The following is a 56,959-nucleotide window of genomic DNA, read 5'->3' as shown; positions in this document are numbered from 1 at the left end:
CATGACACGGTTCGTGCCCCAGTCTATGGCCGTGAAGAGGCGCGGGTCGGCTCGACGGACCCCGACCAGCGCATAGCCGCCATCCTCGACCGGCAGGAAGACGGCGTCGGCCTCTGACAGAGCTCTCTGGCAGCGCTCTAGCAGCGCCGGAGTGAGCGCCGGACAGTCGCTGCCGATCAGGACTCCAGGGCCTTCCATGGCCTGCAGGGCCTGGGACATACGCTGCCCCAGGTCACCTTTCGGCTGGGGGCGAAGCCTGATGCCATGCCGGTCCGCCAGTTCCCGGAACACGGGATGGTCATGGTCCAGTGCCGTCCACAGGGTGATGCTGTGTGGCGAGGTTGCCGCTAGCGCAGTGTCCAACGCATGCTGCAGCAGCCGTTCATGAAGCCGGCAGGCGCCCTCGGCACCCAGGGCCGGCATCAGGCGCGTCTTCACCTGTCCGGGAATGGGCGCCTTGGCCAGTATCGCCAGGGGAAAGTGGGTGTGAGTGTCAGCGCACATGGCGATACTCCCGGGCCAGGTCATCTGCCGACGCCCCCCGCCAATAGCGCCAGCGCAGCTGCCACATCAGGCGGATGGTGGCCCAGGCGCCGTTCTGATCCCAGCGCCGTCCACTGCTGATCACTTTGTCCCTCAAACAGGCGGGGGGAGATAGTCGCTTGAGTCGGCATGATATCTCGATGTCCTCCATCAGCGGCTGGTCGGGAAAGCCACCTACCGCATCGAAGGCGTCGCGTGTCATGAAGAGCGCCTGGTCGCCGGTGGCGATACCGGTCAGCCGCGAGCGCAGGTTCATGGCTGCCGCGATCACCGGCAGGATGGGATGGCGGCCCTCGAGTCGAATATCGAAGCGACCCCAGCAATGTGCCCCCGACAGGGCGCGCTCGACAAGCCGGTCGGCCCCCTCGGGCAGCCGGGTGTCGGCATGCAGGAACAGCAGTAATGGACCTCGGGCCTCGCGCGCACCGGCATTCATCTGTCGAGCGCGGCCGGGCGCTGTGACGATTATTTTTGATGCCATAGGGCGAGCCCGGGCTATCGTGTCATCGTGGCTGCCTCCGTCCACGACCACCACCTCCACACCGGCCTCGCAACAGTCCTTCTCATCGCCGGCCTGACACGACCGAAGTTCGAACAGCAGCGTCTCGATGGTGCCCGCCTCATTCAGTGTCGGGATGATGATGCTGAGCTTCGGCGTATCCGGCATGCCGACAATCCTCCTGATGCAGCGGATCGGTGCAGTGAAGACCTGGGTCGTTTCATCCATTTCGGCCTTACAGTCTGCAGGATAGCGTCCGGCCGGTGCTGTAAGGCCCATTACAACGGGATCGACTGAAACGTAAAGCCGCGAGTCGTCTGGCGGCGATGAAGCCTGAGTCCCCAAGGTGGAAGGAGGTGAGTGATGCATTCACGCAGCATCCTGGTCGCACTGGCCACATTATTGCTCGCTTCGCCCCGGGTCGGGGCAGGACTTCCCACGGCAGACCCGCCCGATTTGCCCGTGGCCCATTCCCTTGCAGCCTTCCGCCAGGCTCTCCAGTCGGGAGGGCCAGGAAAGGATGGCATCCCTTCCATCGACAGTCCGAGATTCCAGTCGGCAGGGGCGGCGGACGACGTGCTCGAGGACAACGACAAGGTGATCGGACTCTACGCCGATGGCGAGGCCCGCGCCTATCCACAGCGAATCCTGGTCTGGCACGAGATCGTCAATGACGAGGTCGGAGGGAAATCTATCAGCGTGACCTACTGCCCCCTGACGGGTACGGCACTGGGTTTCGAGCGTGGTGATACTCAACTCGGAGTGTCGGGAAAGCTGGTCAACAGTAATCTGGTCATGTACGACCGTGCCACCGACAGCGAATGGCCCCAGATCCTGGGTGTCGCCATCGACGGTCCCCTGGCCGGTCATGGCCTGGAGGAGTTCCGTGTCTTCTGGACCACCTGGGGCGCATGGAAGGCTCGCCATCCCGATACCCGGGTACTTACCGAACAGACCGGTTACGTTCGCAACTACCATCGCGATCCCTACGGCAGCTACAACCCCCGGGGTGGCTACTACCTGCCTCAGAGTTCACGCCTCTTCCCGGTCATGGCAGGCAGTGACCGCTTTCCTCCCAAGACCGAGATACTCGGTTTCCGGACTCAAGAGGGAGCCGCGGCCATCACCCGGGATGCGCTGCGTGAAGAGTCGGTGGTCGAGATGCCCCTGGGAGATACCACTATACGGTGGTTCACGACGTCGGCCTGGATACCGGTTGGGTCTTCCACAATCCTCGGCGTGAGGAGGTGAGCATCGACGGCCTGAGGTTCGGTCCGGAAGGCGTGACAGGCGAGGGTCTGGAGGAGCTCGATAGGGTCAACGCCTTCGAGGCCATGTGGTTCGCCTGGACGGCCTTCTATCCGGATACCCGGGTCTACACGGGAGAGGGGGTGCCATGAAAGCGATCGCCCTCATGGTGGCCATGCTGGTGAAAGAGCCCAGGATGCTCGCCCTGATCGTCCTGGTCACCCTGGCCTACGGCGGCCTCTATCTCTGGTTGAACGGGGATATCAGCGGCGGTGGCACGGGGGGATTGCAGGCGGCCTTCCCTGCCTGGGAGCGTGCTTTCGAGGCACGCGGTCCCTTTCAATTCGAACCCGTGGGATTGGTCCAGGTCGGCACCCTGGTGTGGACCTTCAGTCCGCTCAACACGCTGCTTGGGATGACGATGGGTGGCCTGCTGGGCCTCGCCGTGGCTGCCGGTCTGAAGGTCTGGAAGGTACCACGCCAGTGCGGCCTGGGCGCCTCTGGAGCAGGCACCCTGGCGGGCATACCCGCGCTGCTGGCGGGGGGTGCCTGTTGTGCGCCCCTGGTGCTCATCTGGCTGGGGCTTCCCATCGCGGGAACCGTTGCCAGTATCTCGCCCCTTCTCGTTCCGCTGGCACTGGTCATCCTCCTGGTCGTGCTCTGGCGTCTGGCCAAGTCGCTGACCTCATCCACCTCCTGAGTCGCTGGAGGAATGAATCGATGTCCAACATGCTCGAGCGCTGCGGTTATGGGCTTGGTTGCTGGTTGTCCTGCCCCAGGCCCTGGCATCGCCCCCTGTCGCCTGTCAACGAGGGAGTCCGAGCATGCCTCCAGCCCGGAGACGTCCTGTTGGTAGAAGGTTCCTCGAGAATCAGCACGGTGATCAAGTACCTGACGCAGTCCACCTGGTCGCATGTAGCTCTCTACGTTGGCGAGGGCAGCTGTGCCGGGTCGGCACGCTCGGCCTATGTTTATCCCCTCGGGATTTTGACCTGTCTCCCTGGTTCGAGGTCATCAAGCCCCGGCTCCAGGGTGGATTCGATCACCGCGAGCTGGACTGGCATGAATCGACCTGAGCATGTATCGGGCGTTTCACTCGGCCTCAACCACGCTGTGGAACTGCCAGGCTTCTTCAAGACGCTGCTCGAAGGGCCCTTCATCGGGTGGGAGCTCCGCCACCCGGATACTCGGTGAGAGACTGGCCTGATCGGGCGTCTGGTTGACATTGTGGCGCACCACGGCTTGATACAGTCGTTCACCGATCTGCCGTGCCTTGTCGAGATCGGCGCCCATCAGCAGGGCGGTGATTTCGGTGGCACGATAGCGACCGGTCAGGTCGGCATCCTCGTCGACCTCCTCCATCAGGTGGGCCAGGTCCTGCAACTGCCGATCGCCGGCTTCCCGTCCGAAGAGCTTGTTGATGGTGGGGAGTTCTTCGAGTCTCGCCGATACCAGCGCCATGGGGAGTCCGAGGCGCCGGCACAGCTGGCAGGTTGCTTCGGCCTGCTCGCGGAAGCTCTTTTGATTGAGTAGCCCCGTGCAAGGGTCAAGGCCATCCGAGGTGGATAGCGCCAGTTCGCTCTCGACCATGCTGGCCAGGTCGTCGAGTAGCTCGGCATCTTTTTCACCGAAGGACCGGGGCACGGGGTCAACCAGACAGAGAGTGCCGACCTTCTCGCCACCAGGCAGATAGAGAGGCCTTCCGGCATAGAAGCGGATGAAGGGGGCGCCTATCACGCCGCAATAGTCGTGGAAGACGGGGTGGGTATGGGTATCGGGAACCACCATCATCTCGTCGCGCTCCAGCGTCTTGTGACAGAAGGCGATATCGCGTGAGGTCTCAACGACATCGAGACCTTGACGGGACTTGAACCACTGGCGGTCACGATCCAGCAGGCTGATAAACGCGGTAGAGACGCCGAAGAGCCGGCGTGCCAGCCGTGTGAGGCGGTCGAAGCGCGCCTCGGCGGGGGTGTCCAGCAGATCCATGCCCGCCAGTGCCGCGAGCCGGCGCTCCTCGCGCTGCGCCTCGCGAGCGATGAACCACCCGAGAATCTCATCCGGCGGCAGGGGGCGCGAGATCAGATAGCCCTGGGCCAGATCGCATTTCAGCTTGTCGAGATAGTCCAGCGTCTCCCGGTCCTCGACGCCTTCGGCGGTGGTACTCAGGCCCAGGCTGCGGCCGAGTTCCACCACCGAGCGGATCACCGCGCGCGACTCCTCCGAATCGTTGGCCGTCATCACGAAATGCTTGTCGACCTTGATCTCGGTGAAGGGCAGGCGTACCAGCTGCACCATCGAGGAGTAGCCGGTGCCGAAGTCGTCGATGGAGAGCTGGAAGCCCTGCAGGCGCAACCGGGTCAGGGTATCCAGCGAGGTGGTGGCATCCTGCATGGCGCTGGTCTCGGTGAGTTCGAGCACGATGCGCTTGGAGGGGATTCCATACTCGCGACAGCGCTGCAGGATGGCGTCGAACAGGGCCACATTGCCCAGGGAGCACGCGGAGATGTTCAGTGACAGCAGTATGTCCTGAAGGACGTGTTGTCCGACGCGCCTGGCAGTGGTATCCGAGGAGATCTCGGCCAGCCAGTCGAGAGCCTGTTCGGTCACCTGCAGAGTGAGGCGATCGATCAGGCCGTGCACCTCGGCCAGGGGAATGAAGACATCCGGGGGGATGAAGCCCAGCTGGGGATGCTGCCAGCGGGCCAGGGCCTCGAAGCCCACGATAGTGCCAGTACGACAGCGCACCTTGGGCTGATACGCTAGATGGATCTGCCCCAGGGTCAGCGCCTCTTCCAGGTCCTCGACGTTAACTTCTCTGGGCGGAGTTCGTTCGGCTGGCGAGCGGTCGGCTGTCTCACGGCTCTCGATGGCCCGGTGCAGAAGCTCGCGAAGCGCCGCGGCCGAGAAGGGCTTGGCAATTACGCCGACGATATCCAGGCCGTGCTCTCTCGCCGAGCGCGCGGCGGCGTCCAGTACCCGGCTGCCTACGCCGCTGGTGATGATCAACCGGGCCCGACAGCCAAGCCTGGCCAGTTCGGCCATCACCTCCACGCCATCCATCTCCGGCATCAGCAGATCGAGGGCCAGGATATCCGGGTGCCAGCGACATGCCTCCTCGAAGAAGGCGGTCGGCGAGGTGATGTATCGTGCATCGAAGCCGTCGAAATCGGCAATGCGCGCAATGGTCTCGCCAGTCATCGCCTCGTCATCGAGGATCAGCAGACGCGGCGGCTTTCCCTTGCCGGGCGTATCAGTCTTCATCCAGGGTCTCTCTGATTTTCTTGAGTAGGGCGACGGGGCGGTAGGGCTTGCCCAGGAATCGAACCCCTTCGTCCAGCCTGCCATTGTGGACGATGGCATTCTCGGTATAGCCGGAGGTATAGATCACCTTGAGGTCGGGCTTGCGCTCAAGGGCGGCAATGGCCAGCTCCCTCCCGGTCATGCCTCCCGGCATCATGACGTCGGTAAAGAGAAGATCGATGGCGGTGTCAGCGGCGAGAATTGCCAGGGCGCTCGGGCCATCCTTCGCCTGATGCACAGCATAGCCTGCTGCCTCCAGTTGCGTGACGACATACTCCCGGACCGAGACATTATCCTCCACCACCAGCAGGTTCTCGCGGCCACCCAGGCTCGTTTCTTCGCGCGGCGCGGGTCTGGGCTCAGTGGCAGCTTGCCTGATACGCGGCAGATAGAGCTTGATGGCGGTGCCTTCGCCCTCCTCGGAATAGAGGTTGACGTGCCCGGCGGACTGCTTGAGAAAACCGAAGACCATACTCAGGCCCAGCCCCGTTCCTTTGCCCTTCTCCTTGGTGGTGAAGAAGGGCTCGAAGACCCGACTCCGGATGGCCTCCGGAATCCCCGTGCCGGTATCGCTGACCGCAATGCAGACATAGTCGCCCGGTGCCAGCTCCAGATGACCGTCAGCGTAGTGGGCGGAGAGCGACACATTGCGGGTCTCGATGGTCAGTTGCCCGCCATCCGGCATGGCATCCCGGGCGTTGATGGAGAGGTTGAGGATCGCACTCTCGAGCTGTGAGGGATCGATATTGGCCGACCAGAGATCGTCATACGGATGGAAGCTCAGCTCGACCTGCTCTCCCAGGGTTCGACGCAGTAGCTCGGTCAGCCCAAGGACCAAGCGATTGATATCGGTAGGTTGTGGGTCCAGGGCCTGGCGACGGGCGAAGGCGAGGAGTCGCTGGGTGAGGTCGGCGCCCCGCTGGGTGCTCTCGGCGACGGCCTGGGCAAGAGGACTGAGTCGGGCATCGTCCACCAGTGCCTCGCAGAGCAGGTCGGCATTGCCCATCATCACGGTCAGCAGGTTGTTGAAGTCGTGGGCCATGCCCCCGGTCAGGTGGCCGATGGCCTCCATGCGCTGCGCCTCCTGAAGCTGCGCCTCGAGGCGTTTCTTTTCGGTGACGGTGCGAAAGTAGACCGCCAATCCCTCCTCGCCCGGGTGAGCATTGACCTCGAACCACTGAGCCAAGGGCGGATAGTAAAAGGTGAAGTGCTTCGATTCACCGCTTTCTACAGCGGCGTGATAGCAGGTCCAGGTCTCGCTCTCCCTGGCCTCGGGAAACGCCTCCCAGACATTGCGCCCCAGGAGCTCTTCGGCGGAGCGCTCCAGCACGTGTTCTGCCTGGTGATTGAGGTAGGAAAAGCGCCACTTCATATCGAGCAGGAAAAAAGCGTCGCTCATGTTTTCGAGGCTTTTCGTCAGGCGCTGGGCCAGCGACAGCTGGTGTGCTTCCGCTTCGCGCTGAGCGGTGATGTCCTCGATCACCGCCACCAGGCTGACGATGGTGCCGTGCAAATCGCGCTGAGTCGACACACTGTTCCGGCACCAGAGGACTTCGCCACTGCGACCCAGCATGCGCTTCTCGATGATGAAGCTGTTCATCTCGCCGGCCAGCAGGGGTCCGAGCTTGTCGAGATTGGCCTGCCTGTCGTCGGGATGAGTCAGGGAGAGGAAGTCGGTGGACCTCAGCTCCTCCTCGGAATAGCCGAGCATGTCGCAGAAGGCCTGGTTGGCATACAGGAAGCGACCCTGGGTGTCCGCCTGCACGATCCCGGTGGCGGCCTCGGCGAAGAGGCGACGCCAGCGCTCCTCACTGGTGCGGTAGACGTCCAATTGATGCTGACGGTAACGCTCGACCTCGCGAAATTCGGTGATGTCGTGCACCACCGAGAGCATCGAGATCACGCGGCCCTGGTCATCGAGCTGGACGGAGTTGTGCCATTCGCATTCGACCACGGCGCCTTCACTGGTCAGGTTGCGATTGGACGAGACATGTTGCGGTTCGATGCCGAGGTACAGTTGTTGAGTGACCTCTTTGACCGAGTCGGCATCCTCGGGATGGACGAAGGGAAAGTCGAAGGGATGCAGGCCGATGACCGCTTCGGCCGGCCAGCCGAACAGGGTCTCGGCATGCCTCGACCAGCGCGCGATGCGAAAGTCGCTGTCCCACGCGATCACCGCCAGGGGCAGGTTATCGAGATGAAAACTCAGCAGCTCATGGGCCTGATGAGAGGTGTGGCCACGTGTTCCGGGATCATCGCGCATCGTGTCGATCTCCGTGGTGGTCGGGCCTGCCCTTCACTATTGCGCAAGCTATGACGTGGATCAATGATTCAGCTTGATTATTCGTCCCCCAGCATCTACGGCGTCTTCCCGATCGTGAGTGACCAGCAGGCTGGGCAGGCCGGCCTCGCGCAGGCGATCGAAGACCAGTTGGCGCATCTCGTGGCGCAGATTCGTATCGAGCTTGGAGAAGGGTTCGTCGAGCAGCACGGCGCAGGGGGCCGACAGCAGCAGGCGCATCAGCGCCACCCGGGCCTTCTGACCACCGGAGAGGGTGGCCGGGTCGCGGTCACCGAAGCCGGTCAGGCCGATCTGCGCCAGGGCGTCCTCGACGCGCTGCGTCTTGTCGCCCACCGACCGGGGCAGGCCGAAACGCAGGTTGCCCGCCACGGAAAGGTGGGGGAACAGCAGCGGGTCCTGGAAGAGCAGCCCCATGCCGCGTTGCTCGGCGGGCAGGGTGCTGATCTCCTGTCCATTCAGCAGCACCTGGCCTCGGGCCTGAAATTCAGGGGCCAGAAAGCCGGCCAGATAGGCCAGCAGGGTTGACTTGCCCGAGCCGGATGGGCCCATGACGGTAAGGACTTCACCGGGACCGATCTCGGCATCCAGCTCGAGCAGGATCTGGTCGCCCAGCTGGATGCAGATGTCACGGAGTTCGAGGCGATGGGTGGCGTTCATGGGGCTCCCTGCATGGCGCGGCGATTCGACCATAGCAACCTGGGCAGGCCGATGGCGACGATGAATCCCGCCAGCGGCAGGCAGGCCTGGACCAGTGCCCATACACCGATGACTCGGCGGTTGCCACCGGCAGCCAGTGACACGGCCTCGGTGGTCACGGTGGTGATGCGTCCGGCGCCGAGCAATTGGGTGGGCAGGTATTGGCCGATGCTGACCGCCACTCCCACCGCCATGGCGGTGAGGATCGGGGCCAGCAGCATCGGCAGGCGGACTCGCCAGAAGGCCCCGTTGCGCGAGGCCCCCAGCGTCAACGCCAGATGTGACCAGCGCGGGTCGAAGCGGCGGTAGGCCTCGGACAGCGAGAGGAATACGTAGGGCAGCACGAACAGCAGGTGGCCGAAGATGACCAGCGCGTGGGTCGGTCTTGTGCCGAGTTGTTCCATCATCACCACCAGGCCGAACAGGAAGGCGATCTGCGGCACAATCAGCGGCAGATAGAGCAGCCACAGAGCCCGCGACGGGCGTCGCCCGGTGCGCTGCTCGTTTTCCAGCGCCGCCAGGGCCAGGGTCGCGGCGAGCAGCGTCGATACCAAGGCGATCAGCGCCGTCGAGGCGATCGGTCCGGCGAGCGAGGGTAGGGCCTGAGCCCAGTGGGCGCTGGTAAAGCTCTCCGGCAGGGCCTCTGGAAATCGCCAGAAGCCGGCCACGGAATTGATTGCCAGGCCACCGATGCCGACGAAGGCGGTCGCCGTGACCAGCAGGATCCACAGCTTGCCGGTTAGCCGAAGCCCGGTCTCGCCCTGGCGGCGCCCACCACGGGCGATCCAGCCTCTCATCAATCGGGCCACGATCCGCTCCAGCCCCCACCAGAACGCCAGCGCCGAGGCGGTCACTCCGAGTTGGAGGATCGCCCCGGCCGAGGCCATGAAACGCATGTCGAGGTCGGGGTCGCTGAACCAGGACAGTATCGATACGGCCAGCGTGGGTGGCAGGGTGGGGCCGAGGATCATCGCCACATCGACTACCGACGAGGCGTAGGCGATCACCGCGAACACCGGCAGGCGAATGAGCGGATAGAGCGAGGGGACGACGACCTTCCACCAGGCAAGCGTGGGGCTATAGCCCAGCGAGCGGGCCATGGCCACCCGGCGTTCGGCGTCGAGCTGGGGCAGGGCCGCCAGGCTCATCAACAGCAGGAAGGGGATTTCCTTGATCACCAGCCCAGCGATTAGCGACAGCCCCCAGGGGTCCTGAACGATCAGCAGATCCGGCGGGCGCTCCCAGCCGGTCAGCCCCGGCGAGGCGAGACGCGCGATGAGCCCCGAGGGGGCGATCAGGAAGGCCAGGCCGAAGGCCGCGGCGGCATGGGGAATGGAGAGCAGCGGTGAGACCAGCCGCCGGATCCAGCGATCGAACCGGCTGCCGCTCGCGGCGGCCAGGTAGAGCAGCACCACCGCCAGCGACACGGCGGTGGCGATGAGTCCACTGGCGAGGCTGACCACGACCGAGCGCCAGATACCGGGCTCGGCAAACAGGGCCCGCCAGGGATCGAGCGACAGGCTATCTCCCCCCAGGGCCGGCAGGTAACCGAACGCCGGCATCAGCGCCATGGCCAGGCCGGCCAGGATCGGCGCGACCAGCAGGACGACGATCAGTACCGGTGCCAGGCGCAGCATCATCGGGCGGGTCTCATCGCAGCGTCGCCCAGGGCGCTATTCCCCGCCATCAGTTGCCGACGTAGCGGGCCTGCCAGGCGTCCTGCAGGGCCGTCATCCAGCTGGGATGCGGCTCGGGGAGGGTCTTTTGCAGAGCGCCTGCGGGCAGCATCGCCGGGTTGCTCTCGTCCAGGGTGAAGAGGGCTCGGCTGTCGTCATCGAGGCGGGTCACATCCAGCACGGTGCGATCCCCCCAGATGGTGAGGTCCTGCTTGTGTGCCTGAGCCTCGGGCGAGAGCAGGAAGTCGGCGACCACCATGGCGCCGGCCTTGTGGGGCGAATTGTAGGGAATGGCCACGAAGTGAACGTTGCCCAGGGTCCCCTCATTCAGCACGTAGCTGCGCGTGCTGGGCGGTAATTCATAGTCGGCCACCGCGGCGGCGGGTACCGAGGGATAAAAGGTAAAGGCCAGCGACAGTTCGCCGTTACCCATCAGGCTACGCATCTCGGGCCCGGTGGCGGGGAACTGGCGACCGCTGCGCCACAGATGGGGGTGAAGCGCGTCCAGGTAATCCCACAGCGGGGCAGTAACCGCGGTAAAGTCGCTCTCCTCGACGGGGGCGTAGAGCGCCTCGTCCTCGTTGGTCAGCGCGATCAGCGCCTGCTTGAGGAAGGTGCTGCCGGTGAAGTCAGGTATCCGTGGGTAGGTGAAGCGCCCGGGGTTGGCCTCGGCCCATTCCAGCAGTGCGGGGATGTCCTGCGGGGGCGCCGTGACATCATCATGATCATAGTAGAAGGTGATCTGCGCCCGGCCCCACGGGGATTCGTAACCCTCGGTGGGCAGGGTGAAGTCGGTGACCACCTCGGGATTTTGCTCGGGATAGGTGAGCGCGAAATGCGGCAGCGCGTCGGCGAAGGGGCCGAACAGCAGGTCGTTGGCCTTCATGGTGGCGAAGTTCTCGCCGTTGATCCAGACCAGGTCGACACTACCGTCGTCATGGTTGCCGGCCTGCTTCTCGGCGAGCACCCGTGAGACCGCCTCGGCGGTATCCCCGATCTTGACATGGGTGAGCTCAATGTCGAACTGCTCGTCGACTCGCTCGGCCACCCAGCCGATGTAGTCGTTGGTGCGCTGGTCGCCGGCCCAGGCGTACCAGTAAACGTTCTGGCCGCTGGCCTCGTCGAGCACGGCCGCCCAGTTGGTCGGATCGGGAGCCGCGGCGACAGGGCCGCAGAGCAGCAGGACCGGTAGCAGGCTGGCGAGCCGGGGAGAGAAAGCGCGCATCACTGGGTTCCTTTTCGTGAGGGGTGCCCCAAAGGGACAGTAGAGAGGAAAGTGGGCTCAATCCTGGGCATGGGGGGAGAGAAGGCGTGCCAGCACGCGACTCTCTTGCCGGACATGCTCGATAACGGGCACCGAAAGATAGTGGTCGACACGGTCGCGGACATGGGCGATCAGCGCATCGTCGCTCAGCTCGGTCGACCAGTCTTCTCCACTGGTCGAAGCATCACGCTCGAGAAGATGACTGGCTCGCCACTTGGCACACCATGTCAGCGACCAGAGCCACATCGCGCGGCGACATGCCAGCAACGTGGCCGTCTCGTCGGCAAAGCCCGTGGCGGACATCCAGTGACGATAGAAGGGGGCCACCTCCTGGGGTAGCAGCTCGGCCCGGCTCTGCAGGTCCCAGGTGGTGGAGGTGTAGAGGCTGGCATGGGCCAGGTCGAAGCCCACCAGGCCATAGCGGCATTTCTCCAGGTCCACCAGCACCGCACGTCCGGAGTCGGTGACCAGGAAGTTTCCCGGATGGGCATCGAAGCTGATCAGTCGAGGCTCGGCGCCAGGGCCGGGAGGCAACCGTTCCGGGAGGGCGGCGAGCTCGGCCTCGATCAGCTGTCGGGCCTCGGTATTCAGCCCGGCCTTGTCGAGGAAGCGCGCTTGGGTCCTGACCTCCTCGAGCATCGCTGTCCAGGGGTCGGCCGGCGACAGCAGTGGCGAACGCTCCTCGGCATCGGGCACGTTCAGTACATGGAAGCTGGCCAGCGCCTCGGCGATATCGGGAAGATCTTTCGGGAGTTGCGCCGGGCGGCCGCGGATGGCACTGACCAGCAGACCACCCCGCGGCAGCGCCGGGCTGGGCGGGAGGATGCCGTGCAGGGAAGGAGCATGGCCACCCTGGCTGGCGCGAGCGAAGCAGGCCGCCTGATAGTCGAGGTTTGCAGCGGGGTCGAGTCCCATCTGGCTCTGCTTCGGCAAACGTGCCACCCAGTCGATCTGTTCCCGCTCGAGCCACACATGATGATGGGCCAGGCCGGTGTCGGCCATCGGGTGCATTGCCTGGATGCCTGCGTCATGACCGGCATGTCGCAAGGCGTCGAACAGGGGCGGCAGAGATCTGGCTGGGCCTGTGACGAGTCAGGGGGGTAAGCGAAATCCGGCATGACGCTCCTTTATGGCTGGGCTGTCGATCATTGATGGTCGCATGAGGGGAGTATTCCTTACATCGGCGCCGATGCACGGTCGGCGTTCCCCACGGTTGTAAGCTCGGGCCGCTCGGGTCGACACAACGTTAGCGCTGAGACGCAGAAGTGGAGTCAGCGTACCCACCATTTCCTGAACAATCACAACAGAGGGTGAAAATCATGTCACAGCATGACGATAAACGCCGCAAGCTGCTGGGTCGCCTGAATCGGCAGCTGGCCTATACGGCTCCACTGCTCGCCCTGGTGGCGGGGGGTGCCGTCCTTCAGGCCTCGGCAGGCGATGATGCGGCCGTCTCCGACTTCACTTCGCCATCCGAGGCATCCCTGATGCTGGCCAGCAACGACGCTGAGGGCGCTGCCGAGGCAGAAGGTGAAGCGGAAGGTGAAGCGGAAGGTGAAGGAGAAGCAGAAGGCGAAGCGGAAGGAGAGGGAGAAGCCGAGGGCGAAGCGGAAGGAGAGGGAGAAGCCGAGGGCGGCTCCAGCGCCGCAGTGGCAAGACCCGATGGCTACTCGCCGGCTTACAGCGAGACTGGGGAAAACGCCGAAGAAATGCTGGCTCGCGGTGAGGAGCTCTACTACGACACCTCCTTGAGCTCCAACGGCCTTGCCTGCGCGTCTTGCCACGGCAGTGACGGTCAGGACATGGCCTACAACCCGACGTTCGAACAGCCCTTCCCCCATCAGGTGGCGATGGCCTACAACCAGTTCGGCATGTCGGAGGTGCACGCCGATGAGATGGTGCAGATCTGCATGGTCGCGCCGATGGCGGCCGAGCCGCTCGAGTGGGGCAGCGAGGAGCTGACCTCCCTGGCGGCCTACGTGGTGGAGGTGCAGAAACGCGTTGCCGGAGAACCGCATCAGCTCTGAGCCCACCTGGCGTCGCTGGAAGAGCTCACCTTTCTCGATATATCCAGGCCCGCCAGATGGCGGGCCTGTGGTTGGTTGCCTGCGATAAAGGTAACGTCTCACCATCGACCGCATGCCGGTTGTTGCTGCTCCCGGTTCCACTGCCTACGCTGATATCAGTTATGGCTGAACCACTGCCTCCCGATGAGGCTCTCAGGGACATGAATCGGAGGGCGGGGACGAGATGACGAATCCAGATCGCAGGGGCATGATCGGGCGTGTCCTGATGCTGGCCAGCCTGTTGTGCCTCGCGCTCGGTGCGCTGCTGGCCTGGCAGGTCCAAGCGCAGCAGAGTGAGCGCACCGCCCTGGTGATGACAATCGAGGGCGCCATCGGGCCAGCCATCAGTGACTATTTCCAGCGTGGCCTGGAGCTCGCCGAGGAGCGTGATGCCGAGCTGGTCGTGGTTGAGATGGACACCCCTGGCGGGCTCTCGGCCTCGATGCGCGACATGATCCGCGCCATGCTGGCCTCGAGCGTGCCGGTCGCCATCCATGTCACGCCGGCGGGAGCCCGCGCGGCCAGTGCCGGCACTTACCTGCTCTACGCCAGCCACGTGGCGGCCATGGCGCCGGCCACTCATCTCGGCTCGGCGACCCCGGTGCAGATGGGGGGTGGTGGCCTGCCGGGACTCGGCGGCGAGACGGAAGAGGAGAACGAGGGTGAGGCCAACGACGAGGCTTCCGAGCAGGGAGCGGCCGACCCGGAAGCCTCGAGCGAGACGGCGAATGACGAACCGCGCCGCGGTGAAACGGCCATGGAGCGCAAGGTACTGGAGGACGCGGTGGCCTATATTCGCTCCCTCGCCGAGCGCCATGGTCGTAATGCCGAATGGGCGGAACAGGCCGTGCGTGAGGCGGTCAACCTGACCGCCAGCGAGGCGCTCGAGAACAACGTCATCGACGTGGTGGCCCGTGACCTCGACGACCTGCTCGAGCAGATCGACGGCCGAAGCGTGGTGATGGATGACGGCGAGCGAACCCTGGCTACTGCCGATCTCGCCGTCGAGCGCTTCGATCCCGACTGGCGGACCAAGCTGCTGGCCGTGATCACCAATCCCAACGTCGCCTATTTCTTGATGATCATCGGCTTCTACGGGCTGATCTTCGAGCTGTCCAACCCGGGTAGTCTGATACCGGGTACCATCGGCATCATTTCGCTGCTGCTGGCGCTGTTCGCCTTCCAGGTACTGCCCGTCAATTATGCCGGCCTGGCGTTGATCGTTGTGGGGCTGGGGCTGATCGTGGGCGAGGCCTTGATGCCCAGTTTCGGTATTCTAGGTATAGGCGGCATCGTCGCCTTCGTGATCGGATCGGTGATGCTGATGGATGCGGACAACCTGAATATCTCGCTGCCGATGATCGGCGGTGTCGCCCTGCTGGCGGCGGGCTTGATGCTGTGGGTGGTGACACGCTTCATCGGGCTGCGTCGCCGTGCGCCGCGGACTGGGCAAGAGGAACTCGTTGGCAGCGAGGCCACCGCCGTGGAAGATTTCGAGAGAAAAGGGCATGTGCGGCTGATGGGTGAGCGCTGGAATGCTCGAAGCACGCAGCCGTTGACGCGTGGACAGGCGGTTCGGGTGACGGCGGTCGATGGTCTGACCTTGAGAGTGGAACCGCTCGACGCACCGTCCTGAGACTCTGGCAAGATCCCCGACGTCTACCGTCGTCGGACACATCGAAGGAGAGCAAGCCATGTTGATTTCCTATCTCGTTCCGGTCGTCCTGCTGGTCATGCTGCTGGCGGCGTCGATCCGTATCCTTCCTGAATACAAGCGCGGGGTGGTGTTCTTCCTCGGTCGCTTCCAGGCGGTGAAGGGGCCGGGCCTGCTGATCATCATTCCCGGCATCCAGAAGATGCAGGTGGTCGACCTGCGGGTGATCACCATGGACGTCCCGGAGCAGGACGTCATTTCCCAGGACAACGTCACCGTCAAGGTCAATGCGGTGCTCTACTTCCGGGTGGTGGACCCCGAGAAGGCGATCATACAGGTGGAGAACTTCGTCAATGCCACTAGCCAGTTGGCTCAGACCACACTGCGCTCGGTGCTCGGCAAGCATGACCTCGACGAGATGCTTTCCGAGCGCGACAAGCTCAATGACGACATCCAGGAGATCATCGACAGCTCCGCCGAGAGCTGGGGCATCAAGGTAGCCAACGTGGAGATCAAGCACGTCGACCTCGATGAAAGCATGATCCGTGCCATTGCCCGCCAGGCCGAGGCCGAGCGCGAGAGACGCGCCAAGGTGATCCACGCCGAGGGCGAGCTGCAGGCCTCCAAGAAGCTGGTCGAAGCAGCTAACGTGATGTCCGAGAACTCCGCCGCGCTGCAACTGCGCTACCTGCAGACCATGAGCGACATGAGCAACAAGAACGCCTCCACCATCTTCTTCCCGCTGCCCATGGATATCATGGAGGCCTTCAAGCACATGAAGGCTTCCCCGGCCGCCCAAGCACGTACGGGCAGCCAGGCGCCGGAGGACGGCAGCGCCTCCTGACCTCCTGATGCCACGGCTTGCGAGCCGTGGCATGCTGAGAGGCTCATTCCGATATCGAGTTTGCCTTGAGTCCCGCTTCCCTCTCTCTCCGCCAGCAGGGTCTGCTGATGACCGGCGGCGGTGCCCTGATCATTTCTCCCGACGCCCTGCTGATCAAGGTGATCGGGCTGCCCGACGCCGAGATCCTGATCTGGCGCGGCCTGCTTACTGCACTGGGCTTCATCTCCATCGTCATCGCTCGCCATGGGCGAGCGTCGCTGGCCGCCTATCGCCGCTGTGGCTGGACCGGCATCGGTGTGGCGATGTTGTTCAGCCTCTCGACCTTCGGCTTCGTGTTGGGTAACCAGTACACCCGCGGCGGCAACGTGCTGATGATCCTGGCCGGGGCGCCGCTGCTCGCCGCGCTGCTCTCTCGTCTCTTCTTGCACGAGCGGCTGCCGAGGCGCACCTGGCTGGCGATCTTCGCCTGCCTGGTCGGCATCGGGCTGATCGCTCTGGATGACGCCGGCACCGGCTCCTGGCTTGGTAACGCTTTCGCGCTGCTGGCGGCCACCGCACTCGCTGCCAACTTTACCCTATGCCGCACCCGCCCGCAGATCGACATGAGCCCCATGCTGACCCTGGCCGGGCTTATCGTGGCGGGCCTCTCGGCGCTCTACGGCCTGCTTGGCCCCGGTGTCGGGCTGCCCTCCGGCTCTTCGCTGCTGTGGCTGGTGGTGCTTTGCCTGGTGCTGCTGCCGCTGGGCTTCACCCTGATCCAGCGGGGGCCGCTCTACCTGCCTGCCGCTGAGGTCGGTCTGCTGATGCTGCTGGAGGTGGTGGTCGGCACCCTGTGGGTATGGTGGCTCCTCGGTGAGCGCCCGGCCCCCTCCGCATTCCTGGGCGGGGCCCTGGTACTCGGCAGCCTGCTGATCAAGGGGCTGATCGACTGGCGGATCGAACGAAGTTGGCGTGCGCTGGGTGCAGCGCAGCACGAGCTCTGCTAGAATTCAGCGCTCTTGTCGCCCGCCCAATTTGAACTTTCGTCTGACGGCGCGACTTTGATGCAGAACAAGGGATCCAGCAGAACATGATGACTCCCCTGGCAGGGCTGGCCACGCCGCCCTAGCGCACTCCCCCCTATTCCCCGGCGATGCCACCATCATCGGCGCGTCATCGCCCGACATCATCGTGATGTCCCGGCGCCCACGTGTGCCACCTTGCTTGTGATTTCCGCCCTTACCCGGACTTGCCATCGGCGGCAGCACCCAACCGGCGTGCCGGGAATGGCATGTGCACGACAGGATCACGACGCCTAACGGCTCATCCATCACCCCTGACTGGACCCCAGCATGTACGAAAAAATGAAACTGAGTTGGTTCTCCAACCTCAAGGGCGACACCCTCGCGGGCATCGTCGTCGCCCTGGCGTTGATCCCCGAGGCCATCGCCTTCTCCATCATCGCCGGCGTCGATCCCAAGGTGGGCCTCTACGCCTCCTTCGCGATCTGCGTGATCATCGCCTTCACCGGCGGGCGCTCCGGGATGATCTCCGGTGCCACCGGCGCCATGGCGCTGCTGATGGTTACCCTGGTCAAGGAGCATGGTCTTGAGTACCTGCTGGCTGCGACCCTGCTCACAGGGGTGTTGCAGATTCTGGCAGGCTATCTAAGGCTCGCCGAGTTGATGCGCTTCGTCTCGCGCTCGGTGGTCACCGGCTTCGTCAACGCCCTGGCGATCCTGATCTTCATGGCCCAGTTGCCGGAATTGACCGGGGTGACCTGGCATGTGTATGCCATGACGCTGGCCGGTCTGGCGATCATCTACGGGTTCCCCATGGTGCCGATGATCGGCAAGTCGATCCCCTCGCCGCTGGTATGCATCGTGGTGCTCACAGTCGTCTACCTTCTCACCGGCATGGAGATTCGCAGCGTGGGCGACATGGGTCAGCTACCCGACAGTCTGCCGGTGTTCCTGTGGCCCGAGGTGCCGCTCAACCTCGAGACACTGATGATCATCCTGCCCTATGCGCTGATGCTGACCGTGGTAGGCCTGCTTGAGTCGATGATGACCGCCACCATCATTGATGATCTCACCGATACCCGGAGCAACAAGAACCGCGAGTGCAAGGGCCAGGGCATCGCCAACATCGGCTCCGGCCTGATCGGTGGCATGGCGGGCTGCGCGATGATTGGCCAGTCGGTGATCAACATCAAGTCCGGCGGTCGTCGTCGCATGTCTTCGCTCATCGCTGGCGTGGTGCTGCTGCTGATGGTGGTGTTCCTCGCCGACTGGGTCTCCCAGATTCCCATGGCGGCCTTGGTGGCGGTGATGATCATGGTGGCCATCGGTACCTTCAGTTGGAGTTCTATCAAGGATCTCAAGAAGCACCCGATGAGCACCAATATGGTCATGGTGGCCACCGTGGTGGTAGTGGTGTTTACGCACAACCTGGCTATCGGTGTCTTCGTCGGCGTGCTGCTTGCCGCCATGAATTTCGCCAACAAGGTGGGCAACATTCTCTATGTCGGCAGCGAAGAGGTCGACGATGGCAATGCGCGCATCTACAAGGTGGTGGGTCAGGTATTCTTTGCCTCTTCCGAGCGCTTTGGTGAGGCATTCGACTTCAAGGAGACGGTGGAAAAGGTCACCATCGACCTGTCGCGCGCCCACTTCTGGGACATCACCGCCGTTCAGGCGCTGGATCGCATCGTCATCAAGTTCCGCCGCGAGGGCACCGAGGTAGAGATGATCGGCCTCAACGAGGCAAGCGCCACCATCGTTGACCGGTTCGCCGTGCACGATGACCCCGAAGCCGTCGAAAAACTGATGGGAGGTCACTGATATGACAGAGCAGGTAATGGCCGCCATTGACGGCTCGAAGTACTCGGAAGGGGTTAGCGACTACGCCGCCTGGGCCAGCCTGGCACTGGATGCTCCGCTGACCTTCCTGCACGTGAACGACAATCACCCCCAGACGGCCGAGGCGGATCTCTCCGGCAATATCGGTCTCGGTGCCCGGGAACACCTCCTGGAGGAGCTCTCTCAGCTCGATGAGCAGCGCGCCAAGGTGGCCCAGGAGCAGGGCCGTCTGATGCTCAAGGGCGCCAGCGAACGAGCGAACCAGCATGGTGTGGTGGAGCCGGTTACCCGCCAGCGCAATGGCACCCTGGTAGAGACCCTGGAAGAGTTGCAGGACGAGATTCGCCTGCTGGTGATCGGCAAGCGCGGCGAGATGGCCCACCAGGACGGCGATCACCTGGGTACCAACCTGGAGCGAGTAATACGTACCTTGCATCGGCCGATCCTGATGGTGCCCGAGGTTTACAAGAAGCCTGAGAAGGTGATGCTGGCCTTCGATGGCAGCAAGACCACTCGCAAGGGCGTGGAAATGCTGGCCAAGAGCCCGCTGTTCGACGGCAGCCCGGTGCACGTGGTGATCGTCGGCGCCGAGACCGGCGATAACCGCTCCCAGCTCGACTGGGCGCTAAAGACCTTGCGTGATGCCGGCCACAAAGCGGAGGGGGCCATCCGCGCCGGCGAAGTGGAGCCGACGCTTCACGCCTACCAGGAGGAGCAGGGTATCGACCTGCTGGTGATGGGAGCTTATGGCCACTCGCGCATCCGCCATCTGCTGGTGGGCAGCACTACCACCGAGATGCTGCGCAAGTCGCGTATTCCGGTGCTGCTGCTGCGCTGATGTTCCCGAAACCGGCCCACCGCCCATGGTGAGTGCCGGTTTTTTCTTTCTTGCACACCCTTGTGTCAATTACCCGGGCGCCTGGTGACGCAACCTCTCCTTCCGGGAGAGCATGGACAAGGAAACGACCATTGGACAGTACCCACTCCCGCCATTCAGCCTTCTTCGATGAATCTTCCTCTTCTCATCGCTTCGTCGCCGAGTTGCTGGAGAAAGCGGATATCCGCATCAACGGCGATCGCCCCTGGGATATCCGCTTCAACGCCCATGGTGTCATCGAGGAGGCATTGGCCCGCGGCAACTTGGGCCTCGGCGAGAGCTACATGAACGGGGACTGGGACGCCGAGCGTCTCGACGAGTTCTTCTTCCATTTGCTGCGGGCCAGGCTCCCCGACGAGATCAATCCGCGCAAGCTGATCCTTCACCACCTCAGGACCCGCCTCCTCAACCTGCAGACCGCCAAGCGCGCCTTCGAGGTCGGCGAGGCCCACTATGATCTCGGCAACGACTTCTACGCCGCCATGCTCGACCCGCGCATGACCTATACCTGCGGCTACTGGAAGGCGGCCGACAACCTGGCCCAGGCCCAGGAGGCCAAGCTCGACCTGATCTGTCGCAAGCTCGAACTCGAGCCCGGCATGCGCGTGCTCGATATCGGCTGTGGCTGGGGCAGCTTCATGGCCTATGCCGCCGAGCACTACGGCGTGGAGTGCGTGGGGCTGACCGTCTCCCGCGAGCAGGCCGAGTATGGCAAGTCGCTGATGAAGAAAGGGCTACCCGTCGAATTTCGCCTGCAGGATTATCGCGACGAGACCGAGCAGTTCGATCGTATCGTCAGCATCGGCATGTTCGAACACGTCGGTCGCAAGAACTACCGCACCTACATGGAGGTCGCGAATCGTTGCCTCAAGGACGACGGCCTCTTCCTGCTGCACACCATCGGCAAGAACGTGCGCGATACTTCGCCGGACCCCTGGCTCGACAAGTACATCTTCCCCAACGGCGAGCTGCCGGCGATGGGCCATGTCACCGATGCCGCCGAGCAGCTCTTCGTTGTCGAGGACCTGCACAACTTCGGCGCCGATTACGACAAGACCCTGATGGCCTGGCACGAGAACTTCGAGGCGGCCTGGCCGCAGTTCGCCGAGGCCTATGGCGAGCGTTTCTACCGCATGTGGCGCTACTACCTGCTGAGCTGCGCCGGCGCCTTTCGCGCCCGCCACATCCAGCTCTGGCAGTTCGTGCTCAGCAAGAAGGGCGTTCTGGGTGGCTATCATCGGGTCAGCTGATCGCGCCCCATCGCTCACCTTGAATTCCCGATGAGCGTCCGGGTTCTGTTAAAGGTGCTTCATCGATGGGCTTCCGGGGTGCCCGATGGATTGTCTCGATCGCCTCACACGGAGTAGATGCCATGCGTCGGCGGATCACCTGGCTGCGGCCCCTATATTACGCCAACCTGCTGCTGTTGCTGGGGTTGGTCCTGTACCAGGGCTATCTGCTTCTAAGGGACCCGGCTCAGGAGTCGGTGCATGCCGCTCAGGTTCAGGAGATTCACCAGCGCCTGGAGGGGCGCAGCGACTTCCGATTCGCCGTGGTCGGCAACGTCAACAATTCGATCCGTCTGTTTGGCGAGGAGATCGTGCCGCGCCTCAATGCAGAGGGCTATGATTTCGTTGCCTCCGCCGGCAATGCGGTGAGTGGCGGCCAGGAAGAGAGCTATCGTACTGTCCACCGGCTGCTCGCCGGGCTGGAGATGCCCTATCTGCTGACCTTTGGCGATAACGAGGAGAGCGACTTCGGCAGCTTTCGGTTCTACGAGCAGTTCGGTCCGCACTTCTTTTCCTTCGTGGTCGACGACGCTCACTTTCTGTTCCTCGACGGTACCGGCAAGTCCTCTTTCTCCTGGCAGCTGGACTGGCTGGAGCGCGAGCTCACTGCCTCGACGGCCGCCCATCGCATTGTCTTCATCGGCCTTCCCATCCACCGAGAACTGGAAGAGACGCCGGTCTTCGAGTCTGACCACTATCTCGATGATCCGGCCTTTCGACAAGGTCTGATCACACGCTTCGAGCGTCACGGGGTCGACGTGGTGTTCTCGGCGAACCTGACGCTTTTCTCGCGGCTCGAGACCCACGGGGTCGAGTACGTGACCACCGGCGGGGCGGGGGCGCTGATCGTCGATACCGAGTCCAGCTTCCACCACTATGTCGACGTGCAGGTGTCACCGCAGGGCATCGCCATCGAACCGGTCAGGCTGGATGTCGACGTGCCAGCCTGGCAGCGCACCCTGGATAGCATCTGGAACAACGTCTACTCGTTCTTCTACGTCAGCTACCTGCGGTTCCTGCTCATCGTCAGCGGCTTGCTCCTGCTCGCCATTCACCTGCACCGCCTGGTGATGGAAGAGCGTGACTACTATCCCGATTACGATGTCGACCCGACCCCCTATCAGGGGCGTTTGCTGCGGGTGGGCATGTACTCCAACAACTATTTTCCCTTCGTTTCCGGGGTGACCGTCTCAGTAGAACGCCTGCGTGTCGGCCTGGAGGCGCTGGGAGACCGAGTGCTGCTGTTCGTGCCGCGCTATCGTGAGCCCAACGACGACGATGCCGGTATCGAGCGTGCACCGACCCTGTTCGCTTTCGGTGAGAAGGGTGAGTTTCGTCTGTCGAACCTTTTTTTGCCGCGCCTGCGTCGCCGGCTGCGTGCCTTCAAGCCGGATATCATCCATGTCCATCATCCTTTCTGGCTTGGCTCGCTGGGTCTGTTCATGGGGCGGCGACTGAAGGTGCCGGTGGTCTACACCTACCATACGCGCCTGGAGCACTACGCTCATTTCGTGCCACTGCCAGGGCTGCTGTTCCGCAACCTGATCTCCCATTATCTGATCCGACGCTTCTCCAACAAATGCCAGGGGGTGGTGGTGCCGACCGATTCGGCGGAGGAGTACCTGCGGGTGATCGGTGTCACCACCAATACCCTGGTACAGCCCACGGGGATTGATGTCGAGCGCTTCCGCGTTGTCGATGAGCAGCGTCTGGCAGAGCGGCGTGTGGCTCTGGGGATTGCCGACGACGAAGTGGTGCTGGTCAGCGTGTCGCGGATCAGCCGCGAGAAGAATATCGAATTCATGCTGGAGGCTTTGGCTGAGCTGCGTCGGCAAGGCGAGAGCCGCTTCCGACTGTTGCTGGTGGGTGATGGGCCGGCACGCTCGCATATCCAGTCACGGGTACACGCGCTGGGCCTGGCCGAGCGCGTGGTGCTGATCGGTGCCGTCCCGCCCGACGAGATGCCGCTCTATTACCACCTCGGTGATATCTTTGTGTTCGCCTCCAAGTCGGAGACCCAAGGCATGGTGATCCTCGAGGCTATGTCTGCGGGCCTGCCGGTAGTGACCGTGCGCTCCAGTGGCATCGACGACGTGGTGATAGAGGGTGAGAACGGCTTCAAGACCCCCGAGAACCGCGAGGTATGGGCCGAACGGTTAGGTTCGCTGATAGCCGACCCCCAGCGGTGTACTCGCCTGGGAGAGCAGGCGAAGAACTTCGCCGAGAGCCATGATGTCAGCGCCTTCGCCAGGCGGACTCACGACTTCTACGCCTTCCTGCTGGCGCAGTATCACTCCGGCCGACCCTGGCGGCGCTGATCCTTTTGTCTGCGGCGCCCGGCATAGCGGCGCAACATCACGAGCAGGACGATGCCGGCGGCCAGGCCTGCCAGCGACCACAGGAGCTCCTCGCGGCTGGTGGCAGTGACCAGGGCGCCAAGCTGGCTGCCCAGCAGTGTTACCGCCGCAAGGCCCGGCACGATGCCCAGCGTCGAGCCGATCATGTAGTCGCGAAAACGCAGATGAAAGGCCCCGGCCATCATGTTGGTGAGAGTGAAGGGCGCCAGTGGCAGCAGGTTGATCACCGTCATGGTGCGGATACCGCGCCTAGCCAGGTAGCGTGACATGCCATGCAGGTGGCGACCGCCATAGGTCATCAGGGCATCGCGTCCCAGTCGTCTGCCTACCCAGTAGGAGACCACCGAGGAGGCGAGGGTCCCCAGAGTGGCGTAGAAAAAGCCCCAGGTGGGGCCAAATATCAGGCCGGTGAGGGCGACCATGATACTCAGCGGGAACATCACCAGCAGGGCGCCGGCATAGCCCGCCATCACCACAAGGAAGGTCCAGGGGTTGTCACGCCAGTCCGGCGCCGAGGCGATCCACGTCTTGAGTCGCTCGGGGGTCAGCAGGTCCTGCATGGCGAGCCACTGCCAGAGCAGCCCCAGCGTGATCAGGGTGGCCAATAGACCAAGGGCGATGCCAAGAGGGCGGGACATGGTGGGCTTCCTGCCGATAGTGAGGGGGCCACAGCTTACGCCAGGCCGCCGCAAGGCCCAAGCGGGCGACGACCACTGACAGATTGCTATGCGGTTGATGGGGCGGCTCCGAGGCCCCACTACACTTGTCTGGACGAGCCGTATAGAGTCATCTCCGGGTCTGCCCAGGACATCGCGGCGCGGGAGTCTGAAGCGGAATTCTCCTGGCGATCATTGCACCCTACCGTGCCCAAATGCATTGATTCTACGGATTGACATGACCCAGAAGCATATTGATACCGACCGCGAGGCCGAACGCAGGCAGCTCGACCATACCCTCGAGCGCATCGAGGCCAATCTGGAGGAGCTCGAGGCGCGCCTGGCGGCCTACGCCGAGGATATCCAGGCCCAGAAGGAGTATCTCTGGACGAGCCGCGACGAGATGGACCATATCGAGAAGATCTCGGCGCGGGAGTCGATCGAGCAGGCGGTGATGACCGGCGACAATGCCCTGGCCCGGCGCCACAAGCTCGAGAAGCTCCGCAATTCCCCCTATTTTGGGCGCTTCGACTTCGCCCGGGGTGGCAAGGCCGAGCCCATCTACATTGGCATCCACCACTTCCACGACGATCTCGCCGGAGTGAGCCGCGTCCACGACTGGCGCGCGCCCATCGCCTCGCTGTTCTACGACTACGAGACCGGCCCCGCGACCTACGAGAGTCCCGAGGGCCCGGTGGCCGGCGAGATCTCCCTGAAGCGGCAGTTCCGCATCAAGGGCGGCGAGATCGAACTGATGATCGACAGCGCGGTGCACGTGGTCGATGAGGTGCTCCAGGAGGAGCTGAGCCGCGCCTCCGACGAGGGCATGAAGAACATCGTCGCCACCATCCAGCGCGACCAGAACGCCATCATCCGCAACGACGAGGCCCAGGCGCTGGTCATCCAGGGGGTAGCCGGCTCCGGCAAGACCTCCATCGCCCTGCACCGCATCGCCTTTCTGCTCTATCGCTTCAAGGACAGCCTCAGCTCCGAGGACATCCTGATCATCTCGCCCAACCGGGTGTTTTCCGACTACATCGCCAATGTGCTGCCGGAGCTCGGCGAGGAGACGGTCAATCAGGTCGGCATGGAGGAGCTGGCCGATGAGCTGCTCGAAGGCCAGTACCGCTTCGAGAGCTTCTTCGAGCAGACCACGGTGCTGCTCGAGAAGGACGACGAGGCGATGAAGGCGCGGCTGCGCTACAAGGCCTCGCCGGAGTTCCTGACCGAGCTTGACCGCTACGCCGCCCACGTGGAGGCCAATCGCTTCGCTGCCGAGGACCTGTGGATCGCCCGACGGCTGGTGCCCGCCTGGCTGCTCGAGGAGGTCTTCCGCAAGCATCGTCACCTGCCCACCAATGAACGGCTGAAGCAGGTGAGCTGGGAGATCGAACGCAAGATCGGCAACCAGTACAACTACGACCTCGAGCCCGAGGAGCGCAAGCAGCTCAAGGCGGCCGTCAAGACCATGCTCAGGCAGGCGACCCTGCGCGAGACCTACAAGGGCTTCTATGACTGGCTGGGACGGCCCGAGCTGTTCAGGACCGCTTCTCGGGGACGGCTCGAGTACGCCGATGTCTTCCCGCTGATCTACCTCAAGATGCGCCTGGAGGGCGTTCGCTCGCGCTGGCGTAACGTAAAGCACCTGCTGATCGACGAGATGCAGGACTACACCCCGGTTCAGTATGCGGTGATCGGCCGGCTCTTCGCCTGCAAGAAAACCATCCTCGGCGACGCCTTCCAGGCGGTGAATCCCTACAGCGCCTCCAAGGCCGAGGAGATTCGCCGGGTGCTGCGCCAGACTTCCTGCGTGACGCTCAACAAGAGCTACCGCTCGAGTCTTCAGATCACCCGTTTCGCCCAGCGTATCTCGCCTAACCCCGAGCTGGAGGCGATCGAGCGCCACGGCGAGGAGCCTGCGGTGATCCCTGTCCGCAGCCGCAAGGCGGAGCTCGCCACCCTCGGCGAGCTGGCCCGCGACTTCGTCGCCTCCGAGCACAACACCTTAGGGATAGTCTGCAAGACCCAGAAGCAGGCGAAGAAGGTCTTCGAGGCCCTGGAGGGTGGCGAGCACGGTGAATTCGATCGGCTGCAGCTGCTCGGCGAGAAGAGTGCCGCCTTCGGCCAGGGTATCGTCGTCTGTACTGCCCACATGGCCAAGGGTCTGGAGTTCGACCGGGTCATCGTGCCCGAGGTCACGGCCAGCAACTATGCCACCGACATGGAGCGCAACATGCTCTACGTGGCCTGCACCCGGGCCATGCACCGCCTGGCCCTGACGCATTCTGGCCCCCTCACACCTTTTTTGGAAGCCGCCTGACCGGCGATATTGTGGCTAAACAGCACGGGTGTTGACCCATGTCCTAGGCAAGCCGCCCACGATCGGGTAGAAACGAGTCGACAGACAACGACATACGCCAGCCAGGAAACAGTTTGATGACCGAACAGGTGATGGCCGCCATTGACGGCTCGAAGTACTCGGAAGGGGTTAGCGGCTATGCCGCCTGGGCCAGCGTGGCGCTGAGCGCTCCGCTGACCTTCCTGCATGTGAACGACAACCACCCCCAGACGGCCGAGGCGGATCTCTCCGGCAATATCGGGCTCGGGGCTCGGGAGCATCTGCTCGAGGAGCTCTCCGAATTGGAAGAGAAGCGCGCCAAGGTGGCCCAGGAGCAGGGCCGGCTGATGCTCAAGGCCGCCAAGGAACGTGCCGTCGAGGATGGCGTGGCCGAGCCTGCCACCCGCCAGCGCAACGGCACCCTGGTGGAGACTCTGGAGGAGCTGCAGGACGAGATTCGCCTGCTGGTGATGGGTAAGCGTGGCGAGATGGCCCACCAGGACGGCGACCACCTGGGCACCAATCTCGAGCGGGTGGTGCGCACCCTGCACCGGCCGATCCTTATGGTGCCCGAGGCCTACAAGAAACCGGAGAAGGTGATGCTCGCCTTCGACGGCAGCAAGACCACCCGCAAGGGGGTGGAGATGCTGGCCAAGAGCCCGCTATTCGACGGCATTCCCGTGCACGTGGTGATCGTCGGCGCCGAGACCGGCGACAACCGCTCTCAGCTCGACTGGGCGCTCAAGACGCTGCGCGATGCCGGCCACGAGGCGGAGGGGGCCATCCGTGCCGGTGAGGTGGAAGCCACCTTGCGCGGCTACCAGGAGGAGCAGGCCATCGACCTGCTGGTGATGGGGGCCTACGGCCACTCGCGCATTCGCCATCTGCTGGTGGGCAGCACTACCACCGAGATGCTGCGCAAGGCCACCAATCCGGTGCTGCTGTTGCGCTAACTTGCTGTCTTGAGCTCTCTCAATACCCCTTGGGCCAGCATCCAGCCGGCGACCAGCAATGCCAGCATGCCGGCGAGGATGCCATTGAACGAGGCGCCAAGATCCAGGGTCACGCCCAGCACCGCCGGGGCCAGCCCGGTCGAGAGGACCATGGCCGCGCTCAGCGTGGCGCGCACCGAGCCCAGATGCTCGGCACCCCAGCTGCGCACCAGCAGACTGGTGGCGATGGGTTCCTGAGCGCCCATGGCGAGCCCGCCGCCGACCATCAGCGACCACACGCCAAGGTCACCGCCCACGAAGATGGCCACCAGCAAGGCCAACGCATAGGGCAGCAGGTAGACTCGCGCCAGGCGGACAGGGCCGAGCCTGTCGACCCAGCGTCCGCCCAGCAGTGCACCTGGCAGCTTGGCTAGCCCCATGCCGGTGAGGGCCAGGGCATAGACGCCCAAGGAGCTGCCCAGATCCTGGGTCATGCGCGCCTGGTAGATGAAAAGCCCGGTCATGGTTACCGGCAGGATCATCAGCAACGGCAGCAATTTCCAGAAGCGAGCCTCGCGGAAGGGGCGCGGGCCGCCGCGACGCTGACCACGCGCCGGGCGCTTTCCTGGCGCTTTCGGCCACGGCCCGAGCAGCAGCAGTGGCACCCAGAATAGCGCCAGGAAGATCACGAACAGCCACCACAGTTCCCGCCAGCTCAGCCACATCAGCAGCGCCGCCATCAATGGCGGCAGCGCCGACTCTCCCAGCATGATGCCCATGCCGACCAGGCCCAGTGCGCGCCCCCGCAGGCTGACGAACTCACGGCCGGCGAGGGTGTTGCCCAGGTGTGTCATCATGCCCTGGCCGCAGAAGCGCACCAGGCCCAGGCCGAGAAGCCCCACCCCCCACCAGGGAGCGGCGGTCAACAGCAGGATACCGGCGAGCAGCGCGGCGATCACCACCAGCGCGAAACGCCGCGGCGCCACCCAGTCGATGCTGGGCCCCAGGTGCAGCACGGCGAAGCCAGCCACCAGGGTCACCACGGCATAGGCGGTTCCGAACTGTCCGGCGGAGAGTCCCAGGTGCGCGCTGATCGGCGCCTGGAAGAGGCCAATGAAAAAGCTCTGGCCCAGGCTCGAGGAGAACATTGCCAGGAAGGCGATGCCCAGCAACCCTCGATGATCCCGCAGCAGGGTGCGGTAACCCATGGTGACCTCCGGATTGTCGTGACGGGAGTGCGGCCGTTGGCGAGCGGTGGCAAGATGGAGCCCTGAGGCCGAGTGACCGAAAGCGGGCTAGGATATCAGCTGCACGCTGAGGGTGGTGTGCCGGCTGGTCCAATCTTCCGCAAATGGAGGGGGTGATGAATCATCCAGAGCTGGATATGGACGCCGTGGTGAGGCGGTTGCATGCGTTGCGTGCCGAACTGCTCGAGCAGAGCGATGCCAGCCGTGAATCCCGCGATACCGTGATGCTGGACCAGACATCGGTAGGGCGCCTGTCGCGCATGGATGCCATGCAGGGACAGGCCATGGCCAAGGCCGAGGAGCAGCGGCGTCAGCTGGCGTTGCGCCGCATCACGGGCGCACTCTCACGCATCGACAAGGGCGAATATGGCGAGTGCATCGAGTGTGGTGAATGGATCGGCGCCAGGCGACTGGAGGGCGATCCCCTAGTGCTGAAGTGCATCGATTGCGCCGACTGACGTCCGGCGCCCACAGCGGCGACGGCCCCTAGCGCTGGCAGGGATCATCGATGATGGCCGTCTCTTTGGGACGCAGGCGCCGTGAGAGGGCGTCAACGGCGATGTTGAGTGCCGCGGTAACCAGCAGCAGGAAGAAGGCCACGTCGAACAGCAGGTACTCGAAGTTCTCGTCGATGTAGTAGCCCAGCGTAGCCACACCCAGCATTCCCAGGATGGCCGTCTCGCGCAGGATCACCTCGGCGCGGTAATAAAGCAGTGCTAGGATGCCCGGATAGAGCCGCGGCAGCAGCTCGTAGGCCAGACGGCCCGTGGCGTTCACGCCGGGCATGCCGGGAGTGATGGCATCGGCATGGCGTGCCACCAGGAAGCTGATCAGCGCACCGTTATGCAGCGCCAATGCCAGCCAGGCGGGCAGCAGCGACGGCCCCAGCAGCAGCAGGAAGAAGAAGGCCAGCATCAGTTCGGGCGTCGAGCGCAGGAAGATCAACAGCCCCCGCCCGGCCAGCCGGGTTGCGGGGTTGCCGAAGTGTCGACAGGCCAGCGGCCACAGTGCCAGGGCCACCAGGAGGGCTCCCACGCTGCCCAGCAGGCCGAGCAGCAGGGTGTTGCCGATGGCCGGGCCGAGGTCGGGAATGCGATCCAGCCAGTCGATGAGGCCTCGCCAGTCGCCTTCGAGCAGCGCCGGTGGCCAGATATCCTGGCTGATGAAGCGCCACAGCAGGCCGCCTTCCACTGCCGGCCATGGGCCCAGCAGGAAGGCACCGCCGAGGGCGAGCAGTGGCAACAGCCGTCGGTGGCCCCACCAGGGCAGGCTGGCGATCAGCAGGTAGAAGAGCCACAGCAGGGCTCCGGCATCGTGGTAGCGTCCCTCGCGGAAGGCGGTCTCGAGCTGGAAGCCTAGGGTCGGCAGGCCGACGAAGCCCAGCAACACGCTGGCGCGCAGCCCGCACTCGAAGCGATAGCGGGTATAGGCGGAGAGCCTGGCCCAGGCCAGCGGCAGCTCGGCATAGATGAAACGGGACAGCCGCCCGACCCCCTGTGGCAGGGCGTCGTGCGGCGCGCCCGGTATCTGCTCGAGGATCTCGGCATAGACCTTGGCGAAGATGCCGGCATAGGGGATCGCCAGGGCCATCAGCGCGGTGGCCGCCGAGAGGCCGAAAACCTGCAGGAAGAGCAGCGCCCAGAACAGCTCGTGAATCGCCCGCACGAAGGCACAGCCGGCTCGGACCAGCCGCGAGCGAGAGAACAGCATCGCCAGTGGGAAGCCCAGCAGCATCCCGCCCAGCGTTCCCCACAGGGCCACGGCCACGGTCAGGCCGAGGGCTTGCAGCGGTGATTCCAGCGACCCCCAGGCGGGCCAGGCCAGCCCCTGGGCCATGCGTGCCAGCTCTCCCCAGGGGTCGCGTGTCAGGACCGCCAGGTCGGCGAAGGGCGCCATCACCACGGCCAGCGCCAACAGCACCAGGGTATGGCGGACAAGTCTCAGCCCGGTACTGTTGCCGCGCCACCAGTAACGGCCGTGGCCCGGCCGCTCGGTCAGGTCACCGCTCACGGCCGCCCCCGCGCGCAGGGCAGCGCCTCCGGGTCGGGCATCCGGGGGGTCGTTTCTTCCTGTGGCGACTCGGCGAATGTATCGGCATCGGGGTAGAGGCCGTCCAGATCCTCCAGGGTCAGTTGGGGGGCCGGGGCGTCGATCACCAACTGGCCGTCACGCAGCCCCCAGATCCGGTCGAAATGGCTGAGTGCCAGCTCTCGCTGGTGGAGGGCGATTACCGCGGTAGTGTGGCGCGCCTCGATCAACCCCAGCAGGCGTAGTGCCTGGTGAGGGTCGACGCTGGCCACCGGCTCGTCGCCGAGAAACAGCTCGCGCTGCTGGTAGAGGGCCCGAGCGATGGCGACCCGCTGGCGCTGGCCGCCAGAGAGCTGGCCGACGGGGCGGCGCAGCAGTCCGGCCAGGCCCAGGGACTCACAGAGCTCGGCGACCTGGTGCCAGGGGCCGGCCAGCGGGCGCACCAGATTCCACAGGTTGGCCAGGGCCGAGTGCTCAGCCAGCCGGCCCATGTAGACGTTGTGATAAACCGCTAGCTGAGGCACCAGGCCATGCTGCTGGGGGCACCAGGCGGCGGCGTCACCCAGCCGTAGGCGCAGGGCCCCCAGCAGGGTGGACTTACCGGCCCCACTGGGGCCGAGCAGGGCGACACGCTCCCCCGCGTAAAGAGCGAGCGTCAGGCGGGGCAGCACTACCTGGTCGTCGAGGCCGAGATCCTCGGCCTCGAAGGCGACCAACGGGCGGCGTGGTTCGCCCGCCATCAGCGCAGCAGGCCGAGTTCTTCTGCGACGTCCTCGATGGGGGCGTAGAGGGCGTTGTCAGCGGGGATGAAGTCCTCGCGGGGAAAGCTCGCCAGTAACTCGGGGTCGTCCATCTCGAGCAGGGCCGCGCGTACCTTGTCGGTGAAGCCTTCGCCGAACTGCTCGTCGACGTCGCCACGCAGGGTCCAGTTGTAGTCCGGGTAGGGCGGAGTGGCCCAGATCACCTCGACCTTGTCGGTATCCACCCGATCGTCGGCCACGGCGGCCTCCCAGACGGTGTAGTTGACCGCGCCCAGATCCCAGGTGCCGGCCTCCACCAGGGCGATGGTGCGCGAGTGGTCGCCGGAATAGCCGATCCGCGAGAAGAGCTCGTCGGGGGCCTCACCGAAGCGCTTGCGCAGGAAATGCTCGGGCATCAGGCGCCCCGAGGTGGAGGTGCGTGAGCCGAAGGTGAGGCTCATGCCCTCGATGGCAGCGGGCAGTTCCTCGGACCGCTCGAGGCCGGTGGAGCGGTGAGCGATGACGTAGCTCTTGAACTCGGCATCCTCGCTACCCTGGGCCAGAGCGATTGAACCCGGCACCAGGCGACGCGCCTGAACCCCGGAGAGGCCGCCGAACCAGGCCAGCTGGACCTGATTGTTGCGAAAGGCGGTGACCGTGGCGCCATAGGACTTCACCGGCACATACTCCACCTCCACCTCGAGGCGTTCCTCCAGATAGTCCGCCACCTTGGAGAAGCGCTCCACCAGTCGCGACTGGTCCTCGTCGGGAATGGCGGTGAAGCGGAAAGTGTCGGCGGCGGCTCCCTGGGCGAACAGGGCCAGGACAGTGGTGGAAGTGACGAGGGTGGAAGCGGCAAGCCAGCGCATTGCGGTCTCCGGAGTGGATGTTTGAAGGTGGCTATTGTTGTGGCTCGTCGCCGGCCTGGCAAGTCGGGTGGTAGCTCAGGGCTGGTCGTCGCGGCCGCCGGCGGGGTAGCGTGTCGCCTGCAGGCTGTCCTTGATCTTCTTGAGGTGGGGCAGGAAGTCCTCACCGCGGCGCAGCGTCACGCCTGTGGCCAGGACATCGATCAGTGCGAGCTGGATCATCCGCGAAGTCATGGGCATGTAGTAGTCGGTGTCCTCCGGTGTGGCGACCTCCAGGGTCTCGGTACACTCGGCGGCGAGCGGCGAGTGCGGTGCGGTGATGCCGAGCACCACGGCACCGTTCTCCCTCGCCAGCCGGGCGATGTCCACCAGGTCCCGGGTTCGCCCCGTCCAGGAGAGCATCACTACCACATCGCCGGTGTGGCAGGCGGCGGCCACCATGCGCTGCATCAGCACGTCCACATAGGCGGTGACCGGCATGTTGAAGCGGAAGAACTTGTGCTGGGCATCCTGGGCCACCGCCCCCGAGGCCCCGAGGCCGAAAAAGTGCAGCTGCCTGGCCTGGATCAGGTAGTCGACCACGCGCTCGATGCGCTCCGGGGCCACCTCGCGGCGGGCCTGGTCCAGCGCGGCGATGGTGGCCCCGAAGATCTTGCTGGTGTATTCGTTGGCGGAGTCACTGGGTTCCACCGCCTGGCTGACGTAGGGGGTACCCCCGGCCAGGCTCTGGGCGAGCTTGATCTTGAAGTCCGGGTAGCCCTTGGCATCGAAGCTACGGCAGAAGCGGTTGACCGTGGGCTCGCTGACCGAGGCCAGCTGGGCCAGGGTGGCGATGCTCATGCTGGTGGCCGATGTCGGGTCGGCCAGGATAACGTCGGCCACCTTGCGTTCTGATCGGTTGAGCTCGTCGAGCTGCCGGCGGATACGGTCGAGAAGATCGTGTCGAACCATGAGCGATGAAGTCTCCGTGACGACGGGGCGCCATCGGCGGCGCGGGGTGAAACAGATGTGATGTAGTGATTTAACTACATTATGCTGACTATGCGGTGCCATGCGCAAAGAAGGAAGAGTAGGAAGGCGTATCGAAGGGGTATTTATTGTTGTAAACTTACATAATATGCTTGCGCGAAACTCTTTTTATGCGCTATTTTTAGGTAAGTTAACCAGATGAGGCGGACATGACACAACGCAATCGATCCGGCGAGGCCAAGCCCAGCGGCGCTGGCGGCACGGAAATCGACCTGGCGCTGTTCGGCGCGCTTGGCGATCTGGCTCAGCGCAAGTTGTTCCCGGCGCTCTTTCACCTCGAGCGCGAGGGGCTGCTGGACCCCGGCACCCGGCTGCTGGGCCTGGCCCGCCAGGACTACGACCTGGACGGTTTCCGCAAGCAGGTCGAGAAAGCGCTCAAGACCTATGTCAAGGCGGAGGAGCTTGAGCGGGAAGCGTTGGCCCGATTCCTGGCTCGTCTCGATTTCATCCAGCTCGATTTCACCAAGCCCGATGGCTACGCCGCCATTCGCGAGTGGCGTCAGCAGGGTTTGCTGCGCCCCATGGTGGTCTACCTCTCGGTGGCCGCGAAGATATATGGCGACATCTGCCGCCACCTCGAGGCCAGCGGTAGTCTCGACGAACAGAGCCGGGTGGTGGTCGAGAAACCGATCGGCCATGACCTCGACTCTTCCGCCGAGATCAATGACGCCATCGGCGCGGTTTTCCCCGAATCCCGGATCTATCGCATCGACCACTACCTGGGCAAGGAGACGGTGCAGAACCTGATCGCGCTGCGCTTTGCCAACCCGCTGTTCGGCACCCAGTGGAACCAGAATCACATTTCCCACGTGGAGATCACCGTGGCCGAGAAGGTCGGCATCGAGGGGCGCTGGGGCTATTTCGACGAAGCCGGCCAGCTGCGCGACATGGTGCAGAACCACCTGCTGCAGCTGGTGTGCCTGATCGCCATGGATCCGCCGGCCAACCTCGATGCCGACGCGATCCGCGACGAGAAGGTCAAGGTGCTCAAGGCGCTCAAGCCCTTCACCGACGATATGCTGGGGCGCGATGTGGTACGTGGCCAGTACATGGCTGGTACCACGGATGGTCATGGTGTACCGGGCTACCTGGAAGAGGAGGGAGCCAATACCGAGAGCCAGACCGAGACCTTCGTGGCCATGAAGACCGGGGTAGCCAACTGGCGCTGGGCCGGCGTGCCTTTCTACCTGCGTACCGGCAAGCGCATGCCGGAGAAGCTTTCGCAGATCATCATCCATTTCCGCCAGCAGCCGCACTATATCTTCGATCCCGACCAACGGGGATTGGCTTCCAACAAACTGGTGATCCGCCTGCAGCCTGAGGAGGGCATTGCGCTGGAGGTGCTGACCAAGGACAGCGGCCTGGACAAAGGCATGCGACTGCGTCGCGGACCGCTGCACCTGGATTTCAACAGCGCCTTCCCCAAGACGCGGATTCCGGATGCCTACGAGCGGCTGCTGCTGGAGGTGATGAAGGGCCAGCAGTATCTCTTCGTGCGCCGCGATGAGGTCGAGCATGCCTGGCAGTGGTGCGACAATCTGATTGCCGCCTGGGCTGATCGCGACGAGCCGCCTCGTCGCTATCCGGCTGGCTCCTGGGGGCCGGTCGCGTCCATCGCCATGATCACCCAGGACGGCCGCAGCTGGTACGAGGACTACTGAGATGAGTGATTCCCCCCGCGATCAGCTGGCTACCCAGCTCGCCGAGGCCGTGGCTGAGGCCCTGCGGGTCGATCTTGCCCGTCAGGACAATGCTCTGCTGGTGGTCTCCGGAGGCTCAACGCCGGTGCCCTTTTTCGAGGCCTTGGCGGCCTGCGATCTGCCCTGGGAGCGTGTCCAGGTGACCCTGGCCGACGAGCGCTGGGTGGCGGAGGCCGCGGATGACAGCAATGCCCGCCTGGTGCGCGCACACCTGCTGCAGGGGCCGGCTGCCGCCGCCACCTTCGTGCCGCTGACCACTCCCGACGCGACCCCGGAGCAGGGCGCGGACGCGGTGGCCGAGCGCCTCGATGGCCTGGCCTGGCCGGCCAGCGTAGTGATCCTTGGCATGGGAGGCGACGGCCACACCGCCTCGCTGTTCCCCGACAGTCGTGAACTCGGCCTGGCCCTGACCACCGATTCCCCGACGGTGGCGGTGCGGACCCCGAGCCAGCCACAGCCGCGGATCACCCTGAGTGCCGACCGCCTGCATCAGGCGCATCGTCACGTACTGCATATCACTGGCGGCGACAAGCGCGACGTGCTGGCGCGAGCGCTGTCCGGCGACGACGTTCGCGAACTACCGATCCGCGCCTTCCTGGCTTGTCCGCTGGCCACCTACTGGGCCCCCTGAGGCCGGTTCCCTGAATTTCCCGGAGTGACATCATGAGCATCGACAAGCAGCTGCCCTCGACCCGCACCACCGAACTGGACAGCATCTGCCTCAAGGCCGAGGTGATCCCGGTGTTGGCCATTCAGCGCATCGAGGATGCCGTGCCTCTTGCCCGCGCGCTCTTCGAGGGTGGCCTGACGGTGCTGGAGATCACCCTGCGCACCGACTGCGCCCTGGAGGCGATCAGGCGCATCAAGGAGGCGCTGCCCCACGCCAGCATCGGCGTGGGAACCGTCCTCACCCCGGCCCAGTACCGTCAGGCCGAGGAGGTCGGCGCCGACTTCGTGGTGACCCCCGGCACCACCGAGGCGCTCTATCGCTACGGCGTCACCAGTCCCCTGCCGATGTTGCCCGGCGTGGCGACCGTTTCTGAGCTGATGACCGGCTGGCAGTATGGCTATCGTCGCTTCAAGTTCTTTCCCGCTGAAGCGAGCGGCGGCGTCAAGGCACTCAAGTCGTTCGCCGGCCCGATCCCGGAGGCACGCTTCTGCCCCACCGGCGGGATCGGCATCAACAATGCCGAGGACTATCTGGCATTGAAGAACGTGATGTGCGTGGGGGGCTCCTGGCTCACGCCCAAGTCTCTGGTCGAGGCCGAGGACTGGGACGCCATCCGCTCACTGGCCCGCGAAGCGGCGGGGCGCTTCCACCACTGAGAGTTCCTGCGGGGTAGTTCCTGCGGGAGGCGAGGCCTTACATGCCGAGGACAGCGCCTAACGATTGCTCAACGGCCGTCATCTCTTCATCGGTAAGGCGGGTCAGTGGTCCATCGACGAGGCGGGCAGGATCCAGGGCCCGAGGTTTGTCGATGACTACGTAAGAGGCCATCAGCAGGCGGTCTCGTGCCGGCAGGGGGATACGAAACCGACGCCAGCCCGGGCGGACCTGAGTGGTGAGGGGAAGTACGATCACCGTCTCGGCGCCGGCCTGGGTAAGTGCATCGGCCTGGATCACCAATACCGGACGAATCTTGCCGACTTCTTTGCCTCGGCTGGGGTTCAGGTTACCGACCCAGACTTCCCCGCGATGGATCACCTCCACCACCGCTGGTCGGGATCGACTCCAGCGTCCCCTTCCGTGCGGATCAATGTATCGAGGTCATCGTCCGGCAGGGCGTCGGACAATTCGCGGGACTCATGTGGACTAGTGGCATCGCCCTGACACTCACGCATTTCGTCCACCATGTCCTGGATGAAGTGCTCTTTTTCCCGGCGACTCACATAATCCTGAACCGCCTCGCGTACCAACTCGGAACGCCCCTTATGAACCCGGCGGGCCTCTTCATCGAGTCGTTGTTCCAGATCGTCGGGAAAGCGAATGCTCAGTGTAGACATTATCGGGCCTCGTCATACCATTCGTATTACAAATGGTAGTATGTATCGCACGACGTAAAGTTTCCACATGTTCTGAGTCATGGATAAGTGGGTCGATAGACAAGAGTCTTGCTCACTTCCCATGAGCCGTCTCTTGGCGAACTACCAGAGGGTTAACAAGTATGTAGGCCCGACAAGCCGAAAGCGCATCGGGTGTGTGTGGGGCTAACCCCTTAGCCTTGCCAGGTCCTCTCGCGTTGGCAGGGAGGCGTAGGCGCCGGGCTGGGTGACGGCATGGGCGCCGCAGCGGCAGGCGATGTCCACCGCACGGTGCAGGAAGGCGGAGTCGTGATGCCACTCTGCATCGATGCCTGAGCTGCCGGTATAGTCGGCAAGCTCGGCCAGTAAGCCACCGATAAAGGCGTCGCCGCCCGCCGTGGTATCCACCGCCTGCACCTTGGGCGGCTTGATCCGCTCATCCAGCCCGACCCCCTTCAGCATCACCTCGCCCGGACCGTCGGTGATCACCGCGACCTTGACGCCGGCAGCGAAGCGTTCGGCCAGCCAGCCCTCGCGGGGATGGTCGGCGCGCAGGCCGTCGAGCTCGTCCGTCGAGAGCTTGAGCAGGTCGGCGGCGTCGAGCAGCCGGGTGACCAGGCTGATGTCGGCGGTTCCGCCGGCCCAGAGGTTGTGGCGCAGGTTGGCATCCACGCTCACCAGGCAGCCGGCGCGGCGGGCCATCTCGGCCATGGCCAGGGTGGTCTCGGCGATCTCCGGCTCGGTCAGGCTGTTGCTGCAGAAGTGCACGATGGCCGGCTCGGCGAAGACGCCGGCGGGCAGGTGTTCCTGGCGGTAGAGCAGATCCGCGGCCGGCGGACGGTAGAAGTCGAAGGTGCGTTCGCCCTCGGCATCGCGGGAGACGAAGGCAAGCGCCGTGCGTGCCTCGCGGGTGCGCACCACGCCGGATGTGTCCACGCCATGGGCGGCCAGTTCGGCGGCCAGGAAGTCACCGAAGTGATCCTCGCCGAGCATGCCGAGAAAGCGGCTGGGCACGCCCAGGCGGGCACAGGCCACGGCCACGTTGGCGGGAGCTCCGCCGGCATAGGGGGTAAAGATCTCGTTGGCAGTAGGGTCAGTGTCACCCAGGCGGCTGGAAAGCATATCGACGAGGGCCTCGCCGAAGCTGATCACGGGGGTCATCATTGGGTCGCTGTCTCCTCACGGCTCAGGGTGGTGCCCAGCAGGTGTTGGGCACCGGGCACCAGCCATACCGGGTCGAGCCGGGTATTGGCCGACTCGACGCACAGGAAGTGGCGGGCGGCCTCGATCGAGGTGCCCTCGGGGGGCGTATTGCCGGGCTGCCAGACCACCGCGGAATCGCTGCCCTGGCGGGCAACTCGCAGGCGGCGAGTGCCGTCGTCGAGGCAAAGCTCGGCGTTGCTGCGGTAGATGCGGTCCAGCGGCCCGCGGACGCCGAGTTCGCCCTGTTGGTCGCGCTCGGCGAAGTCGGCCAGCTTGTCCAGGTAGGTGGCGCCGGCCAGGCCCTCGACCCGGCAGTCGAAGGCATCTGCGACCGCCAGGTAGCTGTGCAGGGCCCCTGTGATTTTCACCGGTGTCTCCCCGACATGCTCGGTGATCAGCTCCACGTGCAAGCGTCGAGCGTTGGCCTGAATCACCGCGCGCGGCACCAACTGGCTATGCAGGCGCTCCTCGGGCGACAGGTGCAGCTCTACGCCCTCCTCATGTTCGTCTACGGCATCCAGCCGCCACTGGGCCTTGCGCGCCGGGCCGTGCATGGGGCCGGAACGATCCGGGGATTCGTCGGCGGTATTCTCGTCGGCAAACCAGGGCCAGCACAGCGGGATGCCGCCGCGGATCGCCCCGGGCGGATCCTGGGGCGTAGGCGTCACCCATAGCCAACCACCGGTTACCATGCCTTCGTGACTATCGCCTGGGCTTGTTGCGCTGTCGCGCATTCGCGTGTCTTCGGACGCGTTAGAGAGCGGCGACGCAGGTAAGGAGTCTTCAACTGGCGCGGGGTTGGGCGCCGGTAAATAGTGAAGCACTTGGGCGCCCTGTAGCGAGACCGCCAGCTCTCCCCAGGCCTCGTTGGCCAGCCAGACCTCGCGTCCGGCCCACTCGGCGCGGCGCTGGCCACGGGTCTCCTCGACCAGCCGGGCAAGCGATTCGGGAATCATTCGTCCTCCTCCGTCGAGTGACTCGAGCTCTTCCCTCGCTTCACTCGACTTCTTCGTTGTGCAGGGCCTCGGCGGCGCCCAGCAGGCCCGTCCAGGGTGCGATGACCACCTGGACCGGGATGGCCCCGGTGTAGGCGCTCATGCGCCCCTTGGCGGTGAAGGCCTCGAGGAAGCGGCTTTCGGGCAGCCACTCGAGCAGTCGTGGGAGGATACCGCCGCACAGGGCGACCCCGCCCCGGGCTCCCATGGTCAGAACGGCATCGCCGCAGACGTCACCGAGGATCTTCAGGAACCGTAGCAGGGTATCACGGGCCACAGGGTCGCCGTCCGTGGCCCCCTGGGTGACTTCGGCCGGGGTGGCGTGGCGAGGTGGGGCACCCTTCAGCGAGCAGTGGGCCAGGTAGAGGTCGACCAGCCCCTGGCCGCTCAGGATGCGCTCCACGGAGACGCGCCCGTAGCGGTTGCGAAAATGCCGCAGCAGGTTCTGTTCGCGCTCGTCGGTGGGCGCAAAGGTCACGTGGCCGCCCTCGGTGGACAGCGGGATCCAGGCGCGTCGCCCGGGAAAGAGCCCTGCCACTCCCAGCCCGGTTCCCGGGCCGATCACTAGTCTTGCGGCATGGGGGACCGCCTCGCCGCGCTGTACCTCCACCAGGTCGCCGTCGGCCACGTGGGGCACGCCCAGGGCCTGAGCGGTGAAGTCGTTGATGGCCTTGAAGAGCGTGAGTCCCAGCGTCTGCCGGACCTCCTCCCGAGAAAAGGTCCAGTGGTTGTTGGTCATGCTCACTCGGTCGCCGCGGATCGGGCAGGCGAAGGCCAGGCAGGCCTCGCGGGGCGCGGCATCGCCCGTCAGCCCGACCCGCTCGAGATAATCCCGGACCGCCTCGACCAGGCCCGGGTAGTCGGCACAGGGCAGGCTCTGGATGTCGCGGGGCTCGAAGGTATCCGGCGTCACCAGCGCGAAGCGCGCATTGGTGCCGCCGATATCACCGATCAGCGCGGGTCTTGTCATCGTCAATGTTTCCCTACTGGGCCAAATTGCTTGAAGCTGTTCCGGCGACAAGCCCCGGAGCGCCGGACTGACGAGGGGGCGCTGTGAACCCTTCCCTGGGCGCTACCGACGCCATCCATGGCGTAGGACCCCCTCTACGGCTTGTCCCCGGCGCTTCTCTCGATGGTAGTGGCTCAGGCGTCGTTTTCATGGATCTGGCCCTCCTGGCGCGCGAGGTCGTTGGCCTCGAAGCCGCCGAATACCCCGGCTCCCTCCTCTCCGCGCATCGCAAGGTGGCGAAAGCCGCCAAACAGTTCACGCCCCAGGCCCACATGGTAGTGGTCCAGTTCGCCGATGCGCAGTTCCCGCTCAGCCCATTCATGGGCGTCGACCTTGGCCTCGAGTCGGCCGCTGTCGGCATCCAGGCGCACGATGTCACCGTCGCGCAGCTTTGCGAGCGGTCCGCCGTCCAGTGCCTCGGGGCTGATATGGATGGCCGCCGGCACCTTGCCGGAGGCGCCGGACATGCGACCGTCGGTGACCAGTGCCACCTTATGGCCACGGTCCTGCAGCACGCCGAGGTAGGGCGTCAGCTTGTGCAGTTCCGGCATGCCGTTGGCCTTGGGACCCTGGAAGCGCACTACGGCGATCACGTCGCGGTCCAGGTCACCGGCCTCGAAGGCGCCCTTGAGGTCGTTCTGGTCCTCGAAGATGCGGATGGGTGCCTCGACCACACGGTGCTCAGGCTTGACCGCCGAGACCTTGATCACCCCGCGGCCCAGGTTGCCGTCGAGAACGGTGAGCCCGCCGGTGGGGGCGAAGGGCTCGGCGACGCCGCGCAGCACGTCCTCGTCCAGGCTCTTCTCCGGCCCTTCGCGCCACGTAAGCTTGTCATCCTCAAGGAAGGGCTCCCGGGTGTAGGCGGTCAGGTCGGTGCCGAACACCGTGGGGATGTCGCCGTGGATCAGGCCCGCCGCGAGCAGCTCGCGGAACAGGTAGCTCATGCCGCCGGCGGCCTGGAAGTGGTTGATGTCGGCCTGGCCGTTGGGATAGACCTGCATCAGGCTCGGCGTCACCGCGGAGAGGTCGGTAAAGTCTTCCCAGGTAAGGGTCAGGCCGGCGGCGGCGGCCATGGCCACCAGGTGCAGGGTATGGTTGGTCGAACCGCCTGAGGCGAGCAGGCCGACCACGGCGTTGACGATGGCGCGTTCGTCGATCTGCTTGTAGAAGGGGCGATAGTCGCCGCCGGGCTCGGTATTGCGGACCGTTTGCTCGGTGGCGAAACGGGTCAGCGCCTCGCGCATCTCGGTACCCGGGTTGACGAAGGAGGTGCCCGGCAGGTGCAGGCCCATCATCTCCATCATCAGCTGGTTGGAGTTGGCGGTGCCGTAGAAGGTGCAGGTGCCGGGGCTGTGGTAGGACTGGGACTCGGCTTCGAGCAGGTCCTCGCGGCTCGCCTTGCCCTCGGCGAACAGCTGTCGAATGCGTGCCTTCTCCTTGTTGGGCAGGCCGCTGGGCATCGGGCCCGCCGGCACGAACATGGCGGGCAGGTGGCCGAAGCGTGCTGCGGCGATGAAAAGCCCCGGGACGATCTTGTCGCACACGCCGAGGTAGAGCGCGGCGTCGAACATGTTGTGGGAGAGGCCCACGGCGGTGGCCATGGCGATGACGTCGCGGGAGAACAGCGACAGCTCCATGCCGGGCTGGCCCTGGGTCACGCCGTCACACATGGCCGGCACGCCGCCGGCGAACTGGGCGGTGGAGCCCATGGCACGGGCGGCGGCCTTGATGGTCTCGGGGAAGGTCTCCAGCGGCTGGTGGGCCGAGAGCATGTCGTTGTAGGCCGAGATGATGCCCAGGTTGGCCGAATTCATCAGCTTCAGCGAATTCTTGTCCGTCTCGCCGCAGGCGGCGAAACCATGGGCCAGGTTGCCGCAGGAGAGTTCGCCCCGGTGCACGCCGCGCTTGTGCTGGTCGGCCATGCGGCTCTCGTAGAGGGCGCGGCGCTCACTGGAGCGTTCGCCGATGCGGCGGGTGACGTCGGCAACAGTGGGATGGAGGGCGGGAGTGGTGCTGGCCATGGGTCACCTCGGAATCGAGTGTCGGTTGTATTGTAAACTTACCAATAAAGTGTCCGGATATGCCGCCATGCTACCCGCGTTCCGGCATTATTTGTAGTTTTATTACCGCCAATTTGGTTGCCGGGAGATCGCCTCACAGGCCCAGCAGGCGCAACCACCAGCGTCGCCAGGGCGGGTCGAGCAGTCCCACGGCGTTGCGGCGTGCCTGCAGGAAGAGGCTGCGCTGGTGGCTGAATCGCAGGAAGCCGGTCTCGCCCTGGTAGGCCCCCATGCCGCTCTCGCCAATGCCACCGAAGGGCAGGGCAGGCACGGCGTAGTGCCACAGGGTGTCGTTGAAGACCACGCCGCCCGAGCGGCTCTGCTCCAGCAGGCGCCGGCGACGGGTAGGGTCGTCGGTAAAGGCATAGAGCGCCAGGGGGCTGGGGCCGTTGGTGACTCTGGCCAGGGCGGCGTCGAAGTCGCGTACGCCGATCACCGGTAGCCAGGGTCCGAAGACCTCTTCCTGGATGATCGCCAGGTTCGCGGTGGGATCGACCACCAGGGTGGGCGGCAGCTTGTTGCCTTGGTCGAGTGACTGGCGCTCGCCGAGTTCGATGACCCGGCAGCCGTGATCGCGGGCCTCGTCGAGCAATCCTTCGAGCCGCAAGCGCGCGCTCTCGCCGAGCACTGCGGAATAGTCCTCGCTGGCGGTGCCCTGTGGATAGAACGCCTTGACCGCTCCGCGGATCGCCTCGATGAAGGCGGGCAGCCGCGCCGCATCGATCAGCACATGGTCCGGGGCGATGCAGGTCTGGCCGGCATTGAGCCACTTGCCGAAGGCGATGCGACGGGCGGCGTGCGCCAGGTCGGCATCATCGGCGACGATGGCCGGGGTCTTGCCGCCGAGCTCCAGGGTCACCGGCGTGAGGTTGGCGGCCGCGGCCCGTGCTACCTCGCGCCCGATACAGGCACTACCGGTGAACAGCAGGTGGTCGAAGGGCAGAGAGGCGAAGGCCCGGGCGGTATCGGCATCGCCGGTTACCACGCACAGCTCCTCCGGTGCAAAGTAGCGCTCGGCTAGTTGGGCCAGCAGGGCGCTGGTGGTGGGGGTCTGCTCGCTGGGCTTGATCATTACCCGGTTGCCGGCAGCCAGGGCATCCACCGCCGGCAGCAGCGCCAGGCTCCAGGGGTAGTTGGCCGGGGCGATGATGCCTACGACGCCCAGTGGCTGGCGGTGGATGCGCGCCTGGGCCGGCTGCAGCCGCCAGGGCACGGCGGCGCGCCGCGGGCGCATCCACCGCTTGAGATGGCGGCGGGCATGGCGCGACGCCTGCAGCAGGGGAAACACCTCGGCCAGACGTGTCTCGGCCTCGGCGCGATGGCCGAAGTCCTGGTGGATCGCCTGGGCGATCTCGTCGCGGTGGTGGCGAGTCATGTTCGCCAGGCGGGTGAGGCGGTCGCGACGGGTCGCTGCCGAGGGGAAAGGCTCGGTGGCGAAGGCGTGGCGCTGCTGATCCAGGCGCGCCTGCAGGGCGCGTGCGTCGGTCATGCACATCTCCATGAGTCGATGAGGATGGAAGGGGGCTCGGGCACTGGGCACAATGTAGGCCTTCTGCCAACGGCTTGTCAGCCGTCGGCCCCTTTTTACCTCCGGAGTCCCCATGTCGGAGCTGGTCCTGAGTGAACTGCCCGCCATCGAGGCGGTGCCGGCCGCGGCCTGGAATGCCCTGGTCGGCGACGACCACCCCTTCCTGCGCCACGAGTTTCTGTATGCCCTGGAGGCCAGCGGGGCGGTGAGTCCCGCCACCGGCTGGGTACCGCGCCACCTGACCCTCTGGCAGGATGATGGACAAGGAAAGACGCTGGTCGGCGTCATGCCGCACTACCACAAACACCATTCCTATGGTGAATACGTCTTCGACTGGGGCTGGGCCGAGGCCTGGGAGCGCGCCGGCGGCGACTACTACCCCAAGGGGCTCTCGGCGATTCCCTTCACCCCGGCCCCGGGGCCGCGCCTGGCCTTGGCGTCACACCTCGACCCACTGGCTGTCCGGCGTGTACTGGCCGAGGCCTGGGAGGAAAGCGGGCTTTCGAGTTGGCACCTGCTTTTTGCCGAGCCAGCCGAGGTCGAGGCCTGGCAGGCCGCTTGCCCGTCGTTGCTGGCACGCCAGGGCGTGCAGTTCCAGTGGCGCGATCGCGGCTATGGCGACTTCGAGGGTTTCCTGACTGCGCTGACCTCGAAGCGTCGCAAGGCAATCCGCCGCGAGCGGCGCCTGGTGGCTGATCAGGGCCTGACCCTGCATCGCCTGGAGGGCGAGGCCATTGATGCGGCGGCGATGGCCCACTTTTTTCGCTGCTATGAGATTACCTACCTGGAACGTGGCCGCCACGGCTACCTTGGCCTCGACTTCTTCGAGCGCCTGCGCTGCACCCTGCCCGAGTCGCTGTTGCTGATCCAGGTTCGCCTGGAGGGGCGACCGGTGGCCGCCGCGCTCTGCCTGCAGGGCGCGCGCACCCTTTACGGGCGTTACTGGGGCAGCGAGGTGCTGGCCGACTGCCTGCACTTCGAGGCCTGCTATTACCAGGGTGTCGAGCATTGTCTCGAGCGCGGCCTGACCCTCTTCGACCCCGGTACCCAGGGGGAGCACAAGCTCGCCCGGGGCTTTGCCCCAAGGCGGCTCACCTCGCTGCACCATATCGCCGACCCGCGCCTGCGCGACGCCGTGGCGCGCTTCTGTGCCGAGGAGCTAGTTCACGTCGAGGCCTACTGCCAGGCGGCAGAGGCGGCGCTGCCCTTCCGGGAGGGCTGACAGGGGGCGCCGGTCCAGGCGTCGCCGTGTGGCGGCGAGAGCTTTCACCCGAGGCCCTGCCGATAGACGACGAAACTGGCATAATGTCCGCCATCGACAACCCCGGGACGGACATCCTGCATGCTCAAGTGGCTGGCCATCGTGCTCATCATCCTTCTCGGGCTTCTGCAGTATCGGCTGTGGCTCGGCGAGGGCGGTATGCGTGAGCTCACCGAGGTGCGTCAACGCGTGGATGCCCTGGAGGAAGAGAACCAGCCGCTGCGCGACCGCAATGCCCGCCTGGCCGCCGAAGTGGTGGACCTCAAGACCGGCCTCGACGCCATCGAGGAGCGAGCCCGCAGCGATATCGGCATGGTGCGAAGCGACGAGCAGTTCTTCTGGGTGCCCGGCGTGGCGGTGGAAAACACCGGTCTCGAGATCAATGCCGGCCTGGTGGGCATGCCAGCACCCGGGACGGAGGCCGGCCAGTGAGTCCTCGTCTGTGGCTGGTGGTCCCCGCCGCGGGGCAGGGGCGACGCATGGGCGCCGACCGTCCCAAGCAGTACTTGCCGCTGGCGGGCCGGCCGGTGCTGGCCCGCACCCTGGCACGGCTTCATGAGGCCTTCCCCGAGGCGCGGCTCTGCCTATGCCTGGACCTCGACGATGGCCATTTCGATCCGGCCTGGGTGCCCTTTGCCGACTGGCGGCGGTCACCCGGAGGTAGTGAGCGGGTGGACTCGGTGATCAATGCCCTGGATGCCATCGCGCCGGACGCCGCGGACGACGATCTGGTGCTGGTCCACGACGTGGCGCGGCCCTGCGTCACCGTCGACGACCTGACGCGGCTGCTGGCGGCCATCGTCGACGACCCCGTGGGCGGGCTGCTGGCGGCGCCGGTGGCGGATACCATGAAGCGCGACGATGGTGCCGGTCGAGTAAGGTCCACCGAGTCCCGCGAGGGCCTCTGGCACGCTTTCACCCCCCAGGGCTTCCGCCTTGGCCTGCTGCGTCGCGCCCTGGGTGAGGCCTTGTCGGCGGGCGTTGCCGTGACCGATGAGGCCTCGGCGGTGGAGGCGCTGGGCCTGTCGCCGCGGCTGGTCGAGGGCCGGCGTGATAATCTCAAGATCACCCACCCCGAGGATCTGGCCCTGGCGGCCTTGATACTCTCGGCCCAGCAACAGGTATAAAACGAACATGATGCGAATCGGCCACGGTTTCGATGTCCACCGCTTCGGCGAGGGCGACCACCTGATGGTCGGCGGCGTCGCTATTCCCTTCGATCGCGGTTTCGTTGCCCACTCCGACGGCGATGTGCTGCTGCATGCGGTCTGCGATGCCCTGCTGGGCGCCTGCGCGTTGGGCGATATCGGCCGCCACTTTCCCGACACCGATCCGGCCTGGGCCGGTGCCGACAGTCGCGACCTGCTGCGTCAGGTGATTGGGCTGGTGGGTGAGGCCGGCTATCGGGTCGGCAACCTGGATGCCACGCTGATCGCCCAGGCGCCGAAGATGGCGCCGCACATCGACGCCATGGCCGGGAATATCGCCGACGACCTCGGCACTTCCCGGGGCGCGGTCAACGTCAAGGCCACCACCAGCGAACGGCTCGGCTTCACCGGCCGCGGCGAGGGCATCGCCGCCGAGGCGGTGGCGCTGCTGGTGCGGTGTGACGGAGAGGCGGCCGGTGAGTGAGGTCGCATCGCCCGGCGTCGAGGATGCCATCGCCTGGCCGCCGGCCTGGCCGCGGGTGCTGGAAGGAGAATTCGGCGCGCCACTGTCGGGCGACTATCGCGCCGCCCCCGAAGACTTCCGGGTCGAGGAGGTGCTCGATTTCGCCCCGGAAGGGCAGGGCGAGCACCTCTGGCTCTACATCGAGAAGCGCGACCTGACCACCGCCATGGTGGTTCGGGAGCTGGCTCGGCTCTGCGAGGCCTCGCCGCGGGTGGTCGGCTATTCGGGAATGAAGGACCGTGTCGCCGTGACCCGCCAATGGCTCTCCGTGCAACTGCCAGGTCGCGAGGCGCCCGAGGGGCTCGCGGCGCGACTCGCCGAGCGAGGCATCCGGGTGCTCGACCAGGCCCGCCATTCGCGCAAGCTTAAGCGTGGCGTGCACCGGACCAACCGCTTCCGCCTGCGCATCACCGGCGCGGCCGTAGCCGACCCGGCGCTCGAGGCACGCTGGCAGCGCCTCTGCGACACGGGAGTCGCCAACTATGTCGGGCCCCAGCGCTTCGGCGCGGACGGGCGCAACCTGCAGCGTGCCCGGACCGTGTTGGCCCGCGGCTGGCGTAAGCGCGATGACCGCGAGGGCATGCTGCTCTCGGCGGCTCGCAGCTTCCTGTTCAACGAGCTGCTGGCCGTCCGGGTCCGCGACCAGAGCTGGGCCACGCCGTTGCCCGGTGAGGTGGTGATGCTCGATGGCAGCGCCAGTCAGTTCGGCGTCGCGCCCGAGGATGCCGCCCAGCTCGCCGAACTTTCCGAACGGGCCCGGCGCCTCGACCTGCATCCCGCCGGGATACTGTGGGGCGTCGGAGAATCGCGTGCCGCCGGCGAGGCCGGAGCCCACGAAGCCGCCCTGGCCGGGCGTTATCCCGGCCTGTGCGATGGGCTCGAGCGCGCCGGCGTCCGCCTGGCTCGTCGGGCACTGCGGCTGCGCCTGGGCGAGCCGCGAGTGACCCGCGGCGAGGGCGAGCTCTGGCTGGCCTTCAGCCTGCCGCGGGGGGCCTTCGCCACCGCCGTGCTGCGTGAATTGATCTCCCACCCCTCTCTTGGGGCCCCATCCTCCGACAGGAGCCTGTGATGCGCCGACTGCTGCTCTCCAATGACGACGGGGTTCATGCCCCGGGGCTGCGCGCCCTGCATGATGCTCTGCTGCCCCATGCCCGGCTGCGTGTCGTCGCGCCGGATCGTGACAAGAGCGGGGCCAGCAACTCCCTTACGCTTAGCCGGCCGCTGGCGCTCTCTTCCCTCGACAACGGCTTCTACAGCGTCGACGGCACCCCCGCGGATTGTGTCTACCTGGGAGTCAACGGCGTCTGGGACGAGCGGCCCGACCTGGTGATCTCGGGTATCAACCACGGAGGCAACCTCGGCGACGACGTGCTCTACTCCGGCACCGTGGCCGCCGCCATGGAGGGGCGCAACCTGGGCATGGCGGCCATCGCCATGTCGCTGGTGGGCGCGCGCCACTTCGAGACCGCCGGAAGGGTCGCGGCGAGCCTGGTGGGGGCGGCCGACCAGCTCTCGCTGCCGCCGCGCAGCCTGCTCAACGTCAACGTGCCGGACCTGCCTTGGAGCGAGATCCAGGGCTTTAGGGTCACCCGTATGGGCTATCGCGGCCCGGCCGCCCGCCCCCTGGAGGTTCGGGATCCCCGGGGTCGGCTGCGCTACTGGATTGCCGCCGTGGGGGAGAATGCCGACGACGGGCCAGATACAGATTTCGCCGCCGTCGAGGCGGGCTATGTTTCCATTACGCCGCTGCAGACCGACCTGACCCGTCATGCAGCGCGCGACGACGTGCAGGATTGGCTGGATGCACTCACCTGACCTGCTGCGCGGTGTCGGCATGACATCGCAGCGTACCCGGGATCGCATGGTGGGCCGCCTGGCCGATCAGGGAATCCGCGACCCTCGGGTCCTGGAGGTGATGGCCCGGGAGCCGCGTCATCTCTTCCTCGACGAGGCCTTGGCGCATCGTGCCTATGAGGACACCTCGCTGCCTATCGGCCATGGCCAGACGCTCTCCCAGCCGTGGATGGTGGCGCGCATGACCGAGCTGGTGATCCAGGAGGCTCCGTCCCGGGTGCTGGAGGTGGGCACCGGCTCCGGCTACCAGACCCTGGTGCTGTCGCGATTGGTAAAGGAACTCTGGTCGGTGGAACGGATCAATGCCCTGCATCGCCGTGCCGGCAGCCGCCTGCGTCTGCTCGAGGTCCACAATACACGGCTGCGCCTCGCCGACGGGGGCCATGGCTGGCAGGAAGAGGCGCCCTTCGATGTCATCCTGCTGACCGCCTGTGCCAGCGAGCTGCCTGGGCCGCTGCTCGCCCAGCTTGGCGAAGGGGGGGTGTTGATCACGCCGCTGGCCGAGGAGGATGGCCAACAATGGCTGACCCGTGTGTGCCGCAGCGGTGATGGCTTCGAGACACAGCGGCTGGAGGCGGTGCGGTTCGTGCCGCTGCTGGAAGGCGTCATTCGTTGAGACGGGGCCATAGCAGCTGGCCCTTCGGAAGGCCGGCCCCGCTCGCAGGCCTGCCGACGGAACCGCTCCGATATATTTGCTACCTGTGATTGCTTGATTTATTGAAAGGAGTCAGACGTTGAAAGGAGTCCGCTGTTGAAGCGTCATCTCGGTATTTTCCTCAGGGGCGCCGGCATGGGAGCGGCGGACGCGGTGCCCGGCGTGTCCGGTGGCACCATTGCCTTCGTCACCGGCATCTACGAAGAGTTGATCCATAGCGTCAAGCAGTTCGGCCCCAGCGCTTTTGCCGCCTGGCGACGCGGCGGCTTGCCACTCTTGGCGACGCATCTCAACTTGACTTTCGTGTTGCCGTTGCTGGCCGGCATCGCCATCAGCCTGTTCAGCGTGGCCCATCTCGTCGTCTGGCTGATGGACGATTTCCCCGAAATGCTCTACGGCTTCTTCTTCGGCCTGGTGGCCGCTTCGGCCATGGTCGTCAGTCGCCATCCGGCGGACTGGAAATGGTGGCATCTGCTGCCACTCATTGCCGGCCTACTGCTCGCCCACGGCCTGCCGTCGCTGATGCCGCTGGTCACCCAACTCGGCAGCCCCAACCTGGTGCTGGTAGTGGGCGGGGCCATCGCCATCAGCGCCCTGCTGCTGCCCGGGGTGTCGGGCAGCTTCCTGCTGCTGACCATGGGCCTCTACGGCACGGTGATGCAGGGCATACGTGGCTTCGATCTGGGATTGATCGGCCTGTTCGGAGTGGGCTGTCTGATCGGGCTGTTCGGCTTCTCGCGGCTGCTCTCCTGGCTGCTGCGCCACCACCATACCGCGACCCTGCAGCTGCTGGTCGGCTTCATAATCGGCTCGCTGCCGGTACTCTGGCCATGGCGCGAACTGGTACGCTACCAACTGGGCTCCGAGGGCCAGATGATTCCCCTCGACTATCGTTACCTGACCCCGGCCGACTTCGCCGAGCTGACCGGCGAGCCTGCCCGGTTGCCGGCGGTGGTGGCTCTGATGCTCGCCGGTGCTGCCCTGGTGCTGCTGATCGGCCGAGCGAACCGCCCGGCGACACCCGGTAACCGACAAGGTGCTGACAAGGAGGAAGGCTCCAATGCGTAAGGTAGTTCTAATATCCGGCCTGGCCCTGGTGCTGACCGGATGTGCCGCCCAGCAGGGCGAACGCGGGCCGGTCCAGGTCCGCGACCTGTCGGCCAGCCGGGCGGATGCGACCCCTGCTGAATACACCGTGGAGGCCGGCGATACACTTTATGGTATCGCCTGGCGCCATGACATGGACTATCGCGATCTGGCGCGTCTCAACCGCATCGCTCCCCCCTATCGTATCGAGCCCGGTCAGCAGCTGGTGCTGGGTGGAGAGGGAGATGCCTCCTCGACCGCCGGTCGGGAGAGCGGCGTGCGTGCGTCTGGTGAAAGTGCGGCCGGCGAGCGCGGGGTCGTGGCCACCGGCCTAGGCGGCGAGGCGTCCGCAAGCGATGAGGAACTTGACTGGCTGATGCCCGACGAAAGTGCCATCGAGCGCAACCGCCGCCTCTCGGTCGAGCGTCAGGACGCGGGCGACGCGCCCGAGGGGTCCAACCAGGCGGCCATGGCCAGCGAAGCATCGGCCGAGGGCGCTGACCAGGGCCCGGGACCGGTCTACAGCTACGAGAGCCCCGGCGCGGACGGCAATCTGAGCGAGCGCGACCTGGCGGAACGGCGTGAACTGGCGTCGCGGGCTCAAGAGGAGCAGGCCTCTGGCGCCGCGGAGGAAAGCGACACGGGTTCGCGCGATGCGCCCGAAGCCCCGGCCGAGGACGAGTCTACCCAGGTCGCTCGGACGGCTTCGGAGTCGGGCAACGAGGACGATGCTGGCGCCGATGCCGGGACCTCGGTCGCCGGTAAGCCGGCATCCGAGCAACGCTCCGGGCGCAGCTACACCCCGGTGGATGAGGTGGCCTGGCAATGGCCTGTCCAGGGTGACGTGGTCGGCCAATTCGGCGAGGGGGGAAGCATCACCGCCGGCATTGATATCGCTGGTCAAAAGGGGCAACCTGTCAAGGCAGCCGGCCCGGGAATCGTGGTCTATGCGGGCAGCGGTGTCAGGGGCTACGGCAACCTCATCCTGCTCAAGCACAACGATCAGTTCCTGAGTGCCTATGCCCACAACGACACCCTGAACGTCAAGGAGAACGATGTGGTCGAGGCCGGAGAGGTCATCGCCACCATGGGCGACAGCGATGCCGAGGATGTGAGGCTGCACTTCGAGGTGCGCAAGGACGGTCAGCCTCATAATCCCCTCGAGTTTCTGCCTGCCCGCTGACCCTGGCGGTCGGTCACTGTCTGCTGCAGGATGGACGGGGTATCACACAATAATAATGTCATGCGTCGACCATCCGGCCACGGATACACGACGCCCGGTCGCAACCATGGGGTAGCAATTGATGAGCATGCTTGAACGGGACCTTCAGGATGTGAATCTGGCATCCGCCGATGAGGCGGACGAGGATGCTGTCGAGGTCAGGGAAGAACGCGAGGACATCGAGGACGAGGAGGTGGTCGTCGGTGACGAGGAGGCCTTCGAAAAGGCGCTGAGCCGTGAGGATCGCCATCAACGTCACAGTCTCGATGCCACTCAGATCTATCTCAACGAGATCGGCTTCTCGCCGCTGTTGACGCCGGAGGAAGAGGTCTACTACGGCCGCCTGGCGCGCAAGGGAGACCCGCTGGGCCGCTCGCGGATGATCGAGTCGAACCTGCGGCTGGTGGTGAAGATCGCCCGGCGCTATCTCAATCGGGGCCTCACCCTGCTCGACCTGATCGAGGAGGGCAATCTGGGTCTGATCCGCGCGGTGGAGAAGTTCGACCCCGAGCGCGGTTTCCGTTTCTCCACCTACGCCACCTGGTGGATCCGCCAGACCATCGAGCGGGCGCTGATGAATCAGACCCGCACCATCCGCCTGCCGATCCATGTGGTCAAGGAACTCAATATCTATTTGCGGGCGGCCCGCGAACTGACCCAGAAGCTCGACCACGAGGCCACGGCCGAGGAGATCGCCGACTACCTCGATAAGCCGGTGGGGACCGTCAAGAAGATGATGGGCCTCAACGAGCGCGTCTCCTCCGTCGACTATCCGATGGGCAGCGAGAGCGACAAGCCGCTGATCGAGACGCTGGCCGATGACAATGACCAGGGCCCCGAGTCTACCCTGGTGGATGGTGACGTGCGGCAGCATGTCGACGAGTGGTTGGCCGAGCTCACCGAGAAGCAGATGGAGGTCGTGGTGCGCCGCTTCGGCCTGCGCGGTCACGAAGCCGCGACCCTAGAGCAGGTCGGCGAAGAGATCGGCCTGACGCGTGAACGCGTTCGCCAGATCCAGGTAGAAGCGCTCAAGAAGTTGCGGCGAATGCTCGACAAGCAGGGCCTGTCGCTGGATGCCATCTTCGAGTGACGTCGCGTGCCGGAGTAGACCTCCGGCACCGGCACGCTTACTGCCAACGCCTCCAGGATCCCGACCATGGCCCGGCCGCTGATCGCCGATATCGACCTCGACGCCTTGCGTCACAACTATTGCCTGGCCCGTGACCAGGCCCCCCACAGCCGTGCCGTCGCCGTGATCAAGGCCGATGCCTACGGTCATGGCGCCGTGGCCTGTGCTCGGGCACTTCAGGATCTGGCGCCGGCGTTTGCCGTGGCCTGCCTCGAGGAGGCGCAGGTTCTGCGCGAGGGGGGCATCACGGCGCCCATCGTGCTGCTCGAGGGCATCTTCGAGGCCGTCGAGCTCGAGCGGGTCGAGGCGCTGGGGCTATGGATTGCGGTGCACACCGACTGGCAGTTGGAGGCGCTGCTCGCCTTTCGTCCCGTGTGCCCCATCCCGGTGTGGGTGAAGGTGGACTCGGGGATGCATCGGCTGGGGTTTTCGCCGCAGCAAGCCGAGGCGGTCTGGGCGCGCCTTACCGCGGCGCCCGACCGGGCCTGCGAGCTGCACCTGATGAGCCACTTCGCCACCGCTGATGCCCTGGAGCCCGGTTACTTCCGGCGCCAGCTCGAACTTCTCGACGATCTGGCGGCACGCCTCAGGGCGCCTACCTGCCTTGCCAACTCGCCTGCCACCCTGGCCTGGCCCGAGGCGCACGGCGCCTGGAACCGCCCGGGGGTGATGCTCTACGGCAGCGACCCGCTGGAGGCCTCCAACAAAGTGAGCCGTCGGCTGGCGCCGGTGATGACCTTGCGGTCCGAGATCATCGCCGTGCGTGAGCTCGCCGCCGGTGAGCCGGTAGGTTATGCCGGGCGCTGGATAGCCCCACGCCCCTCGCGGATCGGTGTGGTCGCCTGTGGCTACGGCGATGGCTATGACCGGCATGCGGTCGATGGCACCCCGGTACTCGTCAACGGGCAACGCACGGCCATCGCCGGCAAGGTTTCCATGGACATGCTGACGGTCGACCTCACCGAGATTCCCGAGGCGGACATCGGCAGCGAGGTGGTGCTCTGGGGACGCGCCGCGAACGGCGCGCTGCTCTCGGTGGACGAGGTGGGCCGCTATTGCGACACCATCAGCTACACCTTGCTCAGTGGCGTGCTGCCGAGGGTCCCCAGGCGCTATCATGGGTAAATCTTACGCTCATCCACGCTACTGGCCCGCCTGGCTGGGCATCGGGGCCATGCATGTCGTGGCCTGGTTGCCCTGGCGTCCGAAGCTGTGGGTCGGGCGGGCGATAGGACTGGCCGCCTGGCGCTTTGCCAAACGCCGTCGCCATATTACCGAGACCAATATTCGCCTCTGCTTCCCTGAACTGGACGTCGAGCATCAGGCGCGGTTTGTGCGCGAGACCTTTGTCGCCAACGGCATCGGCATCGTCGAGACGGCCACCGGCTGGTGCCGTGATCCCGAGCATCTTCGCCATCGTGTCACCTTCCTGGGGCAGGAGCACAGGGCCCGACTGCAGGCCGAGGGGAGAGGGGCGCTGATCCTCGGCGTTCATTTCTCCACCCTGGATCTGGGCGGCGCCTTGCACGCGCTCTACTTCCGTGCCGACGCCGTCCAGCGTCCCCATGACAATCCGCTGTTCGACCGCTTCATGGGACGCGCCAGGGCCCCCTACTTCGATACGGTCCTCGATCGTTACGACCTGCGGGGCGTGGTGCGTCGAATCAAGGCTGGCCACGGCGTCTGGTACTCCCCGGACCAGGACTTCGGTCGCGATGCCAGCGTCTTTGCTCCCTTCTTCGGCATCTCGGCGGCCACGGTCCGGATGACCTCGCGCATTGCGCGCATGACCGGCGCCCCGGTGATCCCGCTGATCTTCCACCGCAATCCCGACGACCGCACCTATACCCTTGAGTACCTGCCGCCGCTGGAGGATTTTCCCAGCGGCGACGAGGTAGCCGATGCAACCCGCATCAACGCGGTGATCGAGGCGGCGATACGCCGTCATCCAGAGCAGTATCTCTGGCTGCATAGACGCTTCAAGACCCGGCCGGAGGGGGAACCCGGCCTGTATTGACGCTAAGTGACGACTGTAGGCCGGATAAGCCGAAGGCGCATTCGGCGTGCGGTGTCTCGAACGTGGGGAGCTGGCCATCCCGCCTGGTGCGCTGGCGCTTACCAGGCCTACGACTTGAAGAGAAAACCCCACGCACCTCGCGGTCGTGGGGTTTCTTCCAGCTTCAGGCTTCCAGCTTATAGCTGGCGCGCAGCGCCTTAGGCGTCGATACGCTTGTACTTCATGCGGTGCGGGGTGTCGTCGCCGACGCGCTTCTTGTGGTCCGCCTCGTACTCGGTGTAGTTACCCTCGAAGAACTCCACGTGGGAATCGCCCTCGAACGCCAGGATGTGGGTGGCGATACGGTCGAGGAACCAGCGGTCGTGGGAGATCACCAGGGCGCAGCCGGGGAAGGCCAGCAGGGCTTCCTCGAGTGCGCGCAGGGTCTCGATGTCCAGGTCGTTGGAGGGCTCGTCGAGCAGCAGCACATTAGCGCCCTGCTTGAGGGTCTGGGCCAGCTGCAGGCGGCCGCGCTCGCCGCCGGAGAGCTCGCTCAGGCGCTTCTGCTGGTCGTTGCCCTTGAAGTTGAAACGGCCTACGTAGGCCCGTGAGGAAACCTCATGGCCGTTGATGTTGAGGACATCCTGGCCGTCGGAGACCGCCTCCCAGACCGTCTGCTTGTCGTCCAGGGCATCGCGCAGCTGCTCGACATAGGCGATGTCGACGGTTTCGCCGACCACCACTTCGCCGGCATCGGGTTGCTCCTGGCCGGTGATCAGCTTGAACAGCGTCGACTTGCCTGCGCCGTTACCACCGATAATGCCGACGAGGGCGCCCTTGGGTACCGTGAAGGTCAGGTCCTCGTAGAGCAGCTTGTCATCGAAGGTCTTGGCCACGTCGTGGAACTCGATGACCTTGTCGCCCAGCCGCGGGCCGGGCGGAATGTAGATCTCGTTGGTCTCGTTGCGCTTCTGAAAGTCGCCGGACTGCAGTTCCTCGAAGCGGTTGAGGCGTGCCTTGCTCTTGGCCTGACGGCCCTTGGCATTGCTGCGCACCCATTCCAGTTCCTGCTTGATCGCCTTGTTCTTGGAGGCCTCTTGCTTGGCTTCCTTCTCCAGGCGCTTCTCCTTGGCCTCGAGCCACTGGGAGTAGTTGCCTTCGAAGGGAATCCCCTGGCCACGGTCCAGCTCGAGGATCCAGCCGGCGACGTTGTCGAGGAAGTAGCGGTCGTGGGTGACGGCTACCACGGTGCCGGAATAATCGTGAAGGAAGCGCTCCAGCCAGGCCACTGACTCCGCGTCCAGGTGGTTGGTGGGCTCGTCGAGCAGCAGCATGTCGGGGCTGGAGAGCAGCAGCCGACATAGCGCTACGCGGCGCCGTTCGCCGCCGGAAAGGTTGCTGACTTGAGCGTCCCAGGGCGGCAGGCGCAGGGCCTCGGCGGCCACTTCCAGTTTGCGGTCCAGGTTGTGGGCGTCGGAGGCCTCGATGATGTTTTCCAGGCGCGCCTGCTCAGAAGCCAGGGCGTCGAAGTCGGCATCCGGCTCGGCATAAGCGGCATAGACGCCGTCGAGCTTCTCCTGGGCCTCCTTGATCTCGCCCAGCGCCTCCTCGACGGTATCGCGGACGTTCTTGTCGTCGTCGAGTTCGGGCTCCTGGGGCAGGTAGCCGATATTCAGTCCCGGCATGGGGCGGGCCTCGCCCTCGATCTCGGTATCCACGCCGGCCATGATGCGCAGCAGGGTGGACTTGCCGGAGCCGTTGAGGCCCAGCACGCCAATCTTGGCGCCGGGGAAGAAGGACAGGGAGATGTCCTTCAGGATGTGTTGCTTGGGGGGCACGACCTTGCCCACCCGGTTCATGGTGTAGACGTATTGCGCCATGGGAACCCATTGGTTGGAGGATGTTCAGTGGCCACGATGATAGTGGCCGGGCAGGCCAAAGGCCAGCGCCGCGGCAGGTTCAGCGCGATGCGCCTCCGGCTTATCGGGCCTAAAGAAGGGAAACCAGCTGCAGGCCCGGCAAGCGACAGCGCACCGGGCATGGCGGTGCCGGCAGGCAGCAATATACGCCGGACGCGCCTTACTCTTCCTCTAGGTGTCAGTCCTCGAGGTGCCAGTCGTCCTCGATGGCGCGCCGCAGGCGACGCTCCTCGATGAGCGCCTCCACGCGTCGGCGGGCCTTGAGTGTATCGGCACGACTGCTGGGGCGTACGCGACCGTAGTCGTCGTTGACCGCCTCCAGGTAGTCCTGATCGTCATCGTCGGTGGAGTCGAG

At 65.3% G+C, this 56,959-nt stretch carries 50 protein-coding genes and 1 pseudogene (1 of these 51 cut by a window edge); 28 read left to right on the top strand and 23 right to left on the bottom strand.

Annotated elements, in window-relative coordinates; translation table 11 throughout:
- Together U5L98_RS00270 and U5L98_RS00265 are read right to left on the bottom strand one after the other, a co-directional pair.
- On the bottom strand, window positions 1-504 hold the 5' portion of the coding sequence (locus tag U5L98_RS00270) for a TIGR04282 family arsenosugar biosynthesis glycosyltransferase (RefSeq protein WP_322556350.1). Its footprint begins 144 nt before the window's first position; only the first 504 of its 648 coding nucleotides appear in the window; it begins with the start codon at window positions 502-504; the stop codon falls past the left edge of the window.
- Window positions 494-1,210 carry a TIGR04283 family arsenosugar biosynthesis glycosyltransferase gene (locus U5L98_RS00265; protein ID WP_322556349.1) on the bottom strand — a complete coding sequence of 239 codons (717 nt, stop codon included), beginning with the start codon at window positions 1,208-1,210 and terminating at the stop codon, window positions 494-496. The genes U5L98_RS00270 and U5L98_RS00265 overlap by 11 nt, the downstream gene beginning before the upstream one ends.
- 195 nt (window positions 1,211-1,405) lie before the next feature.
- Between U5L98_RS00265 and U5L98_RS00260 the strand changes: the two are divergent.
- Together U5L98_RS00260 and U5L98_RS00255 are read left to right on the top strand one after the other, a co-directional pair.
- Window positions 1,406-2,442: pseudogene (locus U5L98_RS00260) on the top strand (DUF3179 domain-containing protein).
- Window positions 2,439-2,990 (top strand): hypothetical protein, encoded by a 552-nt coding sequence (locus U5L98_RS00255; RefSeq protein WP_322556348.1) that lies wholly within the window; start codon window positions 2,439-2,441, stop codon window positions 2,988-2,990. Before U5L98_RS00260 ends, U5L98_RS00255 begins: the two are co-directional and overlap by 4 nt.
- Window positions 2,991-3,382: 392 nt before the next feature.
- Here the strand turns inward: U5L98_RS00255 and U5L98_RS00250 are convergent, their stop codons facing one another.
- Genes U5L98_RS00250 through U5L98_RS00225 form a run of 6 tightly spaced genes read right to left on the bottom strand, consistent with a single transcriptional unit; the run spans window position 3,383 to window position 12,533 of the window.
- A complete protein-coding gene (locus U5L98_RS00250) occupies window positions 3,383-5,554 on the bottom strand; it encodes an EAL domain-containing protein (RefSeq protein WP_322556347.1) in 2,172 nt (723 codons plus the stop codon).
- Entirely contained in the window at window positions 5,544-7,856 is a 2,313-nt protein-coding gene (locus tag U5L98_RS00245; RefSeq protein WP_322556346.1) for a PAS domain S-box protein, read from the bottom strand. The genes U5L98_RS00250 and U5L98_RS00245 overlap by 11 nt, the downstream gene beginning before the upstream one ends.
- Before the next feature lie 60 nt (window positions 7,857-7,916).
- Window positions 7,917-8,552, bottom strand: coding sequence for an ATP-binding cassette domain-containing protein (locus U5L98_RS00240; RefSeq protein WP_322556345.1), 636 nt, complete (start codon window positions 8,550-8,552; stop codon window positions 7,917-7,919).
- Entirely contained in the window at window positions 8,549-10,228 is a 1,680-nt protein-coding gene (locus tag U5L98_RS00235) for an ABC transporter permease (protein ID WP_322556664.1), read from the bottom strand. Before U5L98_RS00235 ends, U5L98_RS00240 begins: the two co-directional genes overlap by 4 nt.
- Window positions 10,229-10,277: 49 nt before the next feature.
- Entirely contained in the window at window positions 10,278-11,492 is a 1,215-nt protein-coding gene (locus tag U5L98_RS00230) for an ABC transporter substrate-binding protein (RefSeq protein WP_322556344.1), read from the bottom strand.
- A gap of 57 nt (window positions 11,493-11,549) precedes the next feature.
- Window positions 11,550-12,533 carry an aminoglycoside phosphotransferase family protein gene (locus U5L98_RS00225; protein ID WP_322556343.1) on the bottom strand — a complete coding sequence of 328 codons (984 nt, stop codon included), beginning with the start codon at window positions 12,531-12,533 and terminating at the stop codon, window positions 11,550-11,552.
- A 317-nt stretch (window positions 12,534-12,850) separates the two neighbouring features.
- Between U5L98_RS00225 and U5L98_RS00220 the strand changes: the two genes are divergently transcribed.
- The 8 genes from U5L98_RS00220 to U5L98_RS00185 all read left to right on the top strand — a co-directional run bounded on the left by U5L98_RS00220 (window position 12,851) and on the right by U5L98_RS00185 (window position 23,419).
- Window positions 12,851-13,558, top strand: coding sequence for a c-type cytochrome (locus tag U5L98_RS00220; protein WP_322556342.1), 708 nt, complete (start codon window positions 12,851-12,853; stop codon window positions 13,556-13,558).
- Window positions 13,559-13,781: 223 nt separating this feature from the next.
- Window positions 13,782-15,233, top strand: coding sequence for a nodulation protein NfeD (locus tag U5L98_RS00215; RefSeq protein WP_322556341.1), 1,452 nt, complete (start codon window positions 13,782-13,784; stop codon window positions 15,231-15,233).
- Window positions 15,234-15,291: 58 nt separating this feature from the next.
- A complete protein-coding gene (locus U5L98_RS00210) occupies window positions 15,292-16,095 on the top strand; it encodes a slipin family protein (RefSeq protein ID WP_322556340.1) in 804 nt (267 codons plus the stop codon).
- 107 nt (window positions 16,096-16,202) lie between these two features.
- Complete coding sequence (locus U5L98_RS00205) at window positions 16,203-17,081, top strand: DMT family transporter (protein ID WP_416208160.1); 879 nt, start codon at window positions 16,203-16,205, stop codon at window positions 17,079-17,081.
- Between the two features lie 345 nt (window positions 17,082-17,426).
- Window positions 17,427-18,917: a SulP family inorganic anion transporter gene (locus U5L98_RS00200; protein ID WP_322556338.1), complete on the top strand. Its 1,491-nt coding sequence runs from the start codon at window positions 17,427-17,429 to the stop codon at window positions 18,915-18,917.
- A gap of 1 nt (window position 18,918) precedes the next feature.
- Complete coding sequence (locus tag U5L98_RS00195) at window positions 18,919-19,773, top strand: universal stress protein (protein ID WP_322556337.1); 855 nt, start codon at window positions 18,919-18,921, stop codon at window positions 19,771-19,773.
- A 131-nt stretch (window positions 19,774-19,904) separates the two neighbouring features.
- Window positions 19,905-21,062 (top strand): cyclopropane fatty acyl phospholipid synthase, encoded by a 1,158-nt coding sequence (gene cfa, locus U5L98_RS00190; protein WP_322556336.1) that lies wholly within the window; start codon window positions 19,905-19,907, stop codon window positions 21,060-21,062.
- A 122-nt stretch (window positions 21,063-21,184) separates the two neighbouring features.
- On the top strand, window positions 21,185-23,419 hold the full coding sequence (locus tag U5L98_RS00185; RefSeq protein WP_322556335.1) for a glycosyltransferase: 2,235 nt from the start codon (window positions 21,185-21,187) through the stop codon (window positions 23,417-23,419).
- Here the strand turns inward: U5L98_RS00185 and U5L98_RS00180 are convergent.
- A complete protein-coding gene (locus tag U5L98_RS00180; protein ID WP_322556334.1) occupies window positions 23,392-24,096 on the bottom strand; it encodes a TVP38/TMEM64 family protein in 705 nt (234 codons plus the stop codon). The two genes, U5L98_RS00185 and U5L98_RS00180, sit on opposite strands and share 28 nt — an antisense overlap.
- 256 nt (window positions 24,097-24,352) lie before the next feature.
- Between U5L98_RS00180 and U5L98_RS00175 the strand changes: the two genes are divergently transcribed.
- Entirely contained in the window at window positions 24,353-26,434 is a 2,082-nt protein-coding gene (locus tag U5L98_RS00175; RefSeq protein WP_322556333.1) for a HelD family protein, read from the top strand.
- Window positions 26,435-26,550: 116 nt separating this feature from the next.
- Window positions 26,551-27,405 (top strand): universal stress protein, encoded by an 855-nt coding sequence (locus tag U5L98_RS00170; RefSeq protein ID WP_322556332.1) that lies wholly within the window; start codon window positions 26,551-26,553, stop codon window positions 27,403-27,405.
- Here U5L98_RS00170 and U5L98_RS00165 read toward each other — a convergent pair.
- A complete protein-coding gene (locus tag U5L98_RS00165; protein WP_322556331.1) occupies window positions 27,402-28,592 on the bottom strand; it encodes an MFS transporter in 1,191 nt (396 codons plus the stop codon). The genes U5L98_RS00170 and U5L98_RS00165 overlap by 4 nt on opposite strands.
- 155 nt (window positions 28,593-28,747) lie before the next feature.
- On the opposite strand from U5L98_RS00165, the gene U5L98_RS00160 reads away from it, so the two are divergent.
- Window positions 28,748-29,089, top strand: a complete 342-nt coding sequence (locus U5L98_RS00160; protein WP_151442938.1) for a TraR/DksA family transcriptional regulator — start codon at window positions 28,748-28,750, stop codon at window positions 29,087-29,089.
- A gap of 28 nt (window positions 29,090-29,117) precedes the next feature.
- Here U5L98_RS00160 and U5L98_RS00155 read toward each other — a convergent pair whose 3' ends face one another.
- From U5L98_RS00155 to U5L98_RS00140, 4 genes are all read right to left on the bottom strand, one after another.
- The gene (locus U5L98_RS00155; RefSeq protein ID WP_322556330.1) at window positions 29,118-30,641 is read right to left on the bottom strand and encodes an ABC transporter permease; all 1,524 of its coding nucleotides are present in this window, start codon (window positions 30,639-30,641) and stop codon (window positions 29,118-29,120) included.
- Window positions 30,638-31,399 (bottom strand): ATP-binding cassette domain-containing protein, encoded by a 762-nt coding sequence (locus U5L98_RS00150; protein ID WP_322556329.1) that lies wholly within the window; start codon window positions 31,397-31,399, stop codon window positions 30,638-30,640. The genes U5L98_RS00155 and U5L98_RS00150 overlap by 4 nt, the downstream gene beginning before the upstream one ends.
- Window positions 31,399-32,268, bottom strand: a complete 870-nt coding sequence (locus U5L98_RS00145) for a putative selenate ABC transporter substrate-binding protein (RefSeq protein ID WP_322556328.1) — start codon at window positions 32,266-32,268, stop codon at window positions 31,399-31,401. The genes U5L98_RS00150 and U5L98_RS00145 overlap by 1 nt, the downstream gene beginning before the upstream one ends.
- 75 nt (window positions 32,269-32,343) lie before the next feature.
- The gene (locus U5L98_RS00140; RefSeq protein WP_322556327.1) at window positions 32,344-33,216 is read right to left on the bottom strand and encodes a MurR/RpiR family transcriptional regulator; all 873 of its coding nucleotides are present in this window, start codon (window positions 33,214-33,216) and stop codon (window positions 32,344-32,346) included.
- Window positions 33,217-33,443: 227 nt separating this feature from the next.
- Between U5L98_RS00140 and zwf the strand changes: the two genes are divergently transcribed.
- From zwf to U5L98_RS00125, 3 genes are read left to right on the top strand one after another with little or no spacing between them, the layout of a single operon-like run.
- Window positions 33,444-34,955 carry a glucose-6-phosphate dehydrogenase gene (gene zwf / locus U5L98_RS00135; RefSeq protein WP_322556326.1) on the top strand — a complete coding sequence of 504 codons (1,512 nt, stop codon included), beginning with the start codon at window positions 33,444-33,446 and terminating at the stop codon, window positions 34,953-34,955.
- Between the two features lies 1 nt (window position 34,956).
- Complete coding sequence (pgl, locus tag U5L98_RS00130; protein ID WP_322556325.1) at window positions 34,957-35,625, top strand: 6-phosphogluconolactonase; 669 nt, start codon at window positions 34,957-34,959, stop codon at window positions 35,623-35,625.
- 32 nt (window positions 35,626-35,657) lie between these two features.
- A complete protein-coding gene (locus tag U5L98_RS00125) occupies window positions 35,658-36,320 on the top strand; it encodes a bifunctional 4-hydroxy-2-oxoglutarate aldolase/2-dehydro-3-deoxy-phosphogluconate aldolase (protein WP_322556324.1) in 663 nt (220 codons plus the stop codon).
- A 37-nt stretch (window positions 36,321-36,357) separates the two neighbouring features.
- Here U5L98_RS00125 and U5L98_RS00120 read toward each other — a convergent pair whose 3' ends face one another.
- The 7 genes from U5L98_RS00120 to U5L98_RS00090 form a co-directional block, all read right to left on the bottom strand.
- Window positions 36,358-36,699 carry a type II toxin-antitoxin system PemK/MazF family toxin gene (locus U5L98_RS00120; protein ID WP_322556323.1) on the bottom strand — a complete coding sequence of 114 codons (342 nt, stop codon included), beginning with the start codon at window positions 36,697-36,699 and terminating at the stop codon, window positions 36,358-36,360.
- Entirely contained in the window at window positions 36,696-36,998 is a 303-nt protein-coding gene (locus U5L98_RS00115; RefSeq protein ID WP_322556322.1) for a ribbon-helix-helix protein, CopG family, read from the bottom strand. Before U5L98_RS00115 ends, U5L98_RS00120 begins: the two co-directional genes overlap by 4 nt.
- A 204-nt stretch (window positions 36,999-37,202) precedes the next feature.
- Window positions 37,203-38,177 (bottom strand): carbohydrate kinase, encoded by a 975-nt coding sequence (locus tag U5L98_RS00110; RefSeq protein ID WP_322556321.1) that lies wholly within the window; start codon window positions 38,175-38,177, stop codon window positions 37,203-37,205.
- On the bottom strand, window positions 38,177-39,175 hold the full coding sequence (locus U5L98_RS00105) for a D-hexose-6-phosphate mutarotase (protein ID WP_322556320.1): 999 nt from the start codon (window positions 39,173-39,175) through the stop codon (window positions 38,177-38,179). Before U5L98_RS00105 ends, U5L98_RS00110 begins: the two co-directional genes overlap by 1 nt.
- A gap of 40 nt (window positions 39,176-39,215) precedes the next feature.
- Entirely contained in the window at window positions 39,216-40,184 is a 969-nt protein-coding gene (glk, locus tag U5L98_RS00100; protein WP_322556319.1) for a glucokinase, read from the bottom strand.
- Between the two features lie 173 nt (window positions 40,185-40,357).
- The gene (edd, locus tag U5L98_RS00095; RefSeq protein WP_322556318.1) at window positions 40,358-42,244 is read right to left on the bottom strand and encodes a phosphogluconate dehydratase; all 1,887 of its coding nucleotides are present in this window, start codon (window positions 42,242-42,244) and stop codon (window positions 40,358-40,360) included.
- 133 nt (window positions 42,245-42,377) lie between these two features.
- Complete coding sequence (locus tag U5L98_RS00090) at window positions 42,378-43,886, bottom strand: coniferyl aldehyde dehydrogenase (RefSeq protein WP_322556317.1); 1,509 nt, start codon at window positions 43,884-43,886, stop codon at window positions 42,378-42,380.
- Between U5L98_RS00090 and U5L98_RS00085 the strand changes: the two genes are divergently transcribed.
- The 12 genes from U5L98_RS00085 (at window position 43,885) to lpxL (ending at window position 54,706) form a co-directional block, all read left to right on the top strand.
- Window positions 43,885-45,033 carry a GNAT family N-acetyltransferase gene (locus tag U5L98_RS00085; RefSeq protein ID WP_322556316.1) on the top strand — a complete coding sequence of 383 codons (1,149 nt, stop codon included), beginning with the start codon at window positions 43,885-43,887 and terminating at the stop codon, window positions 45,031-45,033. The genes U5L98_RS00090 and U5L98_RS00085 overlap by 2 nt on opposite strands.
- A 120-nt stretch (window positions 45,034-45,153) precedes the next feature.
- On the top strand, window positions 45,154-45,504 hold the full coding sequence (gene ftsB, locus U5L98_RS00080; RefSeq protein WP_322556315.1) for a cell division protein FtsB: 351 nt from the start codon (window positions 45,154-45,156) through the stop codon (window positions 45,502-45,504).
- Complete coding sequence (gene ispD / locus U5L98_RS00075; RefSeq protein WP_322556314.1) at window positions 45,501-46,199, top strand: 2-C-methyl-D-erythritol 4-phosphate cytidylyltransferase; 699 nt, start codon at window positions 45,501-45,503, stop codon at window positions 46,197-46,199. Before ftsB ends, ispD begins: the two co-directional genes overlap by 4 nt.
- Before the next feature lie 10 nt (window positions 46,200-46,209).
- Window positions 46,210-46,704, top strand: coding sequence for a 2-C-methyl-D-erythritol 2,4-cyclodiphosphate synthase (gene ispF / locus U5L98_RS00070; protein ID WP_322556663.1), 495 nt, complete (start codon window positions 46,210-46,212; stop codon window positions 46,702-46,704).
- The gene (gene truD / locus U5L98_RS00065; protein ID WP_322556313.1) at window positions 46,697-47,812 is read left to right on the top strand and encodes a tRNA pseudouridine(13) synthase TruD; all 1,116 of its coding nucleotides are present in this window, start codon (window positions 46,697-46,699) and stop codon (window positions 47,810-47,812) included. Before ispF ends, truD begins: the two co-directional genes overlap by 8 nt.
- Window positions 47,812-48,558: a 5'/3'-nucleotidase SurE gene (surE, locus tag U5L98_RS00060; RefSeq protein ID WP_322556312.1), complete on the top strand. Its 747-nt coding sequence runs from the start codon at window positions 47,812-47,814 to the stop codon at window positions 48,556-48,558. Before truD ends, surE begins: the two co-directional genes overlap by 1 nt.
- On the top strand, window positions 48,545-49,213 hold the full coding sequence (locus U5L98_RS00055) for a protein-L-isoaspartate(D-aspartate) O-methyltransferase (protein WP_322556311.1): 669 nt from the start codon (window positions 48,545-48,547) through the stop codon (window positions 49,211-49,213). Before surE ends, U5L98_RS00055 begins: the two co-directional genes overlap by 14 nt.
- Window positions 49,214-49,345: 132 nt before the next feature.
- Entirely contained in the window at window positions 49,346-50,320 is a 975-nt protein-coding gene (locus U5L98_RS00050) for a DUF368 domain-containing protein (RefSeq protein WP_322556662.1), read from the top strand.
- Entirely contained in the window at window positions 50,313-51,521 is a 1,209-nt protein-coding gene (locus U5L98_RS00045; protein WP_322556310.1) for a peptidoglycan DD-metalloendopeptidase family protein, read from the top strand. Before U5L98_RS00050 ends, U5L98_RS00045 begins: the two co-directional genes overlap by 8 nt.
- 121 nt (window positions 51,522-51,642) lie before the next feature.
- On the top strand, window positions 51,643-52,650 hold the full coding sequence (gene rpoS, locus U5L98_RS00040; RefSeq protein ID WP_322556309.1) for an RNA polymerase sigma factor RpoS: 1,008 nt from the start codon (window positions 51,643-51,645) through the stop codon (window positions 52,648-52,650).
- Window positions 52,651-52,716: 66 nt separating this feature from the next.
- Complete coding sequence (gene alr, locus U5L98_RS00035) at window positions 52,717-53,814, top strand: alanine racemase (RefSeq protein ID WP_322556308.1); 1,098 nt, start codon at window positions 52,717-52,719, stop codon at window positions 53,812-53,814.
- Window positions 53,807-54,706, top strand: a complete 900-nt coding sequence (gene lpxL, locus U5L98_RS00030; RefSeq protein ID WP_322556307.1) for an LpxL/LpxP family Kdo(2)-lipid IV(A) lauroyl/palmitoleoyl acyltransferase — start codon at window positions 53,807-53,809, stop codon at window positions 54,704-54,706. Before alr ends, lpxL begins: the two co-directional genes overlap by 8 nt.
- Window positions 54,707-54,903: 197 nt before the next feature.
- On the opposite strand, the gene ettA is transcribed toward lpxL, so the two are convergent.
- Both ettA and U5L98_RS18615 read right to left on the bottom strand, forming a co-directional pair.
- Window positions 54,904-56,565 (bottom strand): energy-dependent translational throttle protein EttA, encoded by a 1,662-nt coding sequence (ettA, locus tag U5L98_RS00025; RefSeq protein ID WP_322556306.1) that lies wholly within the window; start codon window positions 56,563-56,565, stop codon window positions 54,904-54,906.
- Between the two features lie 217 nt (window positions 56,566-56,782).
- Window positions 56,783-56,959: PA3496 family putative envelope integrity protein (locus tag U5L98_RS18615; protein WP_416208159.1), on the bottom strand; the 177-nt coding region annotated here is incomplete at its 5' end.

Source organism: Halomonas sp., assembly GCF_034520545.1.
Classification (GTDB): Bacteria; Pseudomonadota; Gammaproteobacteria; order Pseudomonadales; family Halomonadaceae; genus Halomonas.
This window is presented reverse-complemented; position numbering and strand designations above follow the sequence as displayed.

Excerpts from the sequence above, each read along its gene's own strand:
- U5L98_RS00110 (WP_322556321.1), bottom strand. The coding sequence starts at position 38,177 with ATGACCCCCGTGATCAGCTTCGGCGAGGCCCTCGTCGATATGCTTTCC.
- U5L98_RS00125 (WP_322556324.1), top strand. The coding sequence starts at position 35,658 with ATGAGCATCGACAAGCAGCTGCCCTCGACCCGCACCACCGAACTGGAC.
- U5L98_RS00045 (WP_322556310.1), top strand. The coding sequence starts at position 50,313 with ATGCGTAAGGTAGTTCTAATATCCGGCCTGGCCCTGGTGCTGACCGGA.
- edd (WP_322556318.1), bottom strand. The coding sequence starts at position 42,244 with ATGGCCAGCACCACTCCCGCCCTCCATCCCACTGTTGCCGACGTCACC.
- U5L98_RS00140 (WP_322556327.1), bottom strand. The coding sequence starts at position 33,216 with ATGGTTCGACACGATCTTCTCGACCGTATCCGCCGGCAGCTCGACGAG.
- U5L98_RS00235 (WP_322556664.1), bottom strand. The coding sequence starts at position 10,228 with ATGCTGCGCCTGGCACCGGTACTGATCGTCGTCCTGCTGGTCGCGCCG.
- U5L98_RS00105 (WP_322556320.1), bottom strand. The coding sequence starts at position 39,175 with ATGATTCCCGAATCGCTTGCCCGGCTGGTCGAGGAGACCCGTGGCCAG.
- U5L98_RS00185 (WP_322556335.1), top strand. The coding sequence starts at position 21,185 with ATGCGTCGGCGGATCACCTGGCTGCGGCCCCTATATTACGCCAACCTG.
- U5L98_RS00205 (WP_416208160.1), top strand. The coding sequence starts at position 16,203 with ATGACCGGCGGCGGTGCCCTGATCATTTCTCCCGACGCCCTGCTGATC.
- zwf (WP_322556326.1), top strand. The coding sequence starts at position 33,444 with ATGACACAACGCAATCGATCCGGCGAGGCCAAGCCCAGCGGCGCTGGC.
- U5L98_RS00220 (WP_322556342.1), top strand. The coding sequence starts at position 12,851 with ATGTCACAGCATGACGATAAACGCCGCAAGCTGCTGGGTCGCCTGAAT.
- U5L98_RS00175 (WP_322556333.1), top strand. The coding sequence starts at position 24,353 with ATGACCCAGAAGCATATTGATACCGACCGCGAGGCCGAACGCAGGCAG.
- U5L98_RS00240 (WP_322556345.1), bottom strand. The coding sequence starts at position 8,552 with ATGAACGCCACCCATCGCCTCGAACTCCGTGACATCTGCATCCAGCTG.
- surE (WP_322556312.1), top strand. The coding sequence starts at position 47,812 with ATGCGCCGACTGCTGCTCTCCAATGACGACGGGGTTCATGCCCCGGGG.
- U5L98_RS00180 (WP_322556334.1), bottom strand. The coding sequence starts at position 24,096 with ATGTCCCGCCCTCTTGGCATCGCCCTTGGTCTATTGGCCACCCTGATC.
- U5L98_RS00225 (WP_322556343.1), bottom strand. The coding sequence starts at position 12,533 with ATGGCCGACACCGGCCTGGCCCATCATCATGTGTGGCTCGAGCGGGAA.
- U5L98_RS00245 (WP_322556346.1), bottom strand. The coding sequence starts at position 7,856 with ATGCGCGATGATCCCGGAACACGTGGCCACACCTCTCATCAGGCCCAT.
- ettA (WP_322556306.1), bottom strand. The coding sequence starts at position 56,565 with ATGGCGCAATACGTCTACACCATGAACCGGGTGGGCAAGGTCGTGCCC.
- U5L98_RS00215 (WP_322556341.1), top strand. The coding sequence starts at position 13,782 with ATGACGAATCCAGATCGCAGGGGCATGATCGGGCGTGTCCTGATGCTG.
- alr (WP_322556308.1), top strand. The coding sequence starts at position 52,717 with ATGGCCCGGCCGCTGATCGCCGATATCGACCTCGACGCCTTGCGTCAC.
- U5L98_RS00090 (WP_322556317.1), bottom strand. The coding sequence starts at position 43,886 with ATGGGGACTCCGGAGGTAAAAAGGGGCCGACGGCTGACAAGCCGTTGG.
- ispF (WP_322556663.1), top strand. The coding sequence starts at position 46,210 with ATGCGAATCGGCCACGGTTTCGATGTCCACCGCTTCGGCGAGGGCGAC.
- U5L98_RS00085 (WP_322556316.1), top strand. The coding sequence starts at position 43,885 with ATGTCGGAGCTGGTCCTGAGTGAACTGCCCGCCATCGAGGCGGTGCCG.
- U5L98_RS00230 (WP_322556344.1), bottom strand. The coding sequence starts at position 11,492 with ATGCGCGCTTTCTCTCCCCGGCTCGCCAGCCTGCTACCGGTCCTGCTG.
- U5L98_RS00195 (WP_322556337.1), top strand. The coding sequence starts at position 18,919 with ATGACAGAGCAGGTAATGGCCGCCATTGACGGCTCGAAGTACTCGGAA.
- U5L98_RS00170 (WP_322556332.1), top strand. The coding sequence starts at position 26,551 with ATGACCGAACAGGTGATGGCCGCCATTGACGGCTCGAAGTACTCGGAA.
- U5L98_RS00145 (WP_322556328.1), bottom strand. The coding sequence starts at position 32,268 with ATGCGCTGGCTTGCCGCTTCCACCCTCGTCACTTCCACCACTGTCCTG.
- U5L98_RS00115 (WP_322556322.1), bottom strand. The coding sequence starts at position 36,998 with ATGTCTACACTGAGCATTCGCTTTCCCGACGATCTGGAACAACGACTC.
- lpxL (WP_322556307.1), top strand. The coding sequence starts at position 53,807 with ATGGGTAAATCTTACGCTCATCCACGCTACTGGCCCGCCTGGCTGGGC.
- U5L98_RS00165 (WP_322556331.1), bottom strand. The coding sequence starts at position 28,592 with ATGGGTTACCGCACCCTGCTGCGGGATCATCGAGGGTTGCTGGGCATC.
- glk (WP_322556319.1), bottom strand. The coding sequence starts at position 40,184 with ATGACAAGACCCGCGCTGATCGGTGATATCGGCGGCACCAATGCGCGC.
- U5L98_RS00210 (WP_322556340.1), top strand. The coding sequence starts at position 15,292 with ATGTTGATTTCCTATCTCGTTCCGGTCGTCCTGCTGGTCATGCTGCTG.
- U5L98_RS00055 (WP_322556311.1), top strand. The coding sequence starts at position 48,545 with ATGCACTCACCTGACCTGCTGCGCGGTGTCGGCATGACATCGCAGCGT.
- U5L98_RS00150 (WP_322556329.1), bottom strand. The coding sequence starts at position 31,399 with ATGGCGGGCGAACCACGCCGCCCGTTGGTCGCCTTCGAGGCCGAGGAT.
- U5L98_RS00250 (WP_322556347.1), bottom strand. The coding sequence starts at position 5,554 with ATGAAGACTGATACGCCCGGCAAGGGAAAGCCGCCGCGTCTGCTGATC.
- U5L98_RS00255 (WP_322556348.1), top strand. The coding sequence starts at position 2,439 with ATGAAAGCGATCGCCCTCATGGTGGCCATGCTGGTGAAAGAGCCCAGG.
- U5L98_RS00160 (WP_151442938.1), top strand. The coding sequence starts at position 28,748 with ATGAATCATCCAGAGCTGGATATGGACGCCGTGGTGAGGCGGTTGCAT.
- rpoS (WP_322556309.1), top strand. The coding sequence starts at position 51,643 with ATGAGCATGCTTGAACGGGACCTTCAGGATGTGAATCTGGCATCCGCC.
- pgl (WP_322556325.1), top strand. The coding sequence starts at position 34,957 with ATGAGTGATTCCCCCCGCGATCAGCTGGCTACCCAGCTCGCCGAGGCC.
- U5L98_RS00200 (WP_322556338.1), top strand. The coding sequence starts at position 17,427 with ATGTACGAAAAAATGAAACTGAGTTGGTTCTCCAACCTCAAGGGCGAC.
- ftsB (WP_322556315.1), top strand. The coding sequence starts at position 45,154 with ATGCTCAAGTGGCTGGCCATCGTGCTCATCATCCTTCTCGGGCTTCTG.
- U5L98_RS00265 (WP_322556349.1), bottom strand. The coding sequence starts at position 1,210 with ATGCCGGATACGCCGAAGCTCAGCATCATCATCCCGACACTGAATGAG.